A 57671-nucleotide genomic window follows, 5' to 3' on the forward strand; every position below is an offset into this window, starting at 1 on the left:
AAACCTATCAGGGCGTTAACCAAAATAACGATAAATATGGCGATGGCTTCCAACGAGTTTTTAAAATATAGCGATGCAAATGCAGCAACAAACAGCAGGTAAACGATAGGACTTTTGAATTGCTCAAAAAACATCTGCCAGATACTTTTGACCTTTTGGCTGACGTTAATGTTGAGCCCAAATTGGACTGAACGTAACGAAGCCTCATTAATACTGATACCCTGCTGCCCATCTGTTTCAAAAGCATTAAGTAGCTCATCAACGCTTAAAACTGGAACAGGTGTATTATTGGCAGCTAAGTTATTGTTCATCTTCTTTTTATAACAGTCAATGCCAGAATTGACAGATGACGCTACATATAGCAAAAGTACCGCCCCAATTGTAGTTAGAAATGATATTCCCTACCTGAATTGATGATGCTCATCACGAGCGGTTAAGCATTCTTCCATTTTTGAATGACTATCTTAAGCGTGCTGATATTCTTTAAAAGAATAAAATCCAAACAATCCCCGCTGGCGATGGTTCTATTAATGCAGCCAAAACATTTAGCTGTTAATCAATAAATTATGGAAAATGCCGTATTGCTAAAGGCAATTATTGACCATGCAATAGACGGACTGATCACTATTGATGACAGCGGTGTGGTAGAGTCGATTAATCCATCTGCATGCCGTCTTTTCGATTATGATCCTGAAGAAGTAATCGGCCGAAATATATCCATGCTGATGCCTCAGCCAGACAGATCTTACCATGACCGTTATCTTTTTAATTATAAAAAAACAGGCGAAGCGAGTATCATTGGGATTGGCCGAGAGCTAATAGGCATGAAGAAAAACGGAAGTTACTTTCCATTTCGTCTGGGCGTAATTCAGGCAGGATAATTTATGCTGGTTTCATTCATGATCTGACCAGGGAAAAAGAGGCAGAAGGAAAATTACAGGACTATGCAGCACAACTTGAAATACAGGTGGAAGAGCGAACGCATTCATTGAGAATGAGTGTGAATCAACTCCAAAAAACTCAAATTGATCTGAACCTGTCACTTAATAAAGAAAAAGAACTTGGGCAGTTGAAGAGCAGATTTGTTTCCATCGCTTCTCATGAGTTCAGGACACCGCTGAGCCTCGTTCAGCTATCCGCTTCCTTAATCGAACGTTATACAGAAACACTTGATCAAAAGAACATCAGAAAGCATGTGGGCAAAATCAAAGATGCTGTACTTAATATTACAGCTATTCTTAACGACTTTTTATCACTGGAAAAATTAGAGAGCGGGATGGTTAAGCCATCACTGAGTCGCTTTAACTTATCAGAGATGGCAGAAGAAATTACCGGCGAAATGCAGATTGTTTTACAGGGAAAGCAAAAGATTATCTTTAAACACAGAGGTACTAGCCAAAAGATAACACTCGATCAAAATCTATTAAAAAATTGTATCATCATATTAATAGACAACGCCATTAAATATTCAGGGGCCGATAGTCAGATTCAGTTTTATACCAAGATTAATGAACATAATTGTACCATCAGAATCTGTGATGATGGGATTGGTATTCCTGAAAGTGATCACAAACATCTTTTCGATGCTTTTTTTCGTGCCCACAATACGGGTAATATATCAGGTACTGGGCTTGGGTTGAGTATACTTTCCAGATATACAGGTTTGATGGATGGGTATGTCAGTTTTAAAAGCAGAGTTAACAGAGGAACCTTATTTACATTGACCTTCCCACAAAAAAATAACCATGGGCAAAAAAGTATTGATTATTGAAGATCATGGTGAGATACGTACAAACCTGGTTGAAATTCTAGAAATGGCCCGTTACACGGTATATCAGGCTGAGAATGGTAAGCGTGGCGTTGAACTCGCCATCAGCCATGTTCCTGATATCATACTTTGTGATATCATGATGCCCGAACTTGATGGGTATGGTGTATTATATATGCTCAACAGGCATGAGCAGACATCAGGAATTCCATTTATTTTTCTGACTGCAAAGGCTGAACATGCAGATCTTAGGAAAGGAATGGAACTGGGCGCAGATGATTATTTGGTTAAGCCCTTTGATGATATGGAATTGCTAAATGCCATTGATATTCGTTTAAGAAAGAAAGCTGCAAACGATCTTTCCCACCAAAACAGAACTGAAGCATTCAAAGTATTGGTTGAGAAAACAGACGGTCTTGCTAAATTCAATAAAATTATTGAAGAAAAAAAAAGCAGGGATTTCAAAAAGAACCAGGTAATTTATTATGAGGATGATCATGGAAAAGGGCTCTATCTAGTTACGCATGGTAGAATTAAAACCATAAAACTGACTAAGGATGGCAGGGAGCTGATGACTGGGATTTATGTTCAGGGTGACTATCTTGGAATTAATGCGGCATTAAGTAATAGTTGTTATGCAGATACTGCCACAGCCCTTGAGGATAGTAGCGTGTGCCTAATTCCAATAGATCAAATGGAAACCATACTTAATTTATATCCGGAGGTAGCAAGAAAATTTATCCATTTGCTTTCCAGAGATAATAGAGCAAAAGAAGAACAGCTGTTGGAACTGGCCTATCATTCAGTGAGAAAAAAAATGGCCGGTACATTGCTCCGACTATATGAACAGGCAAAGGTAAATGATAATTTAATCAATATTACCAGGGAAGACCTTGCCGCTATGGCCTGCATGGCAACGGAAACGGTGAGCCGCACCTTATCAGATTTCAAGGATGAGCTGCTCATTGATAGAAACGGAACAAAGATTACGCTACTTAATCATGATGGACTAGCTAAAATGAAAAATTAAAGCCTATAATATTAAAATACCATAGCTATTATAAAAAAGCATTCCTTTATAACTTCCTGTGACAACATTAAAAGAATTTAAGTAGCCTCAACGATTCGATTATTCCGCAAAGGAATAACCTTTCGCCCAATAATCCTTTTATATAGATATAATACCTTAGGTTTGATCATCAATGAACTTAACTCCTGTAGATGAGGAGGATAAATGGAAAAACTTCGGTTTTCAATCCCCCTTAATATCTCTTTTCAAGAATTTTCATCCATTAAATGAGGCCATAGAGTCGATCATCAATGCACAGACTTTCCCCGTCCGCTTCGCCAAGCACAAGCATATTGCTTCTCCACTAAAACGTAACCATTATATTTTCCTGATCATTAAAGGTGCCGCCCATGGTTACCTGAAGGTGGGCAGTAAAAAAATAACCACCTGGATTGCCATTGAGAATGAACTTGCCGGAACAATCAGAAACCTATGGACAGATGAGGTATCTGAAGAATATATCGAATCCATTGAGCCGGTACTAGCCATTGCAGTACCCCATGAGATGTCGAAGTTATTATACCAACAGTTTGAAATTGTCAATTACGTGGGCAGAAAAATAATGGAAATCCATTATCGGAGCGCATTTGAGCGGGCATTCATCTGTAGGCTGCCCACTGCGAAAAAACGTTACGACCGGTTTATCCTAAGCTACCCGCGTTTGTTAGAACGCGTACCACTCAAGTACATTGCCTCCTTTCTGGGAATGAGAATGGAGACCCTAAGCCGTATCCGGTCAGGACTGAACAAGGCTAAAGCAGCTTTAGCAAATATAGTATAGACCAGCATAGGCAATCTCTCTATAAAAACTGTTTGAACATTGAAGTATAAGTCAAACCTGTATTAATAAAGTTTAAAACTTCTTCTTCCGATACCGACCTTCAAGCATATTTTTCGAAGTTCTTTCAAAGGAGAGCAAATCTTCAAAAAAGATAACTGTTTAATTACTACAATTTGTCAAAGTTTCGGTTGTTGGAATTAACAAAGCCAGTAACGATACCATTTGAATCCGTAACAAATTTATAATCACCCTCCTTTTCGTTGATGTAAAAATCAACATCAGATGTGAAATTTATCCTGCTTTTAACTGGGGTATTTAGCCACAGTTCATTGTTTTCCATAACGATAAATGCTGGTTTTCCGTACCACATATATTTCCCTATATATTTCCGCATCACAGAATCTGCTAATGAAGTGGTCTTCTTTTCAACAGGACGGTAAAAATCTTTCCAACCATATATCTGACTTACACTATTAAAAATTTCCGTTGAGATTCCCGGATTTCCGGAGTTTGTCATCACAACTACGCCATTCCCATTTTCAAAACTGCCTATATACTCAGAAATAAATCCATTGGTTCCACCACTGTGTGTGAAATATTTTTCACTTCCCTTTTGTTTTATAAATACACCTAAGGCACTTTCATCATCAATAAACGGCGTAAGCCTTAAGCGTGTCATCTCCTGGTTTAATACTTTTTCAGATTTTCCTTCCAGAGCTAACTGCGTTTCTATAACATATTTTGCAAGGTCGGTCGGATTTGTCCAGAGGCCTGCGGCTGCCTGCTCGGGATAGGTATTATGACCGATATCATTGACTGCGCTCCCATCGGATGAATATCCCACTGCCAAAAAGCGCTCTTTACTTCTAATTGGCGGTTGGTTAAAGAAGCTGTTTGTCATGCCCATAGGTCTTAGTATTTGATTCCACATATAATCCTGATATAGCTCGCCAGTAATGTCAGTCACGATTAACTGTGAAATAGTAATCCCTCCTCCGGAATATACCGCAGTCTTACCTGGCTCATCTTCCGAGCGTACAGGTTCCGAATTTGCAGGCTTTTTTCCATCAAGTGTTTCATAGATAGACGGGATCCGATCGCCTTTGGTATATCCACTAAAACCGTGACCCGACAAACCGGCAGTATGGCTAAGAAGATTTGCAAGGGTTATTTTTTTATTGTTGGATACCTGATCATAGGGAAATTTCCAGGTTTTCAGACGATCATTTATATCAGTGTTAAGGTCCAGTTTTTTATCCTGAACTAGTTTTAAAATACCAACCCCGTTCAGTGATTTGCTTATTGATCCGGCCTGAAACAATGTATTGATAGTCACGGGCTTTTTACGATTAACGTCAGCAAAACCATAACCCTTTACCCAATCTATTTTATAGTTTTTGATCACTGCAATACTTACTCCATTGATGTTGTATTTAGCCATCCTATCTTGTAAATCGTATTTCTTACTGTTAAGATCTTTAGCCCACAGCCCCAGGTTCTTTTCAACTTCCTTAATTCTATCGGCAAGTTTTTCTGGAACAGTATTTCCGGACTGCGCAGATAATTTAGCGGAAAATATCAATACGATAAAAAGTGCAAGAGATAGGGAACGTGAAAAAGAATTCAATGGCATTTTTTTAGTTTTGCAAAGCAATTATTGGTTTATGGTTAAGGACGGCTGGCGGTTGGATGAAAGACCAACAATGAAATTATCACTGTCTTACAGTCATATCCGATCAAACAAAGATAATATTTTAATATCGGCAATTACATTTTTGACATTTTCTAAAACGAGATAATAATGCGGGCCTGATTATTGGTACTCCGCTTTATCGAAAGCCAAAAAGCCACCGTCACTAAAATAAAAATGAATACCGAAAAAACATGCCCGGGATTAAAGCCTCCACGTTTGGAGATTCCCAATGCAGTTAAAGCCGTAACAGCAGTAGTATAAAGTATATTTTACCACTAAGATGCGTTAAATCAATTTTGCCAAAGCGTACAAATGAAATGATTGCCGCTGCAATGGCAGCGATACCAATTATGGTATGAAAATTCCTAAACCTGATAGTCCCATAGCCTTTTATGTTGTTATGTAATTGTTGTTTACAAAAGTGGGTATAGTAAGGTTAAGGGGTTTTGTTTATTCGTTCAATTAATTGGTAATCCCGTTCAAAAATAACCCAGTGTGTTACCTTGACTTTGGTTTTAGCGAGACGCTAGACTAGATGGGAGATGCTAGAACGAATTAGATTAGCAAATAATTTTCACTTAGTTAATCAGTATCAATTAGGTTAATGTTTATCTTTCGAACCTGTTACCTGCTACGATAAGAGAAGAAAATTAATAAAGAAAATCAACAATTCTAAAAGAATTGGAAAATCTAAAATTATAAGATATGAAATTAATCACTAAAATATCGGTTTGCCTGGTATTGATGATGGGACTATCCGTGACGCTTTACGCACAATCAAAACAACAGGCTGTTAAATTGATATTGCGCTCAACACCGTGGACATTTACCGGAGGATCTGCGCTAAGTACGCTTTCGTCAAAAACAAGAAGCGCAATTTTCAAATCCCCGTCAGATAGCAGTAGCTTTACCATAAAATTACTGGTCAATCTTAAAGCAGGAAGTGCGAATAAGACACTTATTGATATCCCTGAAGTGTTAAAAGTGACAATATTTCATCACGACGCTAAGGATCGAAAACGTCAAAACTATCCTGCTTATTTATTGCCAGATGGCTCTGACCCAGCATTAGAAGCGTCTCTCCGGCTTCATTCTCCAACTGAGCCTAATGGTCCACGGGATATGTCTGTGGGTATTCCTTTAGGGATGTTGAAAAAACTAAATGGAGAACATGAGCTTGTACTTCATTTTTCCGGAGTTCGGTGGACTTTATACGTTGATAATGAGCTTCTTGATAATGATTTCCCCATAGGATATCCAAAATGGGGCGAACAAAGCACCTGGAGCATAGATCCTTCAGTTGTTTTAAAAGCGGAAATTTTTTTCCCAGGAATGCAGCCGCAAAGAGTGGCTTTGAAAAAACCCAGAACTGTGGCTGAAATTCAATACTGGACGCCTCAGGGACATAATGCCTGGGTGGGAGATGTTGCTACTTTATTTTATAAGGGACGTTACCATTTATTCTATTTATTTGACCGCCGTGGTCACGCCAGCAAATTTGGAAAAGGAGGCCATTATTTTGAGCACCTCTCCACCACCGATTTTAAAACCTGGGTTGAACACGATGCCGCCACGCCTATAGAGGAGCAATGGGAGGCGTTTGGAACTGGTACACCTTTTATCTTTGACAATAAACTTTGTATCAGTTACGGATTGCATACCACACGGATTTACCCTAAGGAACAAACCATGTTGCCTTTACAGTGGGATTATTACAATAAACATGGCATTACGGGTTCTTTCCGATACGACACCATTCCTGGCTATCCTGCTGGATCCACCTATTCCATTAGTGAAGATGGGATCAGTAAGTTCAAGAAATCAAAAATCTTATTTCATCCTTGCGAAAACCCTAGTGTTTATACAGATCCGGAGGGACGCTTGCGCATGTTGGCAAATTATGGAGCAAAAGGGACGTGGGAATCCAAGTCCATTAATGGTGGCTGGCAATCCGTAAATCCAAACTTCCCTCCTGGCGGCGATTGTACATTTTTCTTTCGCTGGCAAAGTTATGACTACGTTATTGGTGGTTTTACCGGTTTTTGGTCAAAACCAGCAGGTGCAACAGCGGACAGATTTGTAGATGGCGTTAAAGCAGGGCTTGACTTTTACAATGGAATGAATGTGCCAGCCGTAACAGAAATAAGCAACGGCCGGTTTTTGCTGGCTGGCTGGATTCCAATAGCAGCTTGGGGTGGAACACTAGCTATACATGAAATGGTCCAGGCTCCCGACGGCAGAATTGGAACAAAGTGGATGAACGAGATCATACCTGCAATCCAAAAAGAAAGGTTACTGTCAAAAGAAATTAAAAAAACTTCTACATTTCCTACAGGGTCTTCTTCGTTCCTATTGACTTTCGATGTAGAACCGGGCACTGAATTAAATGGAAAACTAGGCGCACTTTTTCTAGGCGCAGACAGTGAAGACCATGCTTCTGAAGTTCAAATCAGTCCAAAATATAAAAGGGCACAATATGGAAATGGACAGCTTCAGAATTTTTCTGGTACTGAGAAATCCTTACATGAGGGGGGATCACCAAACAGTGTGCGTAATTATGCGATTGAAAATTTGTCTGGTACAGATAAACCGTTTACAGTTAGAATGATTGTTAAATATGAAGACAAATTTGGCGGGTCATTAATTGATACTGAAATTGCTGGTCAGCGCACTATGATTTCTTTCCGTCCCGATTTAAAAGTTGAAAACTTACTATTAAGGTCGAAAAAAAACGTAATTAAAAATGTGAAAATTGCCTCACTTAAAAATTAGAGATCCTTCATTCAATAAGTGAGGAGTTACCTTTTGAAAGTAATTGTGTTTTTTTGTGATTATGCTCAGTGTTCAGAATATAGACGTTATCGTCTGAAATAACTTTTGAGTGTTGGAGATCAGCTAATTAATGACATGTATAAATTTGCATTTACCAGTTTCAAGATAAATACTATACACATGTCTTGGCAGGATTGAAGAAGTTGTAATTCGCCACCAGAGTTCACAATAGCACATTGGTTCGTAAAAACTTATGGTAGTTTCTTTTTCCGATATTGCCCTTCAACCTTATTTTTTAACGAATTTTCGAAATTTACTGTAGCCTCACAATATCAAAAAAGGGTCGAACATTGGCCGCATAACGCTAACAGCGCTAATAAAAATAAATAAGTGATTTCCCATCTAGCGCAAGTCTTAGTGCCTCGGCCCAAAACAATGGACAGACTTGCGATTTCGTTAAATTAACAGATTAATGTCAATAGAAAATTTTATTAGTTATATCGTGAAATGCACAAGTCATCCCACCCGTTGCCTTAAGCGCTACCTATCAAGCTGGCTGTTCACTATCCCTAAGAGATAGCATAGATGAATCCAGATCACCAGCTAAACACTTCGTAACCGCTATTTCTACACTTCATTTCCATCGCCCGGTGCTTCCTTGATCTTATCCCTTCTTCGGTAGCGAAAATTAGAATAGTATCTTTTGATATTCAGACGAAAAACATCATACAGCAGGGTAAAACAGAGCATTGATCCGGGGATCAAAAACGAGCGGAAACTAATACAGGTATACAAATATGCACCTGATAGCGCACCGAGCATAAAGAAGAGGATTATAGAAACCCGGAGTTTAATCCTAGACAGGAGCTCGACCTGAGCCTTGTAATTATCTTTTCTCAGCTGCGCGAGCTCTATCCCCAAATCTGTAAAGGTCCCGGTCAGATGGGTAGTCCTTACAACTGAACCAGAAATTACCGAAACCAAAGCATTCTGCAGCCCCATGGCAAAAAGCAGGGACCCGGCGAAAAAATTGTTAGAGAACTTCAGGGTTTTTACAAAGGCTGAGAACGCACAAAATATCAGTATGATAATTTCCAGCACGATAGGAATGGTAAAAGAGAACCTTGCGTTGTGGCCGATTTTGTTAACGATCAGGCTGCTCGTGAAAGCTCCGGCAAGAAAAAGCATCATCCAGATCGCAATGAGTCTGGCCATTCCCCAGTCCTGTCTGGCAATGCCTTCGGCAAAAAGCGCAGCATGTCCGGTAACATTTGTCGTCAGTGCCGAAAAACCGAGAAACCCAGCTGCGTTTACAAAACCCGCGGTCAGGCTCAGTAAAACTGCCAGTTTCAAATTGTGCGCATAGGTTCTTTTAACTCCGAAGTGTCTTAACATGGTTTGGATAATCGATATTTTTTCAAAATCGGAAGGACTTATTGTATTCTATCTGTTTTACCTCAAACCTTGCGTATGGATATTTTATCCCTTTTAGTTTCCAGCTTGCTTCTGCTAAGGTGGGAATAATAATGTTATTGATTTCGCGGTAATCAGAAAGATTAATAATCCAGGTCTCAAGCGTTTCTGCCATATATCTTTTGGTTGACAGGCTTTCAATTTCTCCCCTGTCGTTAAAGCAGACCAGATAATTTAATACCAATCCATTAATTTCCACTTTGAGCCTCGCATTTTTTGAATCAATAGCGAACCATTGCTTATTTTCATCCGGCAAAAGATTGGTCGGAAACCATACGCTTTCCGCTAGCCATCGCAGCAGCTCGCCCTGATTGAACTTATCACCCTTGCCATTAACAATCTTCAATGCATTAAACAGAAAAACCTCCAGTTTTCCCTTATCTCCTATATACATATCCCTTGCACTGAACAGGGCTGTATTACCTTTCCAGATAAAGCCAGCGGGAACTGTGGTAAAATACTGCTCACCACGGATCGGGATCCATGGCTTATCCAAAGCCATTTTAAACTGGCCGCCATGTTTTAAACGGATGGTACCGGGGTAACTTTGACCTTCTTTGAGCACCAGTCTGAAATATTTCTCAACCGGAGTTGGGAGAGCTAAAAGCTGATCAATTTTAAAAACCCTTGGCGCAGATTTATCCCGGATAGAGAACAATCTTTTAAGCTGGATTCTATAGCGCCAATTGGATAGCAGCACCAAAAGGGCATACAAGACTAAAACGGCAATTACCAGGTAAGCTGCGATGATGATCATTTCTTTATTTTCTTAGTGCCAATGCTTTATTATATTCATAATTCATCCTTCCGATGTGCAGAACCGATATTTCCTGAGGGCATTCTACCTCACAGGCCTCCATATTGGAGCAATGCCCAAAACCTTCGGCATCCATCTGTCCGACCATTTTTATTACCCAGTCTGCGGATTCCAGCTTTCCCTGCGGCAAAAGTACCAGATGGGATATTAGCCAAAGTAAACAGTATGGCACTTTAATCTTTACAGGTTGCCAATTTATCCATAGCGCTTAGCCTTTGGGATTTCTGCTATGGATATTTTTTATCGGCAGTCTATAACATGTCCATAGGCATTTATAGTTTTGGGGGATATAAAGGGAATACCCAAATCGGCCGACCGTAATATGAGCAATGCTCCCATAAAAAACATAAACCAGGGAATAAGTTTGTTGGTATTAAAGCGGATGTATTTCTTCAGGAAGATCCCGCCTAACGAAATCATGAGCATCAGTGGTGCGGTACCCAATCCAAAGAGGAACATAAAAGTACCACCAGATTTAATACTACCAGTATTTAAAGCAGTTGCAAGTGCCAGATAAACCATCCCGCAGGGGATGATGCCATTAAGCATTCCGGCAAACAATCCCCACAATGGCAAATTGAATACCTTTCCCATAAGCCTGCTCAGCGGATTGAGTACCCATGACTGGAACTTAGAAAACCTATTTCTATAAACAGCATTAAACTGTAGCGCTGTAAATAAAATCAGTATAGAACCGATTAAGATACTCAGCATTTTCTGATCGCTAAAGATGCGGATACTGCTCCCTAAGGCACCCACCAACAATCCTAACACAGTATATACGGCAATTCTGCCAAATTGGTACAACAAAAGCTGAAATCCACTTCGAAAGAAATCCTGTTTCGCGAATGGCATACCCAGCATAATCGGCCCGCACATTACGGCGCAATGAAGGCTTCCGAAAAGCCCCATCAAAAATGCCAATGGCAAAAAATCCATCATAGGGTGATGTTATTTTTAAACAGATAATCCTTTCCTGAGGAGTGCCACTGGAGGTTTAAAAACCACATTCCTTTGGGCATTTTAGTTTTATCAACCAGAATAAGATTCGCCGTTCCTGAGGTCTGTCCCTTTAACTTAACATCATCGTTGCTATTGGCAGGCCGCATTAAAACAAGATCGTATTTTGCACTATCTTTTACCTGAATGATAATCTGAGTTTTTGTAATGGTAATTTTGGGACTGGCATTATCGTCTATAACGTTCATTTTGGCATTGTATTCTGCATTATAATTGATTCCCTTTTCGTAATAATTTTCTTCTACCAGGGCATCTCTTCCGTGTACATGAAACATATAAACTACCATTCCCACAATAAACATCATGAATGTAAGCATGCCCAAAACTATTTTTGTTCCCCAGTTCATAGCTCTTTTTTAATTTTGAATGAGAGAATGATTGAATGAGTGAATGGCAACGATAACTCCACATTCATCATTCAAAATTCAATCCTTCACTCATTCACTCATTCTCTAATTCAATCCTCAATTCCTTCCGGTTGCGCGAAAAAACTTGTAGTTGCCGTACTTAAAACCTCGCCATTGGCAATAATTTCGAAAATGGCATCGGTTTTATATTTTTTAATGGAGTTGTTTTTCCTGATCAGAAAAAAAGTGAGGTGTACCGAGCCTTCTTTTGGCAAAACATCAGCCTTTTGGATGAAATTAATTTCGTCTCCCTTTTCCTTCGATCTGAAAGTAAACTTTACCGCTTTATTGGTTTTGTTGATCAGCTCTGCATTATAAAGATTGCTTGTTTTATCTGCTCCCCTGCTCTGATACAAGGTGCCGCTGGCTCTTAATACCGTAGTCTGGATATCTTCTCTTCTGTAAATCAATGAAGAAAAAACCATCAATACGGCAAATAGTACCGCAGCGTAACCGTAAGATTTTAAGCCAATTTTATAGGGTTTACGTTCCTTAATGAAATCCTGATTAAAAAAACCGATCAGATTTTTGGGCCTGTTTATTTTAAGCATCACCTCATTGCACGAATCGATACAGGCCGTACAGTTTACACATTCGAGCTGCGTACCTTCGCGAATATCGATACCCGTGGGGCAAACCTGCACGCAAAGTCCACAATCTATACAGTCGCCGGCTGTTAACTCATTAGCATTTTTTTGAAGATGCCCACGTGGCTCGCCCCTGGTAAAATCATAGGCTACTACCAAACTTTGATTGTCTAACAAAACGCCCTGTAACCTACCGTACGGACAGATTACCGTACACACCACTTCGCGTACATAGGTAAATACCCCATAGAAAATAAATGTAAACAGCCAGATGGAAATAAAGCCCGAAGCATGCCCAGCAATCGGTTCAGTTATAATTTTAAAGAGTACATCAGAACCGATCATATAAGCCAAGAAAGTATTCGCAATGGCAAAAGAAATCACCAGAAAAATAAAATGTTTACTGCCTTTTTTGAATATTTTCTCCGCGGTCCAACCTGCTTCGTCTAGTTTCTCTTGTTTGTTGGCATCTCCTTCGATCCAGTATTCAATCCTACGGAAAACCATTTCCATAAAAATTGTCTGTGGGCAAGCCCATCCGCACCACAACCTGCCCAACACTACCGTAAAGCACACAATGAACATGATAAAAATGAGCATGGCAAGGGCAAAGAGGTAAAAATCCTGCGGGGTAAAAATCAATCCAAAGAATACAAATTTTCTTTCTATAAAATTGAGCAGTACCAGTTGCTCACCATTAAGCTTTACAAATGGACAGGCAAACAAAAATAAAAGCAACACATAACTTACCCATTTCCGGTAGGTATACAACCTGCCCGATGGCTGTTTAGGATAGATAAAATTTCTGCCCCTGCCTTTATTTTCTTTTTTATTTTTTGGTAACATTGGCTTGGTTCACACTGTCGGTTGGTGTTTTCATCTCATTGTCTTTTAAATCTTTCGCTTCGTATTTTTCACCCTGTGGAGCTTTGGCTCCTGCAGGATTTGTCCCTTTTAGCGACAGAATAAAATTGGTAACTGCACTGATCTGTTTTGGATTTAAGTTTTTCTCCCAACTGATCATTCCTTTCTCGGGTACCCCATATTTTATGGTTTTGAATACATTATTAATGCTTCCACCATGTAACCAGTATTCGTCGGTTAAATTTGGCCCGATGATGCCCTGACCTTTATCGCCATGACAAACCACACAGTTTGTAGTGAAAACGGTTTTGCCTTCTTCCAGCACTGTTGGTGTATTATCAAACTTAACCGAACTTTCGTCAATGGTATTGGCCGATTTTTCGAGGTAGGCTGTTTTTTCTATCTTCGCCCTGGCCATTTCATTTTCGTATTCTTTATCCTGCAGGTCTCCATAGCCACCAATGTGGTAATAAAAAAGATATGCCGCAGCAAAAATCATTGTACCGTAGAAAAGGAAGTTAAACCAGGCCGGCACTGGGTTATTGAGCTCTTTAATGCCATCGTAAGCATGATCGATTACCAGATCCTTTTCTTCTTCAATTGGCCTTAAGCTTAAAAGTTTTGTCCAGATTGAAGGTTTAACAGGCTGTTGCTTTAACCAGCTATCGTAATCCAAAACCGGCTCTTTTACAGGTTTGGTATACGGTGTAGGATTTAACTGTTCCTGGTACATTACCTTGAATGCATTTAACAGGCTTACTGAAACAACAAGAAGCACAACTGCAAAAACCAGGAGGATTATAATCAGTATTTCCGACTGGTTTAGCCCCAAGCCTGCCTGAGCAGATGTTATGGGCGCTGCGGCTTTCTCATCAGCAGCAAAGGCTGTAATTGAGATGAACAGGAACAATAACAAAAGTTTAATCTTCTTCATATGCAATAGGTTGATTGTCTTGAATGGGAAGCTGACTCATCACTTCGATATGTTTTTTATTTAGTTTGAGCAGGTAAATACCCACGATTACAAAAAACACCATGAACATGAGCAGAGAGGTGATGAGGTATATTTCGCCACCGGCTAAATCTTTGATCTGGTTGAACATATTTTATTGATTTGAAGGAATGATTTCTTTATTGGCTTTTATATCGGTACCCAAACGTTGCAGATAAGCAATAATGGCTACTATTTCCCTGTCGCTTTTAACCTTAATGTTATTCTGTTTTAGGTCGAGTGTAATCTTTTCGGCCTGAACTTTTAAATCATCGTTAGCACGTTTATCATAACCATCGGGATAAGGAACGCCCAATGTTTGCATGGCCCTGATCTTGCTTGCTGTGGTTGTAATGTCCAGTTTCTGTTCGATGAGCCAGGCATAAGGCGGCATAATGCTTCCTGGCGACATTGAAGTAGGATCGACCAGGTGATTGTAATGCCAGGCATCAGAATATTTCCCGCCTATGCGATGAAGATCTGGTCCGGTACGTTTACTTCCCCATAAAAACGGGTGATCGTAAACAAACTCTCCGGCTTTACTATATTCACCATATCGCTCAGTTTCTGAACGGAAAGGTCTTACCGTTTGAGAATGGCAGTTTACGCAACCTTCTCTGATGTACAGATCTCTCCCCTGAAGTTCGAGCGCTGAATAAGGTTTTACGCTGGCTATAGTTGGAACATTGGATTGAATGGTAAAAGTGGGCATCATTTCTACCATGCCCCCGATAAGGATAATGATGAGCGAGAGCACCATAAATTTCATCGGCTTGCGTTCTAAAATCCTGTGCCAGGCTTTATCTGCGGGAGAGGTTTCGATGATCACTTTGCTCAATGGCATGGCTTCTGCCGGTTCATTGGCAAGTAATTTAGCCCCCAACATGGTTTTGGCCAGGTTATAAGTCATTGCAATTACCCCTATTAAATACAGTGCACCACCAATTGAACGCAAAACATGCATCGGGATAATCTGCAGTGTGGTAGCCAGGAAATTCGGGTACTTTAATAAACCTTCGGGCGTAAACTCTTTCCACATCAGCCCCTGCGTAAAACCTGCCCAATACATGGGAACAGCATAAAAAAGGATGCCCAAAGTACCTATCCAAAAGTGGAAACCGGCAAGCTTTTTCGAGTATAATTCTGTTTTGTAAATGCGGGGGATTAACCAGTAAAGTACACCGAAGGTTAAAAATCCGTTCCAACCTAAAGCACCAACGTGTACGTGTGCTACAATCCAGTCGGTAAAGTGGGCTACCCCATTAATCTGTTTTAATGATAATAACGGACCTTCGAAAGTGGCCATGCCATAAGCGGTAAGGGCAACCACCATAAATTTAAGGGTTACATCTTCTCTTACCTTATCCCAGGCACCGCGCAAGGTTAACAGGCCATTAATCATACCGCCCCAGCTTGGTGCAATTAGCATGATCGAAAAGGCAACACCTAATGATTGTGCCCAACCAGGCAATGAAGTATATAATAAATGGTGCGGGCCTGCCCAGATGTAAATAAAAATGAGCGACCAAAAATGCAGGATACTTAATTTATAAGAGTAAACGGGTCTTCCGGCCATCTTCGGCAAGAAATAATACATCATGCCGAGATAAGGTGTAGTTAGAAAAAATGCTACTGCGTTATGCCCGTACCACCATTGTACCAATGCATCCTGTACGCCGGCATACACGTAATAACTTTTCATGAAAGAAATGGGCAGCTCAAAAGAGTTTACGATGTGCAATACGGCTATGGTAACGAAAGTGGCAATGTAAAACCATATGGCAACATATAAATGACGCTCTCTTCTTTTAAAAATGGTACCGAACATGTTAACGCCAAAAACCACCCAGATGATGGTGATGGCGATATCAATCGGCCATTCGAGTTCAGCATACTCATGTGAGGTAGTAAAGCCAAGCGGCAGGGTGATTACTGCCGATAAAATGATCAGCTGCCAGCCCCAGAAGTGGATTTTGCTCAGCACATCGCTAAACATCCGTGCTTTTAACAAACGCTGAAGGGAATAATAAACGCCCATAAAAATGGCATTGCCCACAAAGGCAAAAATTACGGCATTGGTGTGCAGCGGCCTGATGCGGCCAAATGTAGTGTACTGACTGCCCATGTTCATTGCCGGTTTAAACAGTTGCATGGCTGCAAGCAAGCCAACGGTCATTCCTATAATTCCCCATACCAGGGTGGCAATACCAAAGTTCCGAACAATCTTGTTATCGTAAGTAAATTTCTCTAACTGCATAATAGAAGCTGAATTTTTGTATGTTTTGTGTTCCAAAGGTATTCTCTAGTGGACAGACAAAGGATGATGATGCTTAGCTAGAAAAGTGATCTTCTTCACTTTTTTCAGCAACAACTTCATCATCGAAAAGCATGCGGATACCCGGGGTATGTACATCATCGTTCTGACCGGTTTTATAGGCCCAGAAAAACGCAGCCAAAAAAATGAGTGCCATTAAAACACTGCAGCCAACCAAAAAGTAAAGGATGTTCATATCAGTTTATTTTTACGGGCAAACCACCTGGTTGCCAAAGTGGTAAAGGAGATAATGGTAACCGTACTAATTGGCATCAGTACTGCGGCCACCAAAGGATAGAGTGTGCCCTGCACAGCAAAGTAAATACCAATACAGTTATACGCGATGGCTATGGCGAAGCTTGTTTTAATGATCTTCAGTCCATCTTTACTTAACTGGATAAAATCTGGCAGATAATTTAAGGCGCTGCCTTTGAGAATGGCATCACAGCCGGGGCTGAAACTGTTAATATTGTCGGTTATTGCAACCCCAAAGTTGCTCTGTTTCAGGGCTCCGGCATCATTTAAGCCATCACCCAACATCATTACTTTATCTCCTTGCTGTTGAAGCAGCAGAACAGCATCCAGTTTTTGGTGCGGGCTCTGGCGAAACCTGATGGTTGTATTTTTCGTGAAAATGGTATCCAGCATCCAGCGGTCTTTATCGGTATCACCGGATAAAACCTGCAAATTGAATCGAAAAAGTTTTAGAATCATTTGTTCCAGCCCTGACCGCCACTGTTGCCTGATATCAAAACATCCTTTATATACATGATCGATCACAATATGCACCCCGCTCTCCCCGGCAGATGGTACCTGGACCGGCAGCATAGAAAGATGCCCCGCATAAATACTTTGGCCGTTAATTTTGGCCGTCAAACCTTTTCCTACCACCTCTTTATAATCGCTGAGCGAATAAAACCGGTCAACATTTAAAGCCTTAATGATATGCCTGCTCAAGGGATGTATAGAATTGCGCAACAATGAGGCAACAATAATCTTTTCTTCATCGGTTATCATTCCGCTAAAGACGATCTCTGCATTTTCATTACTGGTCAACGTACCTGTTTTATCAAAAATCAGGGTATCGCATTTGGCAAGTTCCTCAACGGCATCGGTGTTTTTCACATAAAAACCCTTCTTATCAAAAACCGATAAAATTGCGGATAAGGTAAATGGTGTGCTCAAAGCCAGCACGCATGGACAGGCCACAATAATTACGGCAGTAAATGCCGACCAGGCCTTGTGGCTATCGTTTTGAAGTAACCAATACCCGGTAGCGGCAAATGCAATCAGAAAAACACCCAGGCTGAAGTACCTGGCTACGCTATCGTTAAAATTCTGTTTTTCGGAATTGTTTTTATAATTATCGTTGTTCCATAAACCGGTTAAATAACTCTGCGAAACAGGTTTAATTACTTCAAGCTCTATGGCCTCGCTGGTTTGTCTACCCCCGGCATAAATAATTTCGCCCAAAACCTTATGTACAGGATCAGACTCACCTGTAACAAAACTCATATCCATCCAGGCCTCACCTTTCATCAGAATGGCATCAGCCGGAACCAGCTCGCCACTTCTGATCCATAACCGGTCGCCGATCTTGATTTCGTTTATGGATACTGGTTTTTCTTTACCATTTTGCAGGGTAGTTACCGCAATCGGGAAGTAGGAACGGTAATCGCGATCAAATGAAATGTGATGGTAGGTACGCTGTTTAAGCCATTTGCCCATTAAAAGCAAAAACACCAAACCGGTTAAGGTATCGGCAAAACCCGGGCCTGTACCAAAAACAACTTCAAAAGCAGTGCGCAAGAAAAGCACCGCAATAATTAGTGCTAAAGGGGTATCGAGGTTAATATGTCTGTGTTTAAGGCTTGTTATAGCTGAGGTAAAATAATCGCGACCACAATAAAAAGCAGCAGGGATAGAGAACGTAAGGTTTAGCCAGCTAAAAAGGGATTGAAATTGTTTCTCGAAACCTGATAAACCAAAATATTCCGGAAAGCTAAAGAGCATAACATTGCCCATTAAAAATCCGGCAACGGCTATTTTTAACACCAAAGTTTTATCTACCGAACTGCTGTGTGCCTGTACAACATCCTGCAGACTGATCAAAGGCTCGTAACCAATCTGGTTTAAAGTTGCTACCAGTTGCCTTAGCGAAATTTCGTCGTGATTGAAACTTATAGTCATCTGTTTTTTAAGAAAATCGATCCTTGAGCTGAATATAGCAGGGTTGATTTTATAGAGGTGTTCCAGCAACCAGATGCACGAACTGCAGTGTATTGCAGGGATATAAAAGGTGATAATGCTCGAACTTTCGTGTTTATAATCGAGCAGCTGATCAATAATTTTTGGCTCATCAAGATATTCTAAATGGCTTTCATTTTTAAATTGCCTGCCCGGATTGTTATTGTACACATAATAATTACATAAATTATTCTCTGAAAGGATCTTGAAAACGGCCATACAGCCCGCGCAGCAAAAATCTTTATCTTCTGCCTGATATTTTACCCTGGGCAGATCTTCGCCACAATGATAACAAAGGGCCTGTGTTGCGGTTTTATTTTGATCTTCCATTTTAGACTGTTCTTAAATTGATGAACTGAACAATTGGGTTTTGGGCTGTTTGAGCCATAGTTTCTCGTCGAAAGCCATACACACATTCCGTAAAAAAGATCGCCCTTTGGTGGTAATTCTGATTTCTTTTTCGGTTACCCATACCAACTTATCGCGTAATAAAGGCAACAGCCTGCCATACACTTGTTCTGGAATGCCTTCGTTGTACACTGTATTTTCCTTGCACATGAGGTTAAGGATATGTCTTCTTACCTCAAGATCTTCACCTGTAAGGAAATGGCCTTTTTCTACAGGTAGCGTACCTTGTTCAATTTTATTGAGATAATCTTCTACCGTTTTCGGGTTTTGTGCAAAAGCTGTCCAGCTATCGCTGATGGAAGACACGCCCAATCCGATAAGTAAACGGGTATGCTGATTGGTATAGCCCATAAAATTGCGGTGCAGCTTCTGTTCAGTCATCGCCTGGAACAATGAATCGCTGTTCAGTGCAAAATGGTCCATCCCTATATCTTTATATCCTGCGGCATCAAGCAATTGTCTGCCCAATTGGTAGAGCGCAAATTTTTCGTCGCCCAGGGGAAGATCCTTTTCGGTATAATGTCTTTGGCCGGGTTTTAACCAGGGCACATGGGCGTAACTGTAAAAAGCGATGCGGTCTGGCTTCATATCGATTACCGCTCCTATAGTATCCGCTAAGCCCGGAATTGTTTGACCCGGAAGACCGTAGATCAAATCAAAATTAACAGAGGTATAACCGATTTCCCTTGCTTCTGCGATAACTACAGCTACCTGTCGGGGCGTTTGAAAGCGGTTGATCAGGAACTGTACTTTAGGATCGAAATCCTGGATTCCCAGGCTTAATCTTTTAAAACCAAGACTGTACAGCATAGTTAAGTGTTCACTGGTGGTATTGGCTGGGTGTGCCTCAAAAGAAAATTCTGCATCAGCAGCCAAAGTTGAATTTTGCAGAATACCATTGATCAATAATCCCAGGTTTTCTGCACTAAAAAAAGTAGGGGTTCCGCCACCCAGGTGCAGTTCTTTTAGTTTAGGTTTCTCCCTCAAAACTTCCACATACATTTTCCATTCTGCCAGTACAGCATTTATATACGGTACCTCTACATCATGGTTTTTTGTTATCCGGGTATTACAACCGCAATAGGTGCATAGGCTCTCGCAAAATGGAAGGTGGATATATAGACTGATCCCTTCATCTTTATGGCTTTCATAGGTGTTGGCTACATTGGCTAACCAACCATTTGCAGTGAAATTTTCAATATCCCAGTAAGGAACGGTTGGGTAACTGGTGTACCTTGGTGTGGCAACATTGTATTTTTTAAGTAGTGTAGAAGTTTCCATTATTTAAGCACTTTTAGGGTAGAACATTCGTTTTGACAGCAGCACGCGCTACCTACACATTTACCCACAGCCCATTGATCGAGGTTTTTGATCACCTGCTCCATCCGTTGTTTAGCGTTGGCATCACCAGATGCCAAAGGAACATTTGCCACTTTGATCCCAGCAGAACCGGCAGCTTTTAAATCAAGATGGTCTGTTTCGGAAGATGAGGTTGCAATGTATTTTATGCCCAGGGCTTTTAGCCCCAGAATCATCGCCCCACTTAGCTCATCGTTGTTAAAAACCAAGAGGGCCTCCTTTCCGGTTGCAAATGAAAGCGTATCAATAGTTAAACTGTTCGCAATTATGGTAATGTCGTGTTTTTTATAATTGGCCAGTACCAACCATTCCTTTTCATCGGGTTTGATGTTGTAAGCTATAGCTTTCATATACAGAGTTTATATATACAAAACTATGGCCCTGAGCAGGTGCAGCAGGTGAGAATGATTAGAGAAAAAAATGATTTTAGTTACATTTCTTAGTTTGGCGTTTAGCGGCAATTAAGCGATTTAAACAACGAACAAATAAATCACCTCATGAGATTGCTTTACCGAAATCGCTACAGGCTGGCGCCCACTTGCGGTCCCACAATGAAGAATACGACTATGAACCATTGACTAATTACCAGCGAACCAATGATCAATAAATTAATTACAATTCTTCGCACAACCGTTTGCGTTTATTCAAAAAAAGCTCAAAAACAAAGCTATAAAACACTAAAATCAAATAGTTTAAAACAGCATTTAACAAAAATGATTGGTTAAACCTATATTAAGACTACTTACAACTACAAACTTTACAAAAGCTGTATTACCTATAAAATGATGCCTTTTTCCCTTGCAAAATATACCTGTATTGAGCAAACGTTTGCGCTGAGAATCTTAATTTTTTATCAATTGTTAGTCGTTAACTTCAATCATGGTTAGTGCAAAATATCCCTTGTTTTTTACTGCACTAATGTGTTTGGGTTGGCTTAGCGGCCGTGTGTGACAATTATAAATACCGACAGTTGAAAATGAGGCTGGGTTAAGCAAAAAACCATCTGCATTGCAGATTGGCAAAATGGATGCAACTTAATTATAAACAACCATATACTAACCAAAATGAAAAAAACAAGTTCACTTGCCACAGGCCTGCTCTTATTGCTAAGCTTGTATTCGTGTAAAAAAACAGAAACCCCAGCGGAAACAGAGACACCAAAAATTAAAAACGCCATTGCAGTTACCGAAAGTTTGGGCGGTTCGTCCCTAAACGTCGGTTTAGGTGGTAATGCCTATACCTCTGGCACAGGTGGCTTAATTAATGATACTGGTTTACATAACTGGACATCAGCCAGCACGATTACCAGCGTATGGTTCCGTTTAGGGCTTACCGGAAGTTTAACTGTAGCGGTAAAAGGCACCGTACCTTCAGGAAGCAGCAACATCAAGGTAACTATTAATGGTACCGTATTTAATAAAACCATTACCGGTACCACTGCTACCACAACTACCATTGGTACCGTAAATATTACAGCTGCGGGCTATGTACGGGTAGATATACAGGGCGTGAGTAAAACAGGTAGTTACTATGGCGACATTTCCGACCTGGTGATTAGCGGACCTGCAGTGGCTTCCAATGTGCAATATGCCAATACCGTATCCAGTTATTATTGGTCGAGAAGAGGCCCATCGTGCCATTTAAATTACACCGTACCATCGGGCACAGAATGGTTTTACAGTGAGCTGAATGTGCCCAGCGGACAAGACAGAATCGGTTCGTATTTCATGGCCGATGGTTTTAGCGGGGGGTACTTTGGCATGCAAGTTAACTCAGCTACAGAAAGAAGGGTTTTATTTTCGGTATGGGATCCATCAACCGGCAGCACTACTTTGGTAAGGAAGGGAACTGATATAACCTCTAATGGGTTCGGTGGCGAAGGCACAGGCGGACAATCTTATCTCTTATTTAACTGGGTAGCGGGTACTACCTATAAATTCTTATTGCAGGGCAAACCCGATGGTGCGGGCGGATCGGATTATACGGCCTGGTTTTATGCACCCGAAAATGGTACCTGGAAGATCATAGCACAATGGAAACGTCCAAATACAACGGCGTATTTAACAGGAATGTATTCGTTTATCGAGAACTTTAACCCAGACCAGGGCTACCTGCAAAGAAGTTGTAACTACGGCAATCAATGGTATAAAACCAGTAGTGGCAATTGGACAGAGGTTACCAATGCCAGTTTTAGCTACGATGCCACTGCATCAGCTGAGCAACGTATGGATTACCAGGGTGGCGTTACCGGTAATAGCTTTTATCTGAAAAACGGAGGTTTCTTTGCTACTTATACGACTTACGGGACGGTTTTTAACAGAACCGCTACCGGCACAGCCCCAACTGTTGATTTAACCACTTTACCATAAAAACAACCCTATCCCGGGAAATATAAAGTATTACCCGGGATAGGATTAGTTTGAAGTTGGCTGTGCGGAATCGATTAAAGTACATTGCTGATCGAAATAACTTGCTGCGACGCCTTTAAGTCCAGCCCCACAATAGCCAGTTAACTAATGATCGCGCTACTGTTTAATGTTTCTGAGTTTTTCGATCGAGCGGATATTTATGGCATTGCCTGTTTTATCGATCAGTTTTTCATCTTTAAAATCAGCAAGCATTCGGCTTACGGTTTCGCTGGCCGTACCTACCAATGCAGCCAGGTCATCACGAGAAATCCGGATGGTACAGCTATCTTCAACACCGTCTCCAAATTTAGCAGCCACTTGTAGCAACGCTTCTGCTACACGTTTCCGTACCGATGAATAGGCCAGTTGAAGCATTTGCTTTCCCTTATCGCGCACATTTCCAGACAATAAAGCAATAAAAGTTTTGGATACGGCCTGATGGTTGAGCAGGTACTCCATAAAATCGGCTTTGGGAATATGGATAATTTCTGATTCAATTAAGGTTGCTGCATTGTCTGTGTATACTTCGCCATTACACAAACTTTCATATCCAAAAAAATCGCCATCATGATACAAGCTCGACGAAAGCTCCCTGCCATCCTTAAAACGTTTGTAGGTTTTTACCTGGCCCTTAACTACATAATAAAGATGGGTCGGTTCATCCCCTTCCACATAAATAATCTGTTTGTTGGTAATTGGCCTTGATTTACCCTTTTTACGGAGCTCGTCCATCACCGCTTCGCTATTGCCCGACGCTGCATTAAAGCCAGCTGATTGTTGTTTCTTTTTAAACCTGCTTTCTATAGCCTTAAAAAGTTCTATATCATCAAACGGTTTGGTGAGGTAATCATCTGCACCCATTTCCATGCCTTTGCGCATGTCTGCCCGCTCGGTTTTTGCCGTAATGAAAATAAAAGGAATATTTGCTGTTTTCTGGTTTTTGTTCAGCAGGTACAAAACCCCATAACCATCCAGTTCTGGCATCATGATATCACAGAGGATCACATCAGGCAAATGATTCAAAGCCATTTCTACACCTAATTTACCATGTTTCGCGGTAAAAGTTTCATAACCTGCCAGATCCAGCACCTCAGCTGTACTTTCCCTTATGTCGTCATTATCTTCAATAATCAAAACTTTCTTGTTCATAGGAATGGTTATTAAAAGTAAATTATTTATTGAAGGTAAAGCTGAGCGTAAAAACCGTACCTGAATTTTGTTCGCTCTGGCAGGCTACGGTGCCATTCATCAAACCTACATATCTTTTTACAATGTTCAGGCCTAAACCTGTGCCGGGGATGTCGCCCGTATTGTGTGCCCTGAAAAATGGTTCGAACAGATTTTGCTGATCTACTTTTGGAATGCCGATTCCATTGTCTTTCACCTCCAAAATGAGTTCATCATCTTTTAAAATAGAATTGAACTGGATCAAAGTATCTGCGCCAGAGTATTTTATCGAATTGGAGATCAGATTAATGACGCAGTTTTTCAACAGGTTCGGATCGAGGTAAACTTCGGCGGTCGTACCTGTGTGTTCGTAAATAATATGCTGGTTCTCTTTGGTCATCATCTGCATTTCTTCAGCTATTTCTTCAGCAAAGCTGATGATATTGAAAGATTGTGCCGATGCTTCCACTTTTCCGGCCTCGAGTTTTTCGAGCGAGAGGAAATCGTTTAAAATTGTAGTAAGGTTATTGATCGAATTTTTGATTTTCAGCGTATGTTTTTCTACACTGGCAACATCATGCCTGGAGGTATATTTATCGATTAAAGAAGCCGATAATTGTATCGAACTGAGTGGTGTTCTAAACTCATGCGAGGCCATAGAAACAAACCTTGTTTTGAGCTGATTGAGTTCCTTCTCTTTCTGAAAAAGCGCCTGCATATTTTCTTTGGCCATTTCGAGTTCGGATACCAGCTTTACCAGATCGTGTGTGCGTTCCTTGATCTTGACCTCTAATTTTTCGGTGTAACTTCTGATCTGCTCTTCATTGGCCTTTTCTTTACTCAGATCGTGGATAAAACCGGTATAAATTTTACGGTCGCTAAATTTTATTTCGCTTACCCCCAGCCTGAAAGGAAAAACCGAGCCATCCTTACGTTTACCAGAAACTTCTCTCCCAGTTCCGATAATGTGTTTCTGCCCGGTATGTTCATATCTGGATAAGTAACCATCATGGCGCGAATGATCTGGTTCTGGCATTAACACCGATACGTTTTTCCCAACCAGTTCTGCTCTGCCATAACCAAAAAGCTCAAGTGCAGCCGGGTTTAAATGTTCTATAAGCCCCTTATCATCAATGGTAATAATCCCATCAATGGCATTTTCAATAATGGCATCTAAAAATCTCGATCTATCCATGTAATACATCAGTATATCCTTGTAAATATAGAAAAGTTATTTGCGATCTTTTTTCTCTTATTCAATAATCAATCCGTCCAGTTTGCCTTTCGACTTCGCCAGCTGTTCATATAATCCCTTTAATTCTCCAGATGCCTGATCTGCAACCTCGGCAAAAAGCTTTTTATAATAATTAATCCCTTCGGCCAGCTGGAGTTTGAATCCGTTTAACTGTTTTATTTTTTTATCGCTGAAATGCTGAAGCTGCTGTTTGATATCTTCCTGAAGATAATCGATATAAAGATTGAGTTCTTTGATGAATATATGTGGCCGTTCTACCTGCCTCAACAGGTTAATTTTCCCGTAAATATGACCAACCATTTCATCAAGTGAATACACATCAGAAAAATAGGCCAGGTTTGGCCCTGGGCAAATGGCTACTGCGGTGCTTTCTTTGGGTTTAGCCATGTTATATTTGAGATAGGTAGCGGCGCATAAGCCCTCACAAAGGCAAACTTTTTCGGTTACCAGATTAAACTGTTTTTGGTATTCATCAGCTGATAGGCCAGCAGTTTTAAGACTTTTGATTTTTAAGTGCTGATATTCGCGGGATGCCGTACAGATGGCTTGCTCAGTAAATTCGGTATTGTTGCAAAGATATTTCTTGGTACATGGACTTCCCGGCCTGCCCTTTTCAATCCGCTCGGTACGCTGAAGTTCTATTGTACTGTTTTTAAAATTATTAAACTGAATACCCAGCGGAGAGGCTCCACTTAGATAAAAATCGCTTTCTGTTGAGCTGGCCAATTGCGCCAATGTTTCGGCATCTACATTCGTTACTTCGGGGACTAATAAAAAAGGACTTCCCCATCCTGTTGCATCGAGATTGTAATGTTGAAGGAGGAAATCGTGTTCTGCAGCCGTACCAATCCCACCCTGGACACTGATCCGCTGCTTGAGCTGTTTTTCTGTTGGGATTCCCTTTTGCGCCAAAGCAGATTGGTACATGTTAAAAAGCTCAGCAAGCATATCGTTTTTTTTGAGCTTAAATTCTTCCAAAATCGGCCCAAGTAAGTATCCTTCTGTTGCAAATGCATGGCCTCCACAATTTAAGCCCGACTCTATCCTGAATTCTGAAACCCATAAACCCTTTTTTGCCAAAAATTTAGCCTGGATCAGGGCCGATCTGAAGTCGCTAACCTTTAAGATGATTTTCTTTTTCAGCTTGCCATTTTCATCAGGGAAAAAGTCTTCAAAATTTTCCATATAGCTGTATAATTTCGGGTTCATGCCAGCAGAGAGTACAACAGAGGCGTTCAGCTTACTTTCCGCAAAACCACGGAGTGCAGCTAATGCATCCGTATTGGTATCACCAGAATATTCGCCATTTACATAATTCATTTTATCTACCTTGGCCATGATATTCACATCAATAGCCCCTACCCGCATTGAATTTTTTAAAAGCGCCTGGAAGGTCTGCTTGGTTTCACCTTCAGGATATTGCAACATCAGATCATAACCATGTTTTAATTTAGCAGTAACGGGCAGTAGCTCAAAATAACGGCAAATATCATTACCAGTGGCAAAATCCTGCTTTTTTAAGTTTTTAAAATCGTCGGTTATCGTGTCCGACAAAAAGTTGAGGTAGGCCGTAATGCGTTTACTCCGGCAATCGGTTTCACCTTTAGGAATCGCTTCGAAATGAATCTGGCGGTTTTTTGAATGATAAGCACGCATGCGCTCAATCAGTTCGTCATCAACAACAGATAGCACGGACGAAATACCGTACCTGGCAACTTTTAGTGGCGTATCAATAGAATAGCCTAGGCCTAATACAGGGATATGGAATGAATGTGGCATGGTGTTTTGTAATAAGGTTTGGCCTTTTATAACAAAAAGCCGATGATTTCGACAGCAAAACTATTATAGTTGAACTGATCTGGAGGTGATGCCTGTCAAAACGAAAAGTGAGTGAGGTCACTTTTTAACGTTATAATATGCCTTTGGGAAAGTTTGTGGTATATTATTTTGCTAAAACCGCTTATTCAACACTATCGTTTATCTCGAATCTACCTGTTTTAAGATGAAAGATAATTTTGAACACGATAATATCCTCATCATAAGTATCTTTTTTGCCAGTTCCATGCGATGGTTGCTCTGAAGGGGTATTGGTTAAAGGCATCATTCGGTGGATAATCCCCTGTAGCGCCCTTTGTTTTTCTGCAGCATCCGTAATTTCTTCGAACTTGCCCCAGCACACCACACTTTTCCAATTATAAGTATCGCGGATCTGATCGGTCTGAAAGCATACCTGAGGGTTACTTTTCATCATCCTGATTTTTTGCCCCGGAGCAGAGTGAGCATAAACCGTACTGCTGCTATACACATAATTAATGGGCACAATGTAACTTACTCCATGTGCATGGCAGGCCAAACGGCCAATATATTGTTCCTTAAGGAGCTTTTCTATATCCTCTTCTTTTAATGTCCCTAACATCTTCTTATTCGTTAAATATTGATTAATAAACACCTAATCACCAGAAATATCCAAAACAATCCGTCCATCAATCTCGCCCTTTTTCATTTGATCGAACACATTATTGATATCTTCCAGTTTTGCTGATTTAACCTGCGCCCTTACCTTTCCATCTACCGCAAATTCGATCGCTTCCTGCATATCCTTTCTTGTGCCGACAATAGAACCCCTGATCGTTATTCTGTTCAACACGGTATCGAATATAGGAAGGTCAAAACTGCCTGGAGGTAGTCCGTTTAGCGATAAAGTACCTTTTCTGCGCAATGCAGAAAGCCCTTGACTAAAAGCAACAGGTGTTACTGCCGTAACCAATACGCCGTGCATACCCCCGGTTTGTTTTTTAAGAAATTCACCTGGGTCATGTTCTAGCGCATTAACAACAATGTCTGCACCCAGTTTTCTGGCCATTTCCAGTTTATCGTTTGAAATATCAATCGCGGCAACCTGAAAGCCCAGGGCCTTTGCATACTGAACCCCAAGATGGCCGAGCCCGCCAATACCTGATATGGCTACCCATTCACCTGCTTTTGCATCAGTTTCTTTTAAACCTTTGTATACGGTAACCCCGGCACAGATAATCGGCGCCATTTCTGCAAAATTTACATGCGAAGGGAAATGGGCAACGTATCTCGAATCGGCTATTACATACTCTGCAAAACCTCCATCAACGCTATAGCCTCCATTCTGCTGCTCATAGCATAATGTTTCCCAACCGGTTAAGCAGAATTCGCAACAGCCACATGCACTGTATAACCAAGGCACACCAACCACATCTCCTTCCTTAACAGTTTTAACATCATGTCCCATTGCCGCTACCAACCCAATGGCTTCGTGACCTGGCACCAATGGCATTTTTGATTTTACCGGCCAGTCTCCATTACAGGCATGCAGATCGGTATGGCATACCCCACATGAAATTACCTTAACCAAAATTTCGTATTGATTGAGCGGTCTAACCGGAAGTTCTTCTATGGCCAGTGGTCCTCCATATTCATGGATAACTGCAGCTTTCATTGTTTTAGGATACATATATTCTGTTTAACAATAGATTATAATAATTGAATTTTATCTGGTGATGAACCATTACATCGGAATGTTGTGTGATGGCGGTAAAACCAAAAGCGGGATCTGAATATGATCTGACATGTTCAGGGTATAGCTACCTTTAAGCAGGCGATGAAAAAAACCGTGTTTTCGATGCACCATGGTCAGGATATCGATCTGTCCGTTTTCTACGATCCAATCTAAACCGTCCTTAATCCGTTCACTGTTAATATGCCTATGGTAGATATTTCTATAGTTAACCCGATCGGCAACCCGGTTTAAAAAATCTTCGGTTGTATGCTTATAACCTTCTGGTTCTGATTTTGAATGACCGGTATGTGTAATGAGTATATCGGCATTAAAAGGTTTTGCAAATTCGGCAAGTGTACATAAAACGGGGATATCACTATGGCTAAAATCTGTGGCAAAAGCAATTTTCTTAGGTTTCTTAAACCGATATCCCGCAGGGATAAGCAAAACAGGTATTTCCTCCTCGATAATTTTTCTGGCAACACTGCCCATAAGCGTTTTGGTTAACTTATCTGCATGGTTTAATCCGGCCACAACGAGGTTCATTTTACACTCGGTAAAATATTTACTAACCTCTTGTTCAACCTCGCCACGAACAGATTTCCCAAACACTTCTGCTTTAAAACCAAGCTCATGATGGGCCTTTTTATATTTTTCTTCAACCTTTTCGACCAGTTTGCCTAAGGCTTTTTTAGCATCGTCTTCTATAAGCTTATATTCTTCAAGCGGCCATACCAGAGATGCCGCAGCAGGAGAAAACTCCGGAACCTGAAAAACATTTAACAGTTCTACTCTGGCACCAATACCATGGGCCAGATCAGTTGCATAATCGGCTGCGTTCTCTGCAGTTGCAGAGAAATCAACAGGTACCAGGATTTTTTTCATAATGGGTCTTTTTTGATAGATATAAAGTTTGTAAAAAGCCCGTGTTAAAAATATGAGCCGCATCAGTTATTAAAATGATTCTTCCGATGTTAGCATTTAAGTGCCCGATCATTATGATGATATGCTAAAGAAATATTTAGACTAATTATCATTACCACAAAAAATGATTAAATCAGCCTGCTTTCCGTAATTTCAATGTTTCAAAATTATCCCATAATATAAGATGAGTGTCCATATAGGCTTAATGATCTGGAAGGAAATGAAGCAGAAAGATATCTCTGTTTCAGACATTGCCGCCGCCCTTGAGATCAGCAAAACAAAAACGCAGGAGATGCTGAATACCGCAACTATCGATATCCTTACTTTGGTCCGCGTGAGTGAAATCCTGAACTATAATTTTTTCAGCTATTACGAAAGTGGAAAGGTTTTCTCGAAGATGGAGTTACAGGAGAAACAAAAACTTACTGCAGAAGTAGACCGGTTGAAGGCTTTGCTCACTGAAAAGAACAAAGCCCTCGAACTTCAGGAAAGGTTAAATAAGATTCAGCTCAGTACGATTTCACTGTTGGAAAAAGGCCAGTTTAGATAAACTGGCTTACTTAAACTTTAGGTTTAACGATACGATATTGGAAACCAGGCTTGTTGACCGGGAATAATGACCATATCGCAATTCAAGCATATTCAAGCGCTGCCAACCGAAAACGCCTTTAGGTGGAGCAAACCTGATACCTGCACCATAAAAATCACTCGTCAGCGTGGATAGGTCATAATCACTGGTAAAGTATTGATCCGACTGCGAATGCTGGCCATAAGGTGCAAAGTATTTGGCCCCTACCTGGTTGTTGTAACGATAGAAAGGACTTATAGAAAAGAACGAATTGATCTTAACAGGAATTTCAAGTTCGGCCGTATGAGCCCTTATGCCCCAGTTATCCATATAATATCGGTAAAATGTGCGGATCACAAAACGGTCATCCAAAAAGTAGTTCATCCGCAATCCTATAGGTAACTTATAACGCTTTTCGGGCAGGGTTTCAGCACGCATCGAACCATCTGTAAAATAATCACGTTGATACTTGGTAGCCAGCAATCCTTTTTGATAAGATGGCTCTAAAATCAGGGAAGCCTGAAATTTTTGATTGATGACCTGCGATAGTGAGAAGGATGCACTGAAAGAATTTCTTGGTGCAGTATCATATTGCTCACCGCCTCTTCCGGTATTTTCCGTTCGCAGTTCTATCGGTAAGATCACCGTCCATTGATCTAGAAAGGCCTGGAGTTTAAAGTCAAACTGGGTATTTTTGTCTTTTGATAAACGGGTTAAATTAAAAGCAGCTCCCATTGACTGGTAATCGAACTCTGTTGAATATGATCCTGTAAATCCAAATGAATTTCCGGTCTCTTCATTGGAGTGCGTCCAGTTTAGTGATGGATAAATGCGGGTATCAGCAGAAGAAGCTGAAGAAATGGTACTAGGATCGATCTTATCAGAAGAGGCCGAAGTATAATGATCTACACCAAGTTCGAAAAGAAAAGTATTTTTTTTACCTCTTTTATTGAACTTGGACATTTGAAGATCTATGGTATTGGCAAAATCACTCAGTTTCTCGGTGCCAATACCACCTGTAACTGCAGAATTATTACCATTCTGATGATAATAGGCTGAAACCAGGTTGATCTCATCGACTTTTAACTTCCGTGACTGATATTTACTGCTATCTGCTTTTGCAGGCTCGGGCCTGGTTTGTGCATAGGTGCTCAAGATACCGAAGTACATGAAAAGCACATGAAGATATATTTTTCTCATTTTCTGATCGCCATGTTAATTACAGCCACAGCCACCACCGCTTTTGCCTCCGTTGGCACCCGAGGCACCCTCGCGGTAGAGCTGAAAACTTTGTTCAAATTTTTGGGCTTTGCGGGCCGAAAGAATCATGTCTGCATCATTAAGTTTACTTTTTTGATAAGGCTTTACGCTGCTACAGGCACTAAGCAGGCTGCCCAGCGATACTGCGGTAACCATTGAAAGGAAAAATGTTCTGGAACTTTTCATATTTATATCACATTAATATTGTTTGAGGTATATACCCGATCATTATCATCGATTACGATACAGGCCACTTGTTTAATCTGGTTAATCAGCTCGAGCCCTACTTTTACGCCCATTACCACAACTGGGGTAGCCAGGGCATCTGCTAGCTCAGCACTGGGACAAATAATACTCACGCTCTTCACCCCACTTACCGGAAGCCCCGTTTTGGGGTCAATTGTATGCGAGTAGCGCTTCCCACCTATAGTAACATATTTTTCATAACTGCCAGAAGTGGCAATCGCCATGTTACTGATTTTCAGCGAAGAAAATGGCCTATTGGTCTGTTCCGGATCGGCGATACCTACTGTCCACGAATGGCCATTAAGCTGTGTACCCCAGGTAACCAGATCACCTGCAGCATTTACAATTCCACTGTTTATCCCCATTTGCTGTAGGATGAGTTTAGCTTTATCGGCTGCATAGCCTTTGCCAATTCCACCAAAGCCAATTCGCATACCTTTATTTCTGAGCAGCACAGTTGCATTCTTTTTGTCAAGAATGACGTTTCGGTAATCTATTAACCCAACAGATGCCAATGCCGTCTGTTCATCAGGCAAACTGCTCATGTTTTGATCGAAATTCCAAAGCCGTTTATCTATCGACCCATAGGTAATATCGAAAGCACCGTCGGTAATTTCCGATATCCTGATCGACCGTTCAATAAGCGCTATCACTTCATTGTCGACTTTTACAGGCTGTAAACCTGCATTTTCATTGATCAAACTGGTCTGGCTAAGATCGCTGAAAGTTGTTAAAAGATATTCTATTCGCCTCACCTCTGCTACTGCGGCATCTATCGCCCGATTACCTGCCTGCTCGTTTTCAGCGATCACAGTAAACTCAAAACGGTTTCCCATGAGCTTGAGTATCCGGTTTACAGAAACTGACTTAGCCATCCTGAATTATTTTTTTAGTTTATAGATTTCAGAAACGAAAGCCTGTGCGCTCTCGTCCGGGAATCCATCCCAGCTTTTGAGTACTTTCCCATTTTCATCTACCAGAACCGTGAAAGGAAACTTGCCGTCCCTGTTATATATTTCTGCTAATGATTCGTTGAGTTTGATCTGTTCTTTTGGAAGCTGGTTTTTCTTCTGTCGTGGAAAATCGGCCCTAACCAATAAAAGATTGGCAGCGGCGTATTGTTCAAAGCTTTCGGATTCTAAAATCTCTTTGCGCAGGCGGATACATGGGCCGCACCAATCAGAGCCAGAAAAATTGATCAGGATCTGTTTGTGCGTAGCTTTAGCTTGTTTCTGCGCTTCTGAAAAATTCCCTATCCACAATGTTGGAACGGCAAACAGCCCAAAAAGGGCAACAAAAAGTAATTTCATAACTAAGAATAAATTTTTAAGGTAGTCCCCGTAAGTTGGGTATTATAAACAGTTAATGAGCGGGAGGCGGGTCCATTGGTCACAGCTCCATTTTCGGAAAAGGTTGCTCCATGGTTGGGGCAATAAAAGCGGCTGTTTGATGATTGATAAGTCAAAGTATAGCTTTCGTGCGTACATGAACGCTGAACAGCAATATATGTCCCAGTTTTGGTCTTTGCGACGATGACGCCGTTTGACACCAAAGATCCACCATTGCTTAGCAGTGCTGCATTAGCGGCCAGGCTTAAATCCAATGTAAAATTCACCCCTGTAGGGCCTGTAGTATCTGAAGAGCTGCTGCCTTCAGTTTTCTTACAACCGATACAGTTAATCAGGGCAAAGGCCGCAGTACTCATCCCAATGCTATTAAGAAAATCTTTTCTATCCATGTCCTTTTATAGTGAATATGCAATATCTTAAAATACTTAGCCAATGTCTCGACAGATAACTGTTTGATAGCGAAGAGCAAAGGCAAAAAAATATTTGTAAAATTCTATCTATAAAAAGTTATTAGCTTTCCTAATCCTTATAAATCTTATACTCATGTAGAGCATCTGAGTGAAGACCTCAATCCTTTGTAACAAAACTATGGACGAAATCTGAAGACATTCTGAAGTTTAACCGAAGATTATGTTAATTTTTGTTAATAAAAACAGTTAGTTAGAATCACATTACGATAGTAGGATTTAAGCAAACTGAATTACCCTGCCCGTTCCATTTTTAAAAAGAAAGCCACAACCAGTTGATCTTTAGCCCGGATGAGCCTGCCTATTTTTTTTGAAGGAATCAGATGAAAATCAGAAAAATTAATGGCTTGTTGTCCTATCAGCTCGATAGTGCCCCGTTTAACATTTATCTGATAACAGATTTCGAATCTTTTTAATACCCCTGCAAGTGTGATCTCCACATCTCCCTTAACAAAACTATTCAGACCTTCGGAAGGGATTTCTTTTAAGGACAGGAATTTGATCCTTAGGACTGGAAACCTGTTTTCCTGCAGTGTATTGAGTAGTTGTTTAGTCATCATCGCACTCTTACAATCAAAATTTTTCAGCTCCAGATTTAAGGTTCCTGAAAGCGCAATATGGTCTGTTTTATCTTTCGAAACCAGAACGGTATCGGTTTTGGGATACCGCAGGATTACACAGGAAAAGCGGTTTATATTGGTGGATCCATTAACAGTGAGCATACTGTTTTCACTCACTACCCATCTTGAGGTAGTTTTGGTTTCCCCTGCAGGTCTCAAGCCGGCCGATAGCAAAAAAAGGATAATTAACAGTGGCTTCATCATGATTTTTAAAGGCCGGAACAAAATCGTTCCAGCCAAATAGTTTATTGGCTAAAATCCTACAACAGCCTGGATTACATAACCTTTGAATTTTCCTCCGCTTCGGAAATCCGCAGTTGGGAAATCTTTATATTTCTGGCTCACATATTCGCCTTTTAACAATATGTTTTTGGTCATAAACCATCCCGCAGCAATGGCAATGCGGTCTATTTTTACATCATTATTATAAGTTATTGCAGGTGTTGTTCCGGCAGCTGGCACATTAGCCATTGCGGCGGTAACTACATTATATTTTGCACCAATAAAGAAATTTTCTGTCTTTCCGAACCTATAAACGCCATCTATTGCCATCTGCTCGGCTCCTCTGCTACCTACCTCCGTTTTTGATCTCCCCTTTGCGTTTTCATAAGTTGCAAACAGTTCTAGCCCCTGAAATTTTATAAACGCGTTTAGTTGAAGGGCATTGACTTTTTTGGTAAAACCGGGGTTAAACCGTCCGGAGAAAGCATTAGTAGTATTTACTGCGCCAACTTTTTCCAGCACCATAAAATAGTTAGACCCGGTACGGTCGCCGCCATATAAGGTCTGTCCGCCTGAACTGTTATTGCTATAATAAGAGGCTGCAAAACGCACCCTCAAATCACCGTTCAATTGTTTATCAAAGCCGCCTTTTATATAAACGGCTGGTGATTTGTGCACATTTGCATCCTGGGGAGTCGCGATCAGGCTATCGATATTACCTTTGATCATTCCATTTGAAACACCGATTAAACCAAACAGCGCATTTTTTCTTACTAAAACTTCGCCGCCTATTTCAGTTGTAAAACCATCCATGATGTAATTTTCAATAAAAGGATTGTAGATCGTTTGCCCGCCATCCGACCTGCGGAAATGCTGATCGCCATAGTTGATTTCCATGTGCCCGATTTTGATGGTTGTTACCGACATAATATCTTCCCACAGTTTGCCTTTAAACGGCAGTTTATCAAACTGTATATATCCACCCTTCACCCAGGTTTCGTTGTGGTGGCGGGAAGAAAGATAGCTCGTGAGGTTCAGCCTGATCCCATCTGAGAGTTGTACATCCATGAACAGATTGGCATTGGCAGTATTAAAACCAGGGGTCATTTTATATAGTCCGCCCGATGTGTTTTCGTGTTTCAGCCCTTGAAAAGACTGGGTAAATCCCGCACCAAAACGGACTTTTATTTTATCAAACCCGGCATTGCTATCTTTGGGTGCTTCAAAAACATTAATACCGGATTTATCATAAGGCCTAAGATTGGAAACCTGTGCCTGTACCCCAAAGCTATACAAACTCGTAATTGCTACCGCTAGGGCAGAAACTCGTGTAAATTTATTTTTCATGATTTTATCTTAGTGATGAACTGTTATTTTGCTACTGATGCCTTAACATATTCGAACTCGAACCGGACAACGAGGTTGTTCCCCACCTTCATTGTGCCAAGCATAAAACTTGGTGGTTCAATACCATAATCGGTTAGCATTAATTGCTCGTTGCCATGGCAACTGATGGAACCATCTGCATTTACCAAAGCCATTACCTTCATTGAAAGGCTCTGTGTTTTCCCGGCAATAGTCAGAATTCCTGTTGTCTGGATAGCATACCGTTTTGCCTGTACCATGGTAACTGTTGCAAAAGTGAGCTGATAGCTTATCTTAGGAAACTCAGCTGCGTTAAGCGTTTTATAGGTACGGCTGTCCATAGCAGATTTACCGCTTTTGAGGCTCTTTGCTGCCAGGGTAAATTTTAGGGCTGTTACGTCCGTCATTTCACCACGGGCATTGAAATTAAATGTACCTGTGCTTTCGAACTGTTTGGATGTCATCGACCAATCGTGAACATTGGATGTGCCCGTTACCTTAACTGAACTGCTGGCTGTTTGCGAAAGCTGATATGTTGTTTGCGCCACTGTAACCAGCGGGAAGAGCATAAACAATAGGATGATAGGCCTGATTTTTTTCTGGAATATGTTAAATGTTTTCATAGCAGGGTTATTGGATTAAACTGTTGGTCAAACCTACCCTGTTCTGCGTCAAATTTTGTGAGGCGCACCAGATTGAAAACTGATGGTCGTCACTTTTCAACCACATCAACATCCTGAAAATCAACAATAATTTATAAAAAGGGCTTTTCGGCTAAAGTTCACCTGATTCCGCTCCAAACGGTAGCCTCAACTATTTGCCATGCAGTATTAAAGGTATCTTAAAGATTGACCAAAATATATCCAATCAGGCCAGGTCGGACCTATTCATTTTTAAGCAGTCTACTGCCTCTTTTAATCAAAACTCAGCGATCAGCTTTTGTCCTTTATTGAGATAAACCTCATATACTCCGTCTATTTTATTCACGTTTTTGACGTTCCACTTTGGTGTTTTTCCCATAAAATTATCTTTAATGCGAAGTTTCCCACTTTTGCCTGCTGTAATACTGAACATGAAAATCTTTTTGTTTTTTCTGATACCCGATACCATATAACCGCCTTCGGCCCTTAGGTTTGAAAAAGAAACATCTGCCCATTTTTGAGGTACAGCAGGAAAGATCCTGATCACGCCGGTATGTGGCTCGCCGGGTGTAACACTCCAGCTTTGCAGCAACATTTCGTGTACAGCCTGCGAGGCCAGAAAATTACCTTCTAAAGTAAATGGACGATAAGTAAAACCCGAATAGCCGCTTTTGGTCTGATCGCCGTTTGCATGAAATCCATTCCGCAGCACGAAAGCTTTAACAAAAATATCGAGGTTTTTAACGGCCGCTTCACCATCTCCTACTCTTGCCCTCAGGCAGCTCATCCACGAGAAACTATAGCCTACCCAGGCACGGGTACCGAGTTTATCCCAACTTTTCATGGTAGGTTCAATTATCTCCTGGTCTTTTTTACCACTTTCGGTATTGATCAGATTGAAAGGATAAATGCCGATGATATTGGATAAATGCCTGTGGCTGGTACTGAGTTCATAGTTGGCATCTAAAAGTAAGGTGCCATCGGCTTTGGTGTGAAAATCGCCCAAAGCTAAAGCTGCATCTGCCCATTTCTTACTTTCTGTAATTTTACCGCATTCCAATGCCATTTCTTTTAACGAAAGAAAGAGCATTTTTAAACTCATCAGGTCGTAATTGCTATTGGGTGTTAACCAGGCTTTCGGACTATTGTCAAAAATTTCAGGGGAGGATGAAAGCGGCAATTTTAACAAACCAGTGCTGTCCTTTTTCAATAAAGCCAACATGCATTCGCCAACTTCAGCGCTCCATGGATAAGCTTTTTCTTTTAGAAACTGATCATCGGCCGTATACAGCCAATGCAGGTAGAACAAATGTGCACTCCAGGCACTCATAGATGGCGACATGCTGTATTGTCCCCAGCCACCTAAAGGCTGGCCGGAATACGACATTACGCCAGGACAGGCTAAACCGCCTGTTCCATAAAAATCTCTGGCAAAGGCCCTAAAGAAATCACGGCGAGCCCAAAGAAAATTGAGGTAAGAAGCGCCTTCATCATATCGCCCCGATTCCTGGTAGGCCATATAAGTCATCTGTGTATTAAGGTCATTGTGGTAATCGCCTTTCCAAGGTGGCAAAGCACCATTATCGGCTGTCCAAACACCTTGCAGTGGCATTGGTGGGGCATTTAAACGTGAAGCCGCACCATAAAAATATTGTACCAGGTTATATTGTTTTTGAATAGCCGTATCAGGTATTGTTACACTCGATTTCTCCCAAAATGTTCTCCACCATTTTACATGGGGTTTGCGCATGGCTAGATAACCTTTGTTTAATGCCTTGGTACAACGCTCGCGTGCCAGGGCTAAAGGATCCTTTGTATCTTGTGTTGACGTAATGGTTAGGGCAAGTAAAGTTTCATTACCATTTTTTTTAGTCTCTACATATACACAATACCGAAGTCCTTCTGATGCATCCTGAATATACCATTGTGCATTACCATTCTTCCCGTGTATTGCATCGGGGTAACCCAGTTTGTTTACAGAACCACCACTGCTTGGCCCGGCCTGTCCTTTTTTGTTGTTATTGTATACATCCATCGGACTCAAAAGATCAATGGCTTCAGGAACAATTCCTTTGATTGAAAGAATGGCGACAGGGTGAGTTGCACTATACAGCGCATTTATTGTTGCACCCGAATTAAAACGGGCCACTCCTTCGGCAGTTGATTCCAATAATTCAAATTCTTTAACCTCCTCCTGGTCAGGAAATTTAAGTTCTATTCTGCCTGCTGGCAGTTTGGTCGGACTCACACCTCGATATGCACCATCCCACCAGGAGGTAATGGCACTAAAGTTCTTTTGGGCAATCATTTCTGCCCCTTTTTGATAATTGTACTTTTTCCACCATTCGCGCTCTCCATGCGTGCGCTCGTCCCATAAATCGCCCCGGTCTAATGATAGTTTGATGGTGTTTTTTTCACCCCATAATAAACCGCCCATTAAACCATTGCCTAAAGGAAGTGCTTCATCCCAGGTAGTTACTGGTGCTTTTAGCACCAGGTTGTAGCTGGCATCGGGTAGAATTGTTTTTTGGGCACTTGCAGCAAGGCCTGCAAAAAGGCTTAAAAAGAGTAAATTGGTTTTAAAGAATTTTATCATATCGTAGTTATCATGGTCTGCATCGACTAAGCTATATCGATTTTTTTATTTTTATTCTCTTTACTTTTTGTGGTCCATATTTCAAAGTTTACTATTTATGCTAATATATACCATTCTAAATTTTGGTTCAATTGTAGTTTGCATCAGTATAAACCGATTGCCTTGTGCTTAGCCAGCGCTAAACACCTTTATTTTATAACATATTAAAATGATTTTATCCCTGTCCGATCATTGCATATTATTCGAAAATGCGATATTTAAGGCCTTTACGATGTCGGGATGCTGCTGAGCAACGTTTATTGTTTCGCCTTCATCAAGTTTAAGATTGTACAATTCAGTACGATTTACAAGTTTCCAATCCCCACTTCTTATCGCAGTTTGTTTACCATATTTCCAATACAAATTTCGCTTAAGATCTCCTTGATCAAAAAGAACCGCCCTAATATCTGCTCCATCTGTATGTACCTTTTTAGAGGCTCCGATGATCGCTGTAAGCGTAGGCATAAGATCCATATTAACCAGAGGTGTATTTACAACCTGTGCTGATTTGATCATAGCCGGCCAACTCAGTAGGGCGGGCACTCTTATACCACCTTCCCATAAATCAGCTTTCTGTCCTCTTAGTTTTCCATTGCTTGCATGCCCGAAATAACTTTGTGAATATCCGCCATTATCAGAAATGAACCAGACCATTGTATTTTCTATAACACCTTCCTTTTTAAGGCGGGCGATTAACCTTCCCACGTTATCATCTAAACAGGTAACCATTGCCGCATAAGTCCTGCGATACAGATCAGGAATGTTGGAGACTCTTTTCAAATATTTCTCCGGAACCTGCAGTGTATTCAGATTTATCGCACCTGTTTGTTTAGGATTTTCTAGGGATAGTGTGTAATCCACCATGTTTTCAGGATCTGTTTTGCCATAATGGGGCGCATTGTATGACAGATAAAGAAAGAAAGGCTGCTCATCTTTAGATGCTGAATGGATAAAATCAATAGCATGATCAGTGAGAAGATCTGTACTATAACCTTTTTCATCCTTAAGCTGGCCATTCACATACCAGTCTTTTTTCAGTTGTCCATATGAGTGTAGAAAATAATCAATGCAACCACCAACTGACCCTGTAAAAAGGTCGAAACCATAGTCTACCGGAAGGTTTAAAGGATTAGCCTGCCCCAGATGCCACTTACCTATAATCCCTGTTAAATACCCTTCTGATTTAAAGCAGTTAGCCAGTGTAATTTCACTTGTATCCAGATAATTTTTATCATTTGGCATAAGCGCAAAAGTGAGGTTATGTTTTGAGCGTTGAGGGTATGTGCCGGTAAGCAACCCATATCTCGAAGGTGTACATACGGGTGCAGCCACGTAAAAATTAGTAAAACGGATGCCTGTCTTGCCAATTTTATCGATATTGGGTGTGGCAATTTCGGCGCCATAACTACTCAAATCCCCATAACCCATATCATCAACATAAATAATAATTACGTTTGGCCGGTTTTTTACGGTTTGCCCATGAGCTAAATTAATACAACCAATTAACAGGAAAACAAAATAATAGATCGGCTTCATATCCTTGATGAGCGGTTTTAAGTTTACTTACCTGATGAATGGTCTTTTAGAAAAGAGCTGCCCGTCCAGGCTTTTTGAGCGGTCCAAGGTGCAGCTGCTTCTGTCCAAAATGCATTGTCGGCGGGTAACCCTAATGGCAAAAACCCAAGTGTTGCCATATAAAGGCTACCGGTACAGGTATATGGATCGGCAATTTCTGGCTGGTGGCCGTTAAATCCTAAAACCAACCATCCCTGCGCATCAAAATTTTGATCGCCAGCATACATATTTTCGAACACTTTGGTCAGTGCACAACGCACTTGCGCGGGGCTTAATTCTTTAGGTAATTTTTGATCCAGCGCAATCTGCCCTAAGGCTTGAAAAGCTGCTGTACGGTAAGTTACACTTCTTCCTATCGGTGGGTATTCGCCTGTTGAAGAAATCATGCGTTCGGTAATCTGGGCGTAACGTGCAGCCCTGTCTGTGGCCTTGGTTAGCTGTGCCTCAGCCATCTTTTTCTTGGCTACCATAACCTTCAAAATGTCTATCATCATCGGATGGATAACATAAGAATTGTAATAATCGGTACTGAAGCTCGATCCATCAGAATACCAACCGTCTCCAACGTACCATTCATTCAGCTTGTTAATGGCTGTCATGGTGCGGTATGGTTCGTACTCCTCTCCTACGCTTAACAGCCAGGCCTCTTCTATGGCTTGGAACAAAAGCCAGTTGTTATATGCACCGGTTCTATTTCTTAACGATTTAATCTCGGCTATATATCTTTTTTGTGTGGTTTCGTTTAGTGCTTTCCAAATGTTAGGCGCACGTAGAAACCCCTGCACTACATAAGCTGCATCTACAATCGGCTGTGCGTCTGTTCTGAAATTGATGTAATCAGCACTTGATGGATCAACCGCATTGCTTAAGGCTCGAATGGTCTCAGCCTTAAACTTTGCCCTTAGCTTCCCCTCTTCCGTATCATCATCTGGCAGGCTTAACCAAGGGGCAATCCCCGCAAAAGTACGCCCTAATGCTTCTGTATAGCCTACCTCCCTTACATTGTTATAATAGTGTGGCGCTACCTCGGTAGCCATATTTTTTTTCAATGTATTATTGGCCAGGTTATGGATAACGGGATAGGCAATTTTATACAGGGTTTTAACCCAAAAGGCTCTGTCTTGTGCGCCGCTTGCTACCGGATCTGTTTTCGTTTTCTTTGGTTTTTGTGCGTCGGCAACGGTACTTGTTGTTAAAAGTATTATGCATAACAAAAAGGCGTATCTAAGATTGTTCATGGCTAAATGATTATTTTGTGCTGATTTCGAAAAATTTGCTGGCTCCAGCGTTAAGGTCCGTGGTGATGTAAAGCCCTGTTATTTTTTCATCTTTATAACTCACATTTAAAGGCACAATTTGCCCACTGGCAGCATCTCTGGCTATTAATTGTTTGGGATCTTTTACTTTAACTTTTTTTACAACCTGAGGCCATGCAACCTTTATGGTTTGATTATTACTGTCCGACGATCCGTTGTATGCTTCGGCAACAATACTTTTATCGTTATGCGCCAGGTTTAAACGGAACATTTCGCTGCCTGCCAATAAAAAAGCGCCAACACCATAAACATCAGTATCCTCATAACCAACTTTATCGGGCGCAGCACCCTGAGCCTGTACAAAACCCAATTTCCCATCAGGATGAACAGAAGAACTAAGTGCATCCCATGCTTTAGAAATTACGCTTTCGTATTTTTTGTAGGGAATAAGTCCGTTGTTTACTCCCCAGGCCATTGCATAACAGATAAATCCGGTACCACTGGTTTCTTTTGAAGGATAACTTTCGGGATCGAGCAAACTCGCATGCCAGCTTCCATCTGCCTGTTGCAGCGAGGCCAGCTTCTCAGACATGCTGACAAACAACTTTACCAATTTTTTACGCTCAGGGTGATTTTGGGGTGTTACCGATAATAGCCGTACTAAACCACCCATTACCCATCCATTGCCCCTGCTCCAGAATACCTTGGTTCCATTTTTTTCTTTTTTGTTAAAATAACGGCTATCGCGGTAAAAAAGATGCTCGTCTTTATCGTATAAATAGGCTGAAGATTTCCACCAAAGTGCGATCGATTTATCCAGATATTTTGCATCACCAGTTGCCTGGCTTAAATAACCCAAAGCTGGCGGCCCCATAAACAATGCATCGCACCAGGCCCATTCGCGGCTATAAATACCATTTTTCCATTCCAGGCTTTCTACATGTGGTAAAGAAACAATGGTATCGGCCAGGGCTTTAAACTGCTGGATATATTCAGGCCTTTTATAAATACTATACAACTGCGAATAGAGCTGACCAACACAATAGTCGTCTGCCATAAACCGGGCTCTACCGGTGTTCCATTTGTTATCTTCACCAACCTGGATCAGCTTTTTATAATAACTATCGGTATCGGCCAGGCGTGCCCATGCCATCATTCCTGCATACATTGCGCCATTGGTCCAATCTTTTTTCGGATTTTTCCATCCGGCTGTTTCCAGATTTGTCCATTGCCAATCGGCAACTTTTTTCATCTGGCTGATGATTTCACTTGCCAATGGCTGTTTTTTTTGCGCGTTTACCTTTTGGAAAGAGAAAAGAACCAAGAGGAATAGAATTATTTGTTTCTGCATTTAATGATTGATTTTAATGATCTGCTTAATAAATTTTGATCATTTATTGTTTATTGGGATATAGTTTAATGTGTAGTAAAAATTCTCGCGATATGCAGGTATATTAAAGGGTAAAATTGTTTATTTGGCCAGTGATTCTATAGGGAAAATCTTAAATGAATAGTGCGAAAACCTTAAACTTTAAGATTTCCGCACCATTTATTGTAATAAACTCATTACTTCCCAGCTTAGCTTGCGCTTCTGGTTAGTTTTTATAAATGCTCACTTCGGCAACGCATGATTTATCAGGTTCTGCCGTGTCGTAATTAGATTTAACAATGATCTTAAAATACCGGAAGGTCCTGGCAGCACTAAATGGCAATTTCGAAGCGGCTTTAACATTCGGAACCACATAATCTCCTGCCGACACCCAATTTACATTGTCGGTACTGGTGAGTATTTCAACATTTTTAACCATTCTATAAACGTCCTGACGCTGGTTAATGGTAAGTCCATCAGCCTGTAACTGTTTACCCATATCAACAATCAGGTGATGGGGCAACTTTGCCGCAGGCTCAGAAAATTTCGCAAACCAAAATGTACCTAAGTTATCATCAATTATTTTTGATGCTTCGTAAGTGGCTTCTTCAGAACTTACACCAATAACCTTCCAAGCTGATTTATCGGGACCAGGGGTTATATTGATGATTGGAATATTGTTCAAAAAGTTAAAATCGTAGGTCGTATTGGTAATCATCCCGTTCTCATGAACTAGTTTTACTTTTAATTCTGCCGGATTGTTCGCTTTATCAGTATTTCTCATTTCAGTCATCGGCATTTCTACATAAAAACTATCTGTACCAATTATTTTTGTACTCCAGGTTACTGCATTATAGTCTTTATTCACTCCTACGCCTTCGTTATTAACATTAGGGTCAAGAAAATAGGCAACACCCGTAACCGGAACGCTGCTGGTAAACCTGCCTGAGGCAATAATAGCCCCTTTAGTAGCTGAATAAGAAGCATACATTTTTTTGATATTCGCTGTTACCGCCCCATAATAAGTGATGGAAGTATTCGTTTGAAAAACCTGATTGCTATTTAAAATGGCACAATCTGCTTCGGTAAGAAATGTAGGTGATTTCCCATAAGTTCCATTTCCGCTTCCCATTAGTGAAGTTCCGTAGTTCGGGTCATTTATTCTTGACTCCCGCTGTCTGTTGTGGTCAAGATTTATACCATGTCCCAGTTCGTGCATTAATCCCCCCAGCCCGGTAGTACTGGTAACTTCTTCTCCACGATCGGGCCAAAAACAGTATTTTCCGTAACCTACATAGGGGTTGCCGATGCCGCTTGGTATGGACGGACTTATGACAAGTGAATGATCACTTGATTTTAGACCAGGATGGGCAGCAAAATAGGCTTCGACTTCGGCTGTGATGGCATCCAGGTGATCTGTAGTATACTTATCGTAGGTATACTTTGCGAGTATGGTTATTATTTTTATCCTGGTTTTGCTCGGATTGGTCAATAATCCAAAGCTTTTAAATCCATATCCATTAAGCTTCATCTGATTGCCATAATAGGTCTGGGCGGACAAAATTATATCACTTATTCTACGTTCATATTCAGCCTTGGCAGGATTATCTGTCGGCACAAAGTACACCACATTTAAATTATACTTGTGATCACTTGTAAAGCCGGTGTCAACGGCTACGACCGGGGGTGGTGTTTCAACAGTTTCTACCGGAACACTTTTCTTACAAGCTGTAAAAAAAAGCGGGAGGCACAACAATAGGGATGTTTTTTTCATTTTGGTTAGATTGATTGCTATTCATTTTAAGACTCCCTAATTGATTTACCAGCCCGGATTTTGATTCTGACGACCAATGCCGGCATTGGCATCTACCTCGTTTTGCGGTATTGGGTATAGATACATTTTAGGAAGGAATACCATGTTTTGGATTAAAGAAGGAGTATAAGTGGTGGTGGTTCCCTGCCTGCTTACGCTTATCCCCCTTAAAGGAGCACCAAGGGTACTTTCGCCAATTTTCCATCTACGTACATCCCATGGGCGGTGGCCTTCAAAAGCCAACTCTACTCTTCTTTCGTTGCGTATCCGCTCACGCATCTGCGCCTGAGATAATCCAGCTGGTAAAGCAGGCATCCCTACTCTTGTTCTGATGGCATTTACCGCGGCGTATACCGATACATCGGCACCAACTGTTTCATTGCGGGCCTCGGCATAATTCAACAACATTTCTGGTAATCGGAAAAATATCCAAAAATGGCGTGAAGTCTGACTATTGGTTAAGTTGAGTGCCGGATCGAGGAATTTTTTAAGGTAATAGCCTGTAGCGGTACCATTGGTCTTATCTGGTCCATCTGCGCCCCCGCGGGTAATATCAATCACACGTCCGTTATAAGTTAAACCATCACGTAAAATGGTGGCATCTAATCTTGGATCACGATCTAAATACGGTTGTGCTGGGTTGTAGCCTGAACCTGCTTCGCTAATGGGTTTTCCGGTTGTTTTCATTTCAAAAGCATCCACCAAGTTTTGTGAAGGGCCGACACCACCTCCTCCTCTATCAAAGCCTACAGCATAATTTCTAACCTCCAGGTAATTCTGGTTCGATTCGTTCTGTACCCAGATCATTTCCTTGTTTGCATAAGGATTCCCCCTAAAATTCGCCTCGTAATTGGCCATGTTATTGCTGATTGCCGTAAGCGAAAAAGGAGCAGTACCATTAGCAAAAGGTAAGGCAGCAGCCGCCGCAGCCTCCCATTTCGAGGCATCGTTTGAAGGATTATTCAGCGGGCTGGCAGCGTAAAGTAATACCCTCGCCTTCAGCGCCTGGGCAGACCATTTTGTGGCCCTTCCATAGTAGTTTTGCACATTTGATGCGGTATAATCAACCGGCAAACGGTTAAAGGCTGAATCGCAATCTTTTAAAATAAGTTTTACCCCATCCTCATAACTTGCCCTTGGTATATTTGCATCAGCTCCAGTGTTAATGGTCTTGGTAAGTAAGGGGACACCGCCATATCTTTTAATCAGTTCTGCATAAAAATAGGCCCTCAAGAAATACACTTCGCCGATCAGTCGCTGTTTCTGTTCCGCTGCCGTGATGTTATTGATGATAATCGGCGCGCCATGGTCTACAGTATTTACCTGGCCCACCTGCTCAAAGAATTTATTGCATTTGCGGATACCTGTGTAATAATAGTTCCATAAATTGTCGGGGTTATTATCTGCACTCCAGGCACCGGTACCAAATCTTTGCACCTCTGCAGAGAGGTTATTAAGTTTGGCATCATCAGTAGCTGTTTCGATAAAAGTGAGGCTCGAAGTGATACTAAAACCACTTTGCAGCGTAGCGCCATAAATGTCGTTTACAAACTCGGTTACATAATTGATTTCTGTAAAAATCAATTTTTCCGGTACCACAATTTCAGGAGGGCTATCCAGCAGGCTTTTTTTACAGGAAAGCAGTATTGCGGAAGCACAGATCAGGATAAGAATACTTTTTTTCATTACAATATATTTTTATTGATGCATGGCCAATTGACCATCATGATTAAAACAAAAATTAAAAGGTGAACTGTCCACCTATATTTACAATGCGCATGCGGGGATAATTTCCGATACCTGCACCCGACATTTCAGGGTCCATCCATTTTACCGGTAGTTTATCGATGATAAACAGGTTTGAACCATTCACAAAAACCCGCATTTTATCAATCACCACTTTTCCTTTATTGCGGATCGCAGTAGAAAACCCTACCTCCACATTTTTCAGTTTCAGGTAGTCGCTCTTATGAACCCAGTAATCTGAGACTTGATAATTCAGTGCGTTATTCACCACAGACAGGCGTGGAAAATCTGCTGTACCAGCTGTTTCTGGCGTCCAGCGGTTTAATACGAATGTGCTTGGTTTAGCACCGCCCTGAAATCCCTGTGTGCTTACATTACGTAGATCAACTATACCACCAGCAGCCCCCTGAAGCAGGAATGAAAGGTCGAATTTAGCATAGCGGAACCCTCCACGGATGCCATAAAAATATTTAGGCAAAATACTGCCCAAATAGGTTTGATCATACACATCAATCAGATTGTCGCCATTCAAATCCCTGTATTTCATATCACCAGGTTTCACCGCACCAAACAACGGTAATGGAATGGTTTTATTGGCCGCAGGCAGAGCGAGTTCATTATTGATCTTTGCAGCTTCGGCTGCCGTGTAAAAACCTTCACTGATCATCCCAAATGCGCCACTTAAAGGTTTGCCGGTTCTTTTCAGGTAATCGTAAGGGCGGAAAACTTCATTATTAAATACTACAGTATTTTCTGTCCACGATCCAAGAACGGCAATAGAGAATCCGAGCTTATTCTTTTCATAGTGGTAAGACAATTCTCCATCCAGGCCTTTATTATCCATAATACCCTGATTGTAAGGTGCAGTAGCAATCCCCATTGTTCCTGAAATAATCGGCGTGGCTAAGATGTCTGTTCTTCTCTCTTTAAACATATCCACCGACAATCTTAAACGTTCTTTTAAAAAGTAGAGGTCGAAACCTACATTGGCCTGTCTTAAAGTCTCCCAGGTTACATCTGGGTTGGCCAGTCTGGCCTGTGTTCTTCCACCTAAAGCAGATGGGTTATTGCCAAATACATAGCTAGCACCACCGGTATAAAAATTCTGATAAAGAAAACGCTGTGTTCCTATTCCGGTAATATCAGCATTGCCTGTATAACCAAATGAGCCACGGATTTTCAGGTAATTGATCACCTCCTGGTTTTTCATAAAAGCCTCTTCCGAAACAATCCACCCTGCAGAGAAGCTAGGAAAAAAGCCAAAACGTTTGCCTTCTGGTAAATTCCCAGAACCACTATACGACCCATTAAATTCGGCAATGTAACGCTGATCAAATACATAACTCAACCGTGAGGCAAATCCCTGCGATGCATAAGGAAAATCAAAACCGTTTCCGTTCTGGTAGCTCTGGTTGTAATTAAGAAAACCTTCTACCCTGTGTTTTCCAAATTCACGCTGGTAAGCCAGGTTGGTATAAAAAGTTGTTCTTCTATCTTGACTGTTAGCTCTTGATACCACATTGAGCAAACCTTCGGTACCGAAACTCTTGTAGGTATTATCAGGCTGTAGCTGATAAACTGCAAATGTTTTAGAACGCCCACCATTGGTATAAAAGTAATTATCGAAAGCAAAGGCACCATTGATGGAAAGTCCTGGTGTAATCATATCCAGATCGTGCTTTAATTTAATGGTTCCCAAAAAATTGCGCCTAAATTCTGTAGCATAGCCCGTGCTGGTTAGTAAGCCATATGGGTTATTCTGAAACTGCGAAGTGCCACCAATTTTACCATCGGGATATTTCACCGGAAATTCATTACCTGGATAGGTAGAAACCGCATTAAAAATTGTACTTGTACCCGTTCCAGGGTAATTTCTATCTTCTAAACGGCCCGAAAGATCAAGGGAAAGCAACAGCCTTTTGGTTGCCTGAAAATCGAGGTTTGTTCTAAAGTTATAACGTTTAAAATCGATGTTATTACTAAAGCCATACTGCTCTTTGTTTACATCGCCATTTTTAAAAATGCCGCCCTGGTTCAGGTATCCCATCATCACATAATAGCGAAAATCGTTGTTGCCTCCCCTGAACATCAGGTTGTAGCGAGATTGACTGGTGGTTTTCTTCAGCATTTCATCATTCCAGTTCACATCTGGATATAACATCTGATCTCTGCCCGGATTGTTATAGGCATCTATCTGTGCCTGCGAATATTTTGCAGGAAGGCCATCGTTAACCGCACCTTCGTTATAGAGCTGCATGTATTGTTGAGCACCTAAAAATTCAGGCGAAGCTCCTGTATACTGAATCCCCCTTTGTGCCACAAAAGAAACTTCGCTGGTATTGGCCAAACCTCTTTTCGTGGTGGCCATAATAGAACGACCAGATCCTCTGATGCCAAAAGCCCCGTTCGCGGCATTATCCTTTAAAATGGTAACTGTTTCCAATTCCAACGGATCTATTTGCTGGATATCTCTTTCAATTCCATCTACATAGGTTAATGGTGTGAGCGCATTGTAAGAGCTAAAGCCTCTGATGTTTAAAAGAGAGCCATCATATCCAGGTTCGCTACTGTTCTGTCGGGCAAACAGACCAGCAAGATTCCCTCCTAAAAGATTTGAAGAGTTCGGTTCTGGGTTTTTCGACAGCTGCGCACCGCTAACTGTAGATACAGCAGCAGTGCTGTATTTTTTGTTCTGGCTCATCCATGGCAGCTCTATATTGCCTTCCCATGGTTTTGAGGCATCCAGTGTAATGGATATTTTTTCGGTTTTTGTATTTATTGCTGCAATTTTAGCCAGGTAATTTTCTGCCTGTACCGCTACAGTGTCAGTATCGTTCAATGCAAGCAATACCTCGCCCTTGGTATTGGTGATGTCCTTTTTCCCTGAAGAGTAAACCTTGATCCCAGCACCGGCTACTGGGTTTCTATTCTGATCAACTATGGTAATCCGGATTTTTTGTTGTGCCTGTGCGTGTATAACGCAAACACAACTTAAAAATAGTACCGTGATCATTTTCAAACAACTCATGTATAATATATTAAGTCTGATAAATTCTGATTATTAATGGGGTTACTGATACCTAAAACCATCCTGGATTTTGCTTCAGCTCTGGTGATTTAAAGATTTCTACCTCAGGTATCGGATAGAGGTAAAATCTTTTCAGAAAACTTCGTTTTTCGAATGCTGTACGGCTATAGCTAAAAGTTCCGTTGGCATTTTTATTGATTTTAAATCCATAAAAAGAACCCGCATCCAAACTTTCGGCCATTAGCCAGCGGCGCTCATCAAAGAGATTTGTTTCTTCGAAAGCAAATTCCAGTATCCGTTCCTTTTTTAACTTTGCGGCAAAATCTGCCTGGTTTAAACCAGTTGGAAATGCAGGCATACCTGCCCTTGTGCGCACCAGATTAACATAAGTATATGAATTGGCATTAGGCCCACCTTCAAATTCGTTCTGTGCCTCTGCATAATTCAGGTAAAGTTCTGCCAGCCTGTAAAATATAAAGCGGGATGCTCCCTGGTTCTGCGCGGTTATACCCACATATTTTTTTTGCAACATACCGGTAATGGTCCGGTCTCCGTTGTAATCTTGCCCGCCGTTAATAAATGGCTCAAATGTTCTTCCGGCCCAGGCTACACCATTGGTTAAAATGGTTTGCAATAAGCGGGGATCGCGGTTTTTATAAGGATCCTGGTCATTGTATCCCGATGTTGGATCAGAAATAGGCTTTCCATTCACCATATCGTACATATCCACCAGGTTTAGTGTTGGGTTGGATTGAGCTGGCCCGGCCACCTGGTTTGCATGAGAAAAGATTACCTCTTTATTATTAGCATTACCCCTTACATTGATAAACATATCACCATAATTACTGTAAAGCTGGTATTTGAGTGCTTCTGCAGTATTGGCATCTATAAAATCCTTTGCAGCATCCATGGCTGTTTTCCAGCGCTGAATGTTATATGAAGGATATTTAAATAAAGAATCAGGACAATTCGCATCGCTTAAGTGCGGCTGGTTGGCATTAAATAACGGACTTGCAGCATATAACAACAACCTCGATTTCATGGCCATACTCGCCGATTTGCAGGCACGACCAAAATCGGTGGTGGCATTGGGCCAGATCCACGGCAGGTTGGCTGATGCATAATCTAAATCTTTTAGGATAAACTTAACCGTTGCATCAAAACTCGAACGTTTTAACTGCTTGCCAAATTCAGGTTTAATGTCTTCGGCATCATAGATCCAAACCGAATCGATAATGGGTACACCGCCGTAACGCTTTAACAGTTCAAAATAGGCGAATGCACGCAAAAAGCGGTTTTCGGCTTTAAAATAAGCCGCATTAGCCGGCGTAAATTTCATGTATTTCTCGTTCTTTACGAAAATATTGCATTTACGGATCATCGGATAATAAGTGCCGTAAGCATTATCAACATTGCCCGCACCACCGTTGTAGGCATTTACATTATATACCTGGAAAGGCGACCATTGTATGCCCTGCTCCGATTCGAAACAGCCATCGGCCAGCTGTCCGCTATTTCTGTTGAGCTGGTTTGAAGGCATGCTGGCGTAAATATTGGCCAGGTATTGGCGGCACTGCAGCTCATTACTAAAAACTGTAGAATCGGTTGTGGTTACATTATTTGGAGGTGCTGCTAAAAATTCTTTCTGGCAACCGGCAATTCCCGTCCCCAAAAGGGCTGCCATGAGGATTTGATATATTTTGATTTTCATAATTTTCAGATTAAAAATTAACGGATAACCCGGCGTTATAAACCACCGATTGTGGGTAATACCAGCCACGGCTGTTTCTGTTTTCCGGATCCAGGTATTTGATACCCTTACTGTAGGTAAATAGGTTTTGGCCGTTTACATAACATCTCAGGCTACCCAATCTTAATTTTTTAACTAAGCCATCGGCGAAAGTATAACCGATCTCGGCATTTTTAAGGCGGATAAACGAGGCATCCCTAATCCAGAAATCAGAATCAACATAATTGTTATCCGTACTCTGTGGATCGCTTGATAAACGTGGGTAAGTAGCGGTAGCTGCAGTACTAGGCGTCCACCTGTTTAAGTGATATTCCAGTACTTTCCCACCGTTAAAAAACTCCCAGGCTACTTCGGCCGAAACAAACATGGAAGTATTGCTTGATCCGGCAAATAATACGCTTACATCTAAACCTTTCCAGCTGAAGCCAGTGCTAAAGCCATAGGTAATTTCAGGGAAAGTTGGTTTTCCAACCGGAACCATGTCATAAGAATTGATCATGCCGTCCCCGTTAATATCCTTATACTTAAAATCACCTGGCTGTAAACGCCCGCTGAAATAAGCCTGTATGGTTCTGTTATCTACCTCGCTCTGGTTGTTATAAAAACCATCAGTCAGATAGCCCCAGCTTTGCCCAACACTTCTTCCGGTACGGGCCATCCATTCGTATCTTGGCGTTGGCTCGTCCTGCGCCAGGATCTTGTTACGGGCAAAAGCGAAGTTCCCCCTCAGCCAAACATTTACATTCCCGATTTGATGTGCAGTATTGGCTTCAATCTCAAAACCTTTGTTTTCTACCTGGCCAATGTTCTGTACCGGTAAGGTAATGCCTGCTACCACTGGTGTACTTGCCGGGGAAGTTAAAATATCAACACGTTTTTTATAAAAGACATCGGCTACCAAACCAAATTTTTTACCCCATAGGTTTAAATCTAAACCGATATTCGAACTGGTTTCTCTTTCCCAGGTTACGCCATTGGTAGGTATTGCACCCTCAACCAGTCCGCCAACTGATGTACCTTGTGCCAGACCAAAACTATATCCTGTGCCTGAGCTGTAAGCATTATTGTAGTATAAAAATCTTCTTCCCGTCACCGCATCGTTACCCACCTGGCCAATTGATCCTCTTAACTTCAGATAAGTAATGGCAGGCAGGCTATTTTTAATAAAATCTTCATTGGAGATTAACCAACCGGCAGAAAAGGAAGGGAAAAAGCCAAAACGCTGACCATCCTGAAAGTTTTCTGAACCGTTATAACCGGCATTTACCTCTGCAAAATACTTATTGTCGTAACCATAGGTAACACGGCCAACCGCGCCCATTCTAGAAAACGGCCAATCGGTAAGTGAACTGGATGTAACGGTATTATTTGTTTTTCTTTGCTGGTTGTAGAGCAACAAAGCGGTAATATCGTGTTTACCGGTTTTTCCCTGCCAGAACAAAGATCCTTCCAGGTAAAAATTACGGTTACTGCCATCTGCATAAGCACTATTGGTAGATACCAAAGGATTATAGGTACCAGTTCGCTGTGTGTATATATACTGTCCGTTGGCATCGATACCATCTACAGAATATCTTCGGTATGCACTGGCGATATCGCCACTATTTCCGCGGAAGGTATTGTAAAACTGTGTATAATAACTGTTAAAAGCCAGGTTAGCCTTGGCACTCAGGCCTTTTAAAATAAAATCAAGTTTCTGATTAGCAACCACACTTATTTCTACGGTACTGTTATACTCTTTGGTCACACCGCGCTCTCTTAAATCACCCAGGATATTCCGCTGCACTTTTGCAGGGCGGTTACTGGCGCCATAGGTACCATCAGGATTTAAGAGATTCATTTCATTTGGTGCCGTACGCGACAAACCGCTGAACATATCGCCTGCGCCCCCATAACCGGTAACACTACCACCACTCACGGCATAAGGGCTATTTTTCACGCCTCCTATAGCCGCCATGTTTACAGAAATCAAGGTTGTTTTAGTGGCATTAATGTCGATATTCGAACGGAAGTTAAACCGCTGAAAACGCGAGTTTGCATCAAAGAAATCGCCTTTTGTATTTTTGTAAATCCCCTGCTGATCTGCAAAACTGCCTGAAACAAAATAACGTGCTATATTACCCCCTCCACTTATATTGATATTTACATTTGATTGCGGGGTAAACTCTTTCAAAAATTCCTTGTAATAATCAACATCAGGATACAAGAAAGGATCGCTATGGTTCTTGTAACCATCAAGCTGTTGCTGTGTATAAGGTGCTACTGCATTCGGGTTATCATTTAGTACAGCCTCATTTCTTAGTGTAGCATAATCGTACGAACCCACAAAGTTGGGTAAGCGGGCTGGGCTTTGTAAGCCATAATTTGCAGACATCGATATCTGTGTTTTGCCTGCAACACCTCTCCTGGTAGTTACCAATACCACACCATTAGCGCCCCTAACACCAAAAACTGCTGTTGCCGAGGCATCTTTCAAAATCGATACCGATTCGACCTCATTAAAATCGATCTGCGAAAAAGGCCGTTCAACGCCATCAACCAATACCAATGGTGCTGCACTTGCCGAACTTAAGGTAGTTATACCCCTAATTAAAAGACTGGCATCATCGCGTCCTGGCTCTCCACCACGTTGCTGGGTAATTAAACCTGGTAAACGACCTGCAAGGGCATTACTTAAGTTGGTAACCGGGTTCTGCTTAAGTTCTTTTGTAGATATAGAAGAAAGCGCCCCAACATTGGTTGCTTTTGTTTTCTGTCCGTAACCTACCACAACTACCGCATCAAGATCATTTTGCTGAGGTTCCATACGTATCTTAAGTACAGTTTGCCCATTAACCTCACGCTCTATTGTTTTGTAGCCAACAGACATAAACTGAATTATATCACCTGTATTTGCATTAATGGTAAAGCTCCCATCGTTACTGGTTTGTACACCACCCGATTTTCCTTTTATTTTAACCGAAACACCTGGTAAAGGCTGCCCCGTTTCGTCAACTACTTTTCCTGAAACAGAAATAAATACCCGGGTAAAAGTTTTATCCAATAGCCCATAACCCATTGGTTGATGGCGAGGATTTTTAAGTTTATTAAATGGAGAAGCATTAATTTCATTGTGAACGAGTAGCCCTACTGTCACAACAAAAAATATCAAGTAATTTTTTTTCATGCGCTTCTAATAATTTGATTAATACAGTTCAATGATTTTCTTTTCATCATACAATTGGTTAGGTTTTAAGAAACTGGGGCATTATGCATCAGTGGTAATTCTAAATTCGATCAGGTTGTTATTAAATCCTATGCTTTGGCAAAAAAGGTATTGCTGCACCGATCGGCTTTTTTTGGGATCGAACAAGCTCGACGACCAGGGATTAGCAGCTTGGTGCAAAATTCCCAAAAGCCCAAGCTGTTTACATTTCGTAAAAACTGGTTCATTGGTTTGTTGGTTAGTTGTTTTATATTGACCGATTACCCGGCTTGGTTAGCCTGTAAAATTCTATAATGGCAAGATGATTATATGGGGAAAATCTTAAACTAATGGTGTGAAAACCTTAAATTTTAAGGCTTTTTGATGCCTTTTAGGTGATTTTCAGTGTAGAAACTTAAAGGCTTGCGCTTTATTGTAACAAAATGTGTTACACAAAAAAGCTGGAATGGATGTAACTGTATTACAGGCATGTTCTTAAAACAAACGGCCTTTTAAAAGAAATAAGAACCCCTAATTTGCAAATAAGTGCACAAAAAAAGAGAGTGCTTTTGGGCACTCTCTTTTTCAATAATATTAAAAAAAATGGTTATAACTTGATTACTTTTACAACCTTTCTTTCTGTGCCTTGTCGTACCTCTACCATGTATACACCGGCAGGGAGTTCAGACCCGAAAGTTAACTGTTCGTTAACCGCTGTTTTAGCTTCTTTAACCAGTTGCTGGGCTATATTATAAACCCTATACTGTAATGCATCGCTGCTAGGGCTTTCTACCTGCACTTTAAACCCAGTTGTACTTGGATTTGGCCATGCAGTAACTTTTAGTGCAAGCAATGATTCGAGGGCGTTTCCAATATTGGTGTTTAATGGAAACTCTTCAAAATTCACTGCACCGGCTTCCTGGTTCAATAACAGTTCTGGCTTATTGCTGGTTGCCTCGCGCGAATTAAAACTGACCAGGTTACCAGATCCTTTTACTCCCTGATTGATCAGCTTGATAGAAATGATTTTTTTCCCTAAAGCAAGCTGGCTATTGATATAGGCGGTTACATCCAGTTCGTACCAGGCACGAGCCGTATTTTTAACAGTATAGCTACCAAGCAATGTACCACTTTCTGCTGGTTTGTTGTTCCAGGTAATGGTGCCTTCTCCCCAGGTGGTATTGGCCAGGCCATATACCGATACAATCCTCGATGGATTAACATCGATACGGGAAGCATATAGCCTGATCTTTGCACTGTTTACTGCTGAACCCGAAAATGTACTATAATCGAAACGCAGGTAAGATTCTCTGAACGCAGACCAGTTATCGCTGCTCACATCCAGGCTTTTTGAGCTTCCGTTATTGGCGTTCGCAAAAACACCATCCCGTACAAATGCATCGGCCACCGGATTAACAGTTAAAGCCTGTGGGGCGTTTACCTTCACCGTAACAGCTAAAGATGTTGCCACCCTGCCTAAATTATCGGTTGCTTTTGCAGTAAGCGTATACGTTCCAGAAGGAACATTATTCCACACCATGTTATAGGGTGCCGTTGTAGATTGGCCCAACAAAGTTGATCCTTGATAAAACTCTACTTTAACAATTGTTCCGGTAGTATTGACATTAAGGGTAATATTCGAATTTGACGTAAATACAGCATTGTTTACCGGAGCGGCAATAGCCACTGTCGGCGCAGCACTCACATTAACATTTACAATAGCAGATATAGTTGTTCCCCCATTATTATCGGTTGCCTTGGCTGTAAGCGCATAGGTTCCTGCACTAGGGCTGGCCCAGGTAAAACTGTAAGGCGCAGTTATAGACTTACCCAACAGGGTGCTGCCCTGGTAAAACTCCACTTTGGCTACTGTTCCATCGGCATCGGCGGCGTTGGCACTAATGGCCAGATCCGATCCTGTGGTAAATACGGCATTGTTTGCTGGTGAGGTGATGGCCACCGTAGGCAAAGTATTAACTGCAATGTAAACCGCTCCAGAAACTGTTGTTCCTCCGTTGTTATCGGTTGCTTTAGCGGTAAGACTGTAATTACCTGTTGTAGGATTATTCCAGGTGAAGCTATATGGTGCAGTGGTTGACTGACCCAACAATGTGCTGCCCTGATAAAATTCTACTTTGGCAATTGTTCCATCGGCGTCGGCAGCATCGGCATTAATGGTAACGTTCGTTCCCAATTGGAATACAGCATTGTTTGCAGGTGAGGTGATGGCCACTGTTGGCAAGGTGTTCACCGTAATGTTAACCACATTAGAAGCTGTTGCTCCGCCGTTGTTATCCATTGCCTTGGCTGTAAGGGCATAAGTTCCTGCAGCAGGATTATTCCAGGTAAAATTGTAAGGTGCAGTGCTTGACTGACCAAGCAATGTACTGCCCTGATAAAACTCTACTTTGCTGATTGTTCCGTCTGTATCAGCCGCATCGGCTTTAATGGTAACGTTCGTTCCCCCTGTGAATACAGCATTGTTTGCCGGCGAAACGATGGCTATCGTTGGTATGGCATTTATCTTAATCCTAACCGTATCTGCAACAGCTGTTCCACCATTATTGTCGGTGGCCTTCGCAGTGATCTTATAAAATCTTGGACCAGGATTATTCCAGATAAAGATATATGGTGCAGCGGTAGATTGCCCTAACAAAGTACTGCCTTCATAAAACTCTACTTTGCTAATTGTTCCATCAGTATCACCAGCATTGGCCTTTAGGA

46 protein-coding genes (2 of these 46 running past the window's edge) are annotated in these 57671 nt (G+C 41.3%); 7 read left to right on the forward strand and 39 right to left on the reverse strand.

The window, feature by feature from the left end; translation table 11 throughout:
- A protein-coding gene (locus AC1DNH_RS09675; RefSeq protein ID WP_477578529.1) for a cation-translocating P-type ATPase crosses the window boundary here: on the reverse strand, positions 1 to 311 show its 5' portion. Its footprint begins 2380 nt before the window's first position; the window shows 311 of its 2691 coding nt (coding positions 1-311); it begins with the start codon at positions 309 to 311; its stop codon lies off the left edge, out of view.
- A 255-nt stretch (positions 312 to 566) separates the two neighbouring features.
- Here AC1DNH_RS09675 and AC1DNH_RS09680 point away from each other — a divergent pair, with 255 nt between their 5' ends.
- The 4 genes from AC1DNH_RS09680 to AC1DNH_RS09695 all read left to right on the forward strand — a co-directional run bounded on the left by AC1DNH_RS09680 (position 567) and on the right by AC1DNH_RS09695 (position 3618).
- Positions 567 to 881 (forward strand): PAS domain S-box protein, encoded by a 315-nt coding sequence (locus tag AC1DNH_RS09680; protein ID WP_477625348.1) that lies wholly within the window; start codon positions 567 to 569, stop codon positions 879 to 881.
- Between the two features lie 113 nt (positions 882 to 994).
- A complete protein-coding gene (locus tag AC1DNH_RS09685) occupies positions 995 to 1771 on the forward strand; it encodes a sensor histidine kinase (RefSeq protein ID WP_477578532.1) in 777 nt (258 codons plus the stop codon).
- Positions 1746 to 2798, forward strand: coding sequence for a response regulator (locus AC1DNH_RS09690; protein ID WP_477578534.1), 1053 nt, complete (start codon positions 1746 to 1748; stop codon positions 2796 to 2798). The genes AC1DNH_RS09685 and AC1DNH_RS09690 overlap by 26 nt, the downstream gene beginning before the upstream one ends.
- 172 nt (positions 2799 to 2970) lie before the next feature.
- The gene (locus tag AC1DNH_RS09695) at positions 2971 to 3618 is read left to right on the forward strand and encodes a Crp/Fnr family transcriptional regulator (RefSeq protein WP_477578536.1); all 648 of its coding nucleotides are present in this window, start codon (positions 2971 to 2973) and stop codon (positions 3616 to 3618) included.
- Positions 3619 to 3784: 166 nt separating this feature from the next.
- On the opposite strand, the gene AC1DNH_RS09700 is transcribed toward AC1DNH_RS09695, so the two are convergent.
- A complete protein-coding gene (locus AC1DNH_RS09700) occupies positions 3785 to 5059 on the reverse strand; it encodes a serine hydrolase domain-containing protein (protein WP_477625349.1) in 1275 nt (424 codons plus the stop codon).
- A 957-nt stretch (positions 5060 to 6016) separates the two neighbouring features.
- Between AC1DNH_RS09700 and AC1DNH_RS09705 the strand changes: the two genes are divergently transcribed.
- Positions 6017 to 8083, forward strand: a complete 2067-nt coding sequence (locus AC1DNH_RS09705; protein WP_477608845.1) for a glycoside hydrolase family protein — start codon at positions 6017 to 6019, stop codon at positions 8081 to 8083.
- A gap of 627 nt (positions 8084 to 8710) precedes the next feature.
- Here AC1DNH_RS09705 and AC1DNH_RS09710 read toward each other — a convergent pair.
- The 13 genes from AC1DNH_RS09710 to AC1DNH_RS09770 all read right to left on the reverse strand — a co-directional run bounded on the left by AC1DNH_RS09710 (position 8711) and on the right by AC1DNH_RS09770 (position 20920).
- A complete protein-coding gene (locus tag AC1DNH_RS09710; protein WP_477608843.1) occupies positions 8711 to 9478 on the reverse strand; it encodes a YoaK family protein in 768 nt (255 codons plus the stop codon).
- 22 nt (positions 9479 to 9500) lie between these two features.
- Entirely contained in the window at positions 9501 to 10313 is an 813-nt protein-coding gene (locus AC1DNH_RS09715) for a DUF6544 family protein (protein ID WP_477578544.1), read from the reverse strand.
- 4 nt (positions 10314 to 10317) lie between these two features.
- Positions 10318 to 10461 (reverse strand): hypothetical protein, encoded by a 144-nt coding sequence (locus tag AC1DNH_RS09720; RefSeq protein WP_477578545.1) that lies wholly within the window; start codon positions 10459 to 10461, stop codon positions 10318 to 10320.
- A gap of 152 nt (positions 10462 to 10613) precedes the next feature.
- On the reverse strand, positions 10614 to 11315 hold the full coding sequence (locus tag AC1DNH_RS09725; protein WP_477625350.1) for a sulfite exporter TauE/SafE family protein: 702 nt from the start codon (positions 11313 to 11315) through the stop codon (positions 10614 to 10616).
- Entirely contained in the window at positions 11312 to 11740 is a 429-nt protein-coding gene (locus AC1DNH_RS09730; RefSeq protein WP_477578548.1) for a FixH family protein, read from the reverse strand. Before AC1DNH_RS09730 ends, AC1DNH_RS09725 begins: the two co-directional genes overlap by 4 nt.
- A gap of 110 nt (positions 11741 to 11850) precedes the next feature.
- A complete protein-coding gene (gene ccoG, locus AC1DNH_RS09735; protein ID WP_477578550.1) occupies positions 11851 to 13233 on the reverse strand; it encodes a cytochrome c oxidase accessory protein CcoG in 1383 nt (460 codons plus the stop codon).
- Complete coding sequence (locus AC1DNH_RS09740) at positions 13217 to 14185, reverse strand: cbb3-type cytochrome c oxidase N-terminal domain-containing protein (protein ID WP_477578552.1); 969 nt, start codon at positions 14183 to 14185, stop codon at positions 13217 to 13219. The genes ccoG and AC1DNH_RS09740 overlap by 17 nt, the downstream gene beginning before the upstream one ends.
- On the reverse strand, positions 14172 to 14354 hold the full coding sequence (locus AC1DNH_RS09745; RefSeq protein ID WP_477578554.1) for a hypothetical protein: 183 nt from the start codon (positions 14352 to 14354) through the stop codon (positions 14172 to 14174). Before AC1DNH_RS09745 ends, AC1DNH_RS09740 begins: the two co-directional genes overlap by 14 nt.
- A 3-nt stretch (positions 14355 to 14357) precedes the next feature.
- Positions 14358 to 16499, reverse strand: coding sequence for a cytochrome-c oxidase, cbb3-type subunit I (ccoN, locus tag AC1DNH_RS09750; protein WP_477578556.1), 2142 nt, complete (start codon positions 16497 to 16499; stop codon positions 14358 to 14360).
- Between the two features lie 73 nt (positions 16500 to 16572).
- A complete protein-coding gene (ccoS, locus tag AC1DNH_RS09755) occupies positions 16573 to 16752 on the reverse strand; it encodes a cbb3-type cytochrome oxidase assembly protein CcoS (protein ID WP_029278967.1) in 180 nt (59 codons plus the stop codon).
- On the reverse strand, positions 16749 to 19133 hold the full coding sequence (locus AC1DNH_RS09760; RefSeq protein WP_477578558.1) for a heavy metal translocating P-type ATPase: 2385 nt from the start codon (positions 19131 to 19133) through the stop codon (positions 16749 to 16751). Before AC1DNH_RS09760 ends, ccoS begins: the two co-directional genes overlap by 4 nt.
- Positions 19134 to 19145: 12 nt before the next feature.
- A complete protein-coding gene (gene hemN / locus AC1DNH_RS09765; RefSeq protein ID WP_477578560.1) occupies positions 19146 to 20492 on the reverse strand; it encodes an oxygen-independent coproporphyrinogen III oxidase in 1347 nt (448 codons plus the stop codon).
- Positions 20492 to 20920, reverse strand: coding sequence for a lactate dehydrogenase (locus AC1DNH_RS09770; protein ID WP_477578562.1), 429 nt, complete (start codon positions 20918 to 20920; stop codon positions 20492 to 20494). Before AC1DNH_RS09770 ends, hemN begins: the two co-directional genes overlap by 1 nt.
- 714 nt (positions 20921 to 21634) lie before the next feature.
- On the opposite strand from AC1DNH_RS09770, the gene AC1DNH_RS09775 reads away from it, so the two are divergent.
- Positions 21635 to 22939 carry a DUF3472 domain-containing protein gene (locus AC1DNH_RS09775; protein ID WP_477609911.1) on the forward strand — a complete coding sequence of 435 codons (1305 nt, stop codon included), beginning with the start codon at positions 21635 to 21637 and terminating at the stop codon, positions 22937 to 22939.
- 156 nt (positions 22940 to 23095) lie between these two features.
- Here AC1DNH_RS09775 and AC1DNH_RS09780 read toward each other — a convergent pair whose 3' ends face one another.
- The 6 genes from AC1DNH_RS09780 to AC1DNH_RS09805 form a co-directional block, all read right to left on the reverse strand.
- The gene (locus tag AC1DNH_RS09780) at positions 23096 to 24127 is read right to left on the reverse strand and encodes a response regulator (protein ID WP_477609909.1); all 1032 of its coding nucleotides are present in this window, start codon (positions 24125 to 24127) and stop codon (positions 23096 to 23098) included.
- A gap of 22 nt (positions 24128 to 24149) precedes the next feature.
- The gene (locus AC1DNH_RS09785; protein ID WP_477582404.1) at positions 24150 to 25340 is read right to left on the reverse strand and encodes a PAS domain-containing sensor histidine kinase; all 1191 of its coding nucleotides are present in this window, start codon (positions 25338 to 25340) and stop codon (positions 24150 to 24152) included.
- A gap of 57 nt (positions 25341 to 25397) precedes the next feature.
- Positions 25398 to 27179, reverse strand: coding sequence for a hypothetical protein (locus AC1DNH_RS09790; protein ID WP_477582406.1), 1782 nt, complete (start codon positions 27177 to 27179; stop codon positions 25398 to 25400).
- 181 nt (positions 27180 to 27360) lie between these two features.
- On the reverse strand, positions 27361 to 27816 hold the full coding sequence (locus tag AC1DNH_RS09795) for a pyridoxamine 5'-phosphate oxidase family protein (RefSeq protein WP_477582408.1): 456 nt from the start codon (positions 27814 to 27816) through the stop codon (positions 27361 to 27363).
- A 33-nt stretch (positions 27817 to 27849) separates the two neighbouring features.
- Positions 27850 to 28869, reverse strand: a complete 1020-nt coding sequence (adhP, locus tag AC1DNH_RS09800) for an alcohol dehydrogenase AdhP (RefSeq protein WP_477582409.1) — start codon at positions 28867 to 28869, stop codon at positions 27850 to 27852.
- A 69-nt stretch (positions 28870 to 28938) separates the two neighbouring features.
- Positions 28939 to 29814, reverse strand: a complete 876-nt coding sequence (locus AC1DNH_RS09805; RefSeq protein ID WP_477582410.1) for a universal stress protein — start codon at positions 29812 to 29814, stop codon at positions 28939 to 28941.
- Positions 29815 to 30037: 223 nt separating this feature from the next.
- On the opposite strand from AC1DNH_RS09805, the gene AC1DNH_RS09810 reads away from it, so the two are divergent.
- The gene (locus AC1DNH_RS09810; RefSeq protein WP_477610549.1) at positions 30038 to 30403 is read left to right on the forward strand and encodes a helix-turn-helix domain-containing protein; all 366 of its coding nucleotides are present in this window, start codon (positions 30038 to 30040) and stop codon (positions 30401 to 30403) included.
- Between the two features lie 6 nt (positions 30404 to 30409).
- On the opposite strand, the gene AC1DNH_RS09815 is transcribed toward AC1DNH_RS09810, so the two are convergent.
- The 18 genes from AC1DNH_RS09815 to AC1DNH_RS09900 all read right to left on the reverse strand — a co-directional run.
- On the reverse strand, positions 30410 to 31621 hold the full coding sequence (locus AC1DNH_RS09815) for a DUF3570 domain-containing protein (protein ID WP_477610550.1): 1212 nt from the start codon (positions 31619 to 31621) through the stop codon (positions 30410 to 30412).
- A gap of 15 nt (positions 31622 to 31636) precedes the next feature.
- Positions 31637 to 31867 carry a DUF4266 domain-containing protein gene (locus tag AC1DNH_RS09820; RefSeq protein ID WP_477610551.1) on the reverse strand — a complete coding sequence of 77 codons (231 nt, stop codon included), beginning with the start codon at positions 31865 to 31867 and terminating at the stop codon, positions 31637 to 31639.
- 2 nt (positions 31868 to 31869) lie between these two features.
- Positions 31870 to 32802 carry an FAD:protein FMN transferase gene (locus AC1DNH_RS09825; protein WP_477610552.1) on the reverse strand — a complete coding sequence of 311 codons (933 nt, stop codon included), beginning with the start codon at positions 32800 to 32802 and terminating at the stop codon, positions 31870 to 31872.
- A 6-nt stretch (positions 32803 to 32808) separates the two neighbouring features.
- Positions 32809 to 33237, reverse strand: coding sequence for a thioredoxin family protein (locus AC1DNH_RS09830; RefSeq protein WP_477585566.1), 429 nt, complete (start codon positions 33235 to 33237; stop codon positions 32809 to 32811).
- A 2-nt stretch (positions 33238 to 33239) separates the two neighbouring features.
- Positions 33240 to 33632 (reverse strand): QcrA and Rieske domain-containing protein, encoded by a 393-nt coding sequence (locus tag AC1DNH_RS09835; protein ID WP_477625351.1) that lies wholly within the window; start codon positions 33630 to 33632, stop codon positions 33240 to 33242.
- Positions 33633 to 33976: 344 nt separating this feature from the next.
- Positions 33977 to 34567: a YceI family protein gene (locus tag AC1DNH_RS09840; RefSeq protein ID WP_477625352.1), complete on the reverse strand. Its 591-nt coding sequence runs from the start codon at positions 34565 to 34567 to the stop codon at positions 33977 to 33979.
- Positions 34568 to 34615: 48 nt separating this feature from the next.
- Entirely contained in the window at positions 34616 to 35932 is a 1317-nt protein-coding gene (locus AC1DNH_RS09845; RefSeq protein ID WP_477581384.1) for a hypothetical protein, read from the reverse strand.
- 23 nt (positions 35933 to 35955) lie between these two features.
- On the reverse strand, positions 35956 to 36573 hold the full coding sequence (locus tag AC1DNH_RS09850; RefSeq protein WP_477581382.1) for a YceI family protein: 618 nt from the start codon (positions 36571 to 36573) through the stop codon (positions 35956 to 35958).
- A 295-nt stretch (positions 36574 to 36868) separates the two neighbouring features.
- Positions 36869 to 39187 carry a glycosyl hydrolase family 95 catalytic domain-containing protein gene (locus AC1DNH_RS09855; RefSeq protein WP_477581381.1) on the reverse strand — a complete coding sequence of 773 codons (2319 nt, stop codon included), beginning with the start codon at positions 39185 to 39187 and terminating at the stop codon, positions 36869 to 36871.
- 228 nt (positions 39188 to 39415) lie between these two features.
- Complete coding sequence (locus AC1DNH_RS09860; RefSeq protein WP_477581379.1) at positions 39416 to 40762, reverse strand: sulfatase-like hydrolase/transferase; 1347 nt, start codon at positions 40760 to 40762, stop codon at positions 39416 to 39418.
- Between the two features lie 23 nt (positions 40763 to 40785).
- Positions 40786 to 42039 carry a DUF2264 domain-containing protein gene (locus tag AC1DNH_RS09865; RefSeq protein WP_477581377.1) on the reverse strand — a complete coding sequence of 418 codons (1254 nt, stop codon included), beginning with the start codon at positions 42037 to 42039 and terminating at the stop codon, positions 40786 to 40788.
- 10 nt (positions 42040 to 42049) lie between these two features.
- A complete protein-coding gene (locus tag AC1DNH_RS09870; protein WP_477607551.1) occupies positions 42050 to 43408 on the reverse strand; it encodes a glycoside hydrolase family 88/105 protein in 1359 nt (452 codons plus the stop codon).
- 244 nt (positions 43409 to 43652) lie between these two features.
- Complete coding sequence (locus AC1DNH_RS09875; protein WP_477607549.1) at positions 43653 to 45200, reverse strand: discoidin domain-containing protein; 1548 nt, start codon at positions 45198 to 45200, stop codon at positions 43653 to 43655.
- A gap of 45 nt (positions 45201 to 45245) precedes the next feature.
- Entirely contained in the window at positions 45246 to 46925 is a 1680-nt protein-coding gene (locus AC1DNH_RS09880; RefSeq protein WP_477579672.1) for a RagB/SusD family nutrient uptake outer membrane protein, read from the reverse strand.
- Positions 46926 to 46980: 55 nt separating this feature from the next.
- A complete protein-coding gene (locus AC1DNH_RS09885) occupies positions 46981 to 50013 on the reverse strand; it encodes a SusC/RagA family TonB-linked outer membrane protein (protein WP_477579674.1) in 3033 nt (1010 codons plus the stop codon).
- Positions 50014 to 50065: 52 nt separating this feature from the next.
- Complete coding sequence (locus AC1DNH_RS09890; protein WP_477579676.1) at positions 50066 to 51724, reverse strand: RagB/SusD family nutrient uptake outer membrane protein; 1659 nt, start codon at positions 51722 to 51724, stop codon at positions 50066 to 50068.
- Positions 51725 to 51734: 10 nt separating this feature from the next.
- Positions 51735 to 54929: a SusC/RagA family TonB-linked outer membrane protein gene (locus AC1DNH_RS09895; protein ID WP_477607547.1), complete on the reverse strand. Its 3195-nt coding sequence runs from the start codon at positions 54927 to 54929 to the stop codon at positions 51735 to 51737.
- A 625-nt stretch (positions 54930 to 55554) separates the two neighbouring features.
- On the reverse strand, positions 55555 to 57671 hold the 3' end of the coding sequence (locus tag AC1DNH_RS09900; RefSeq protein WP_477625353.1) for an Ig-like domain-containing protein. 3301 nt of this gene lie beyond the right edge of the window; 2117 of the gene's 5418 nt are visible here — the last part of the coding sequence; its start codon lies off the right edge, out of view; its stop codon occupies positions 55555 to 55557.

The organism is Pedobacter sp. 01N310, assembly GCF_056399805.1.

Excerpts from the sequence above, each read along its gene's own strand:
- AC1DNH_RS09865 (WP_477581377.1), bottom strand. The coding sequence starts at position 42,039 with ATGAACAATCTTAGATACGCCTTTTTGTTATGCATAATACTTTTAACA.
- AC1DNH_RS09690 (WP_477578534.1), top strand. The coding sequence starts at position 1,746 with ATGGGCAAAAAAGTATTGATTATTGAAGATCATGGTGAGATACGTACA.
- AC1DNH_RS09870 (WP_477607551.1), bottom strand. The coding sequence starts at position 43,408 with ATGCAGAAACAAATAATTCTATTCCTCTTGGTTCTTTTCTCTTTCCAA.
- AC1DNH_RS09745 (WP_477578554.1), bottom strand. The coding sequence starts at position 14,354 with ATGTTCAACCAGATCAAAGATTTAGCCGGTGGCGAAATATACCTCATC.
- AC1DNH_RS09810 (WP_477610549.1), top strand. The coding sequence starts at position 30,038 with ATGAGTGTCCATATAGGCTTAATGATCTGGAAGGAAATGAAGCAGAAA.
- AC1DNH_RS09845 (WP_477581384.1), bottom strand. The coding sequence starts at position 35,932 with ATGAAAAATAAATTTACACGAGTTTCTGCCCTAGCGGTAGCAATTACG.
- AC1DNH_RS09875 (WP_477607549.1), bottom strand. The coding sequence starts at position 45,200 with ATGAAAAAAACATCCCTATTGTTGTGCCTCCCGCTTTTTTTTACAGCT.
- AC1DNH_RS09895 (WP_477607547.1), bottom strand. The coding sequence starts at position 54,929 with ATGAAAAAAAATTACTTGATATTTTTTGTTGTGACAGTAGGGCTACTC.
- AC1DNH_RS09860 (WP_477581379.1), bottom strand. The coding sequence starts at position 40,762 with ATGAAGCCGATCTATTATTTTGTTTTCCTGTTAATTGGTTGTATTAAT.
- AC1DNH_RS09715 (WP_477578544.1), bottom strand. The coding sequence starts at position 10,313 with ATGATCATCATCGCAGCTTACCTGGTAATTGCCGTTTTAGTCTTGTAT.
- adhP (WP_477582409.1), bottom strand. The coding sequence starts at position 28,869 with ATGAAAGCTGCAGTTATCCATGAATATGGAGGACCACTGGCCATAGAA.
- AC1DNH_RS09710 (WP_477608843.1), bottom strand. The coding sequence starts at position 9,478 with ATGTTAAGACACTTCGGAGTTAAAAGAACCTATGCGCACAATTTGAAA.
- AC1DNH_RS09775 (WP_477609911.1), top strand. The coding sequence starts at position 21,635 with ATGAAAAAAACAAGTTCACTTGCCACAGGCCTGCTCTTATTGCTAAGC.
- AC1DNH_RS09840 (WP_477625352.1), bottom strand. The coding sequence starts at position 34,567 with ATGATGAAGCCACTGTTAATTATCCTTTTTTTGCTATCGGCCGGCTTG.
- AC1DNH_RS09720 (WP_477578545.1), bottom strand. The coding sequence starts at position 10,461 with ATGGTCGGACAGATGGATGCCGAAGGTTTTGGGCATTGCTCCAATATG.
- AC1DNH_RS09725 (WP_477625350.1), bottom strand. The coding sequence starts at position 11,315 with ATGATGGATTTTTTGCCATTGGCATTTTTGATGGGGCTTTTCGGAAGC.
- AC1DNH_RS09695 (WP_477578536.1), top strand. The coding sequence starts at position 2,971 with ATGAACTTAACTCCTGTAGATGAGGAGGATAAATGGAAAAACTTCGGT.
- AC1DNH_RS09760 (WP_477578558.1), bottom strand. The coding sequence starts at position 19,133 with ATGGAAGATCAAAATAAAACCGCAACACAGGCCCTTTGTTATCATTGT.
- AC1DNH_RS09700 (WP_477625349.1), bottom strand. The coding sequence starts at position 5,059 with ATGGCTAAATACAACATCAATGGAGTAAGTATTGCAGTGATCAAAAAC.
- AC1DNH_RS09740 (WP_477578552.1), bottom strand. The coding sequence starts at position 14,185 with ATGAAGAAGATTAAACTTTTGTTATTGTTCCTGTTCATCTCAATTACA.
- AC1DNH_RS09730 (WP_477578548.1), bottom strand. The coding sequence starts at position 11,740 with ATGAACTGGGGAACAAAAATAGTTTTGGGCATGCTTACATTCATGATG.
- AC1DNH_RS09770 (WP_477578562.1), bottom strand. The coding sequence starts at position 20,920 with ATGAAAGCTATAGCTTACAACATCAAACCCGATGAAAAGGAATGGTTG.
- AC1DNH_RS09780 (WP_477609909.1), bottom strand. The coding sequence starts at position 24,127 with ATGAACAAGAAAGTTTTGATTATTGAAGATAATGACGACATAAGGGAA.
- AC1DNH_RS09805 (WP_477582410.1), bottom strand. The coding sequence starts at position 29,814 with ATGAAAAAAATCCTGGTACCTGTTGATTTCTCTGCAACTGCAGAGAAC.
- AC1DNH_RS09790 (WP_477582406.1), bottom strand. The coding sequence starts at position 27,179 with ATGCCACATTCATTCCATATCCCTGTATTAGGCCTAGGCTATTCTATT.
- AC1DNH_RS09820 (WP_477610551.1), bottom strand. The coding sequence starts at position 31,867 with ATGAAAAGTTCCAGAACATTTTTCCTTTCAATGGTTACCGCAGTATCG.
- ccoS (WP_029278967.1), bottom strand. The coding sequence starts at position 16,752 with ATGAACATCCTTTACTTTTTGGTTGGCTGCAGTGTTTTAATGGCACTC.
- ccoN (WP_477578556.1), bottom strand. The coding sequence starts at position 16,499 with ATGCAGTTAGAGAAATTTACTTACGATAACAAGATTGTTCGGAACTTT.
- hemN (WP_477578560.1), bottom strand. The coding sequence starts at position 20,492 with ATGGAAACTTCTACACTACTTAAAAAATACAATGTTGCCACACCAAGG.
- AC1DNH_RS09885 (WP_477579674.1), bottom strand. The coding sequence starts at position 50,013 with ATGAGTTGTTTGAAAATGATCACGGTACTATTTTTAAGTTGTGTTTGC.
- AC1DNH_RS09855 (WP_477581381.1), bottom strand. The coding sequence starts at position 39,187 with ATGATAAAATTCTTTAAAACCAATTTACTCTTTTTAAGCCTTTTTGCA.
- AC1DNH_RS09705 (WP_477608845.1), top strand. The coding sequence starts at position 6,017 with ATGAAATTAATCACTAAAATATCGGTTTGCCTGGTATTGATGATGGGA.
- AC1DNH_RS09830 (WP_477585566.1), bottom strand. The coding sequence starts at position 33,237 with ATGAAATTACTTTTTGTTGCCCTTTTTGGGCTGTTTGCCGTTCCAACA.
- ccoG (WP_477578550.1), bottom strand. The coding sequence starts at position 13,233 with ATGTTACCAAAAAATAAAAAAGAAAATAAAGGCAGGGGCAGAAATTTT.
- AC1DNH_RS09825 (WP_477610552.1), bottom strand. The coding sequence starts at position 32,802 with ATGGCTAAGTCAGTTTCTGTAAACCGGATACTCAAGCTCATGGGAAAC.
- AC1DNH_RS09850 (WP_477581382.1), bottom strand. The coding sequence starts at position 36,573 with ATGAAAACATTTAACATATTCCAGAAAAAAATCAGGCCTATCATCCTA.
- AC1DNH_RS09835 (WP_477625351.1), bottom strand. The coding sequence starts at position 33,632 with ATGAGTACTGCGGCCTTTGCCCTGATTAACTGTATCGGTTGTAAGAAA.
- AC1DNH_RS09880 (WP_477579672.1), bottom strand. The coding sequence starts at position 46,925 with ATGAAAAAAAGTATTCTTATCCTGATCTGTGCTTCCGCAATACTGCTT.
- AC1DNH_RS09815 (WP_477610550.1), bottom strand. The coding sequence starts at position 31,621 with ATGAGAAAAATATATCTTCATGTGCTTTTCATGTACTTCGGTATCTTG.
- AC1DNH_RS09685 (WP_477578532.1), top strand. The coding sequence starts at position 995 with ATGAGTGTGAATCAACTCCAAAAAACTCAAATTGATCTGAACCTGTCA.
- AC1DNH_RS09680 (WP_477625348.1), top strand. The coding sequence starts at position 567 with ATGGAAAATGCCGTATTGCTAAAGGCAATTATTGACCATGCAATAGAC.
- AC1DNH_RS09890 (WP_477579676.1), bottom strand. The coding sequence starts at position 51,724 with ATGAAAATCAAAATATATCAAATCCTCATGGCAGCCCTTTTGGGGACG.
- AC1DNH_RS09785 (WP_477582404.1), bottom strand. The coding sequence starts at position 25,340 with ATGGATAGATCGAGATTTTTAGATGCCATTATTGAAAATGCCATTGAT.
- AC1DNH_RS09795 (WP_477582408.1), bottom strand. The coding sequence starts at position 27,816 with ATGTTAGGGACATTAAAAGAAGAGGATATAGAAAAGCTCCTTAAGGAA.